The following is a 42,700-nucleotide window of genomic DNA, read 5'->3' on the forward strand; positions in this document are numbered from 1 at the left end:
TGAATGAGCTGACTGCCCTGGCCTTGCCTTCGGGCAGTCAGTTGCTAGCCGATGTCACCGAAAGCCGTCTGAGCCTGAGCCTGGACGGGCAGCCGCTGATCCGGCTGCGCCTTGATCGTGAGGCCAAAGGGCCGATCCACATCGATGAACGTTTTGCGTTGCCGCCAGGTCAGGCACTGTGGGCGGCGTGTTACTGGTTGTTCGCTCGCGATCCTGCGTGTCAGCAATTGACTTGGCTACTGGATCAGCCGCCGACCGAAGCTTTGCTCAGCGGATTGTTGGTGAGCACTGAAGTGGCGGGGGAATATCGCTGTGAGCGTTCGCTGTTCTGGCAATTGCCGCAACCGTGGCTTGGCACTTCTCTGACCGGCAGCTATCCGCAGCAAATGGTCATCAGCCAGGGTAAGCGTCATCCGTTGCGTCCGGTCAAACCGCGCGGTGAAGTCTATCGGCGTTTCGATGCGCGACTCGGTGCGTGGATTTCCCTGCGCACGGTCGAGATCGAGGAAGACCTGCCGCGCTTCAACCGCTGGCAGAACAGCCCGCGCGTTGCCAGTTTCTGGCAGGAAGAAGGCACGATCGAAAAGCATCGTGAATACCTCAGCAAACTCGACGCCGATCCGCACACACTCACCCTGATCGGCTGTTTCGACGATCAGCCGTTTGCTTATTTCGAAGCCTATTGGGCCAAGGAAGACCGCATTGCGCCGTTCTACGATGCCGACAATTACGACCGTGGCATTCATATGCTGGTGGGGGAAGAAGATCACCGCGGCCCGCATAAAGTGGCGAGCTGGCTGTCGGCGCTGGTGCATTACCTGTTTCTGGATGATCCACGTACCCAGCGCGTGGTCGCCGAGCCGCGGGCCGACAACGCGAAGATGATCGGCCACATGCAAAACCAGTGCTTCCACTGCGAGAAAGAGTTCGACTTCCCGCACAAGCGCGCGGCGCTGATGATGCTGGGGCGTGAGCGGTTTTTTGATCGGTGCAAACTGGCTTGATGATGGGGCCTCAGGATCTCGGTGATCCTGAGGTCGCCTTCGCGAGCAGGCTCGCTCCCACATTTAACCGTGTTCTTTCAGGAGAAATGTAGTCGAATGTGGGGGCGAGCCTGCTCGCGAATGAGGGCGTCAACACTTCTCTGATTATCGACGACCCACCGCCACCGCATCCCGACGACTGCCCGACACCTTGCGGCAGTGCACCAGCGCATCGCGAATCATGAAGTTGACCAAAGTCGGCGAAACGCCGAGTTCCTTGGCGATGTCCTTTTGCGGCACGCCATGCAGACGGTACATCTCGAATGCATAGCGAGTGCGACTCGGCAGCTCGGTCAGCGCATCGGCGATGTGTTCCAGGGTCGAGAAGTTGATGTGCGAGGTTTCCGGCGAAGCACCTTGAATAACCACGTTCAGCCCTTCCTCTTCAGGGCCGGAATATTTCTGCTCCAGCGCCTGTTTGCGGTAGTGATCGATGGCGAGGTTGCGCACGATCTGGAACAGATAACTCAGTTGGGCTTTGATCGACGATGTAATGGGTGGCGCCGACTGCAGTCGGAAAAACGCATCCTGTACCACATCTTCGGCGCGCGACCGGCAGCCGGTAATACGCGCTGCGATTTTGACCAGAATCAGTCGATTGTCGACGAATGCCTGAAGTAGCGGTGAATCGCACCTGCTTGTGGATACTTGTTCCGTCATGGAAATCACCTTGCTGCCAATTGGTTCGTGGGGCGCCTGGGGGAGGGGGCGTCCTACACATCGAGCGACAAATTATGTTGAATGATAATGATTGTCAAATGAGAAAGAGAAGTAATGCTCTGGTTCGGTGCAATCTGAGAACTGCGACACGCCGCCGCAGCCCGGCCCTATTGGCGATCCGCCTTGGCGACTAATTATTTCCAGACGTCATCCGTTCTCATTGGTGAATGGTTCCGGGTAACGAGCCCCGGCCAGACAGCATTCCCATGCCTTGCGCGGTCGGCGTAGACCGCGCCCTGCATGCCCTTGAGGGGCGTGACGCAGCAACCCGATTCCACTAGCAAGCCGAATTCAGGCAGGAAACCTCATGACCGACGCGTTCGAACTTCCCAGCACCCTGGTCCAAGCCCTTCAGCGCCGCGCGGCCCTGACGCCGGATCGGCTGGCCTTGCGTTTTCTCGCCGAAAGCGAAGAGCAAACGGTGGTGCTCAGTTATCGCGAACTCGATCAGCGTGCCCGCACGATTGCTGCCGCCCTGCAAGCCGAGGCTGAATTCGCTGATCGCGCCGTGCTGCTGTTTCCCAGCGGCCCGGACTACGTCGCGGCGTTCTTTGGTTGCCTGTACGCCGGGGTCATCGCGGTACCGGCCTATCCGCCGGAATCGGCCCGTCGTCATCACCAGGAGCGCCTGCTGTCGATCATTGCTGACGCCGAACCGCGCCTGCTGCTGACCAGCGCCGAGCTGCGCGACGCCTTGCAGCAGATCGAAGGCGCGCCGCCGTTGCTGTGTGTCGACACTCTCGACAACGCACTCGCCGAAGGCTGGGTTGAACCGACCCTGCCGGCCGATCACATTGCCTTCCTGCAATACACTTCCGGTTCCACTGCACTGCCCAAAGGCGTGCAGGTCAGCCACGGCAATCTAGTCGCCAACGAACTGTTGATTCGTCACGGTTTCGGTATCGATGTGAACCCGGACGACGTGATTGTCAGCTGGTTGCCGCTGTACCACGACATGGGCTTGATCGGTGGTCTGCTGCAACCGATTTTCAGCGGCGTGCCGTGCATCCTGATGTCGCCGGCGTACTTCCTTGGTCGGCCACTGCGCTGGCTCGAAGCAATCAGCCAATACGGCGGCACCATCAGCGGCGGGCCGGATTTCGCCTACCGCCTGTGCAGCGAGCGAGTCAGCGAATCGGCGCTGGAGCGCCTCGACCTGAGCCGCTGGCGCGTGGCCTATTCCGGCTCCGAACCGATTCGTCTCGACACCAATGAGCGCTTCGCCGAGAAGTTCGCCGCATGTGGCTTCAGCGAAGACAGTTTCATGGCGTCCTACGGTCTGGCGGAAGCCACGTTGTTCGTTGCTGGCACGCCGCGCGGCACCGGCATTCCTGCGCTGCGCGTGGACGACCAGGCCTTGGCGCAGAACCGTGCCGAGCCCGGCGACGGCAGCCCGATCATGAGCTGCGGCATCAGCCAGCCGGAACACGCGGTGTTGATCGTCGAGCCCACCCACCTGCAAGAGCTTGCCGACAACGCCGTCGGCGAAGTCTGGGCCGCCGGGCCGAGCATTGCTCTCGGTTACTGGCGCAACCCGGAGGCCAGCGCCAAGACTTTCGTCCAGCACGCGGGGCGTACCTGGCTGCGTACCGGTGACCTCGGTTTCATGCGTGACGGCGAACTGTTCATCACCGGTCGCTTGAAAGACATGCTGATCGTGCGCGGCCACAACCTCTATCCGCAGGACATCGAGAAAACGGTCGAAAGCGAAGTGGAAGTGGTGCGCAAGGGCCGGGTCGCGGCGTTCGCGGTCGCTCAGGATGGTGAAGAGGGCATCGGCATCGCTGCGGAAATCAGTCGCAGCGTGCAGAAAATCCTCCCGCCCGAAGCGCTGATCAAAGCCATTCGCCAAGCGGTGGCCGAGGCGTATCAAGAGGCACCGAGCGTGGTGGTATTGCTCAATCCGGGCGCGCTGCCGAAAACCTCCAGCGGCAAATTGCAGCGTTCGGCCTGCCGCAACCGCCTGGCCGATGGCAGCCTCGACAGCTATGCAGTGTTTCCTTCGACCCCTTGCGAAACCCCGGATGCGCCGGCAACCGCCTCGGAGCTCGAAGCCCTGATCGGCAAGATCTGGGCTGAGCAACTGAACGTCAAACAGGTCAACGCCGACGATCACTTCTTCCTGCTCGGCGGTAACTCGATCGCCGCGGCGCAAGTGATCGCTCGCGTGCGTGAAGAACTGCGTCTGGAGCTGAATCTGCGCCTGTTGTTTGAAGCGCCGACCCTGTCCGCATTCGCCGCCGCTGTGGCGCAACAGCAACAGGATGGCGGCAGCGCCCAAGGCGAAATCTGCGCGTTGTCACGCAGCGAGCCGATGCCCCAATCGCTGGCGCAGAACCGCTTGTGGATCACCTGGCAACTCGATCCGCAAAGCAGCGCCTACAACATTCCCGGCGCCCTGCGTTTGCGCGGCGAACTCGACGAAGACGCATTGCGCGCCAGCTTCCAGCAACTGATTGAGCGCCACGAATCCTTGCGCACGCGCTTCTTCGAACGTGATGGCGTGGCGTTGCAACAGGTCGACGCGACAGCAGAGTTCAACCTGCAACTGATCGACATCAGCGACCTGCCGGCCCATGAGCGCGAAGCCCGCGCCCAGCAGATCCGCGAAGACGAAGCGCGCACGCAGTTCGATCTGGAACAAGGCCCGCTGCTGTGGGTGACGCTGATCCGGCTCGATGACGAAGATCACCAACTGCTGGTGACGCTGCATCACATCATCGCCGACGGCTGGTCGCTGAACGTGTTGATCGATGAGTTCTCGCGCCTGTATGCCGCCGCTTCCCAAGGCCAGCGAGCTGAACTCGCGCCACTGCCAACCCAATACGCCGATTACGGCAGCTGGCAGCGCCAATGGCTGGCGCAAGGCGAGGGCGAGCGGCAACTGGCGTACTGGAAATCGCAGTTGGGTGATGAACATCCGACGCTGGAGCTGGCCACCGATCATCCGCGCGCTGCCCAGCAACTTCACAGCGCCGCGCGCCATAGTGTGCGTCTGAGCGTCAGCCTCAGCGAAGCGATCCGCAACACTGCACAAGCTCATGAAGCCACCCCGTTCATGCTGTTGCTCTCGGCATTCCAGGGCCTGTTGCACCGCTACAGCGGGCAGCGCGATATTCGCATCGGCGTGCCCAATGCCAACCGTCCGCGCCTGGAAACCCAAGGCCTGATCGGCTTCTTCATCAACACCCAGGTGCTGCGCGCCGAAGTCGATTCGCGCCTGTCGTTTATCGAGTTGCTGGCGCAAACCCGCCAGGCTGCACTCGGTGCTCAGGCCCATCAGGATCTGCCGTTCGAACAACTGCTCGAAGCCTTCCCGCAGGCTCGCGAACAAGGCCTGTTCCAGGTCATGTTCAACCATCAGCAACGTGACCTGAGTGCGCTCAAACGTCTGCCGGGTCTGCTCGCCGAAGAGCTGCCGTGGCACAGCCGCGAGGCCAAGTTCGATCTGCAACTGCACAGCGAAGAAGATCGCAACGGGCGCCTGAGCCTGTCCTTCGACTACGCCGATGAACTGTTCGACGCAGCGACCATCGCGCGACTGGCCGAGCACTTCAGCAATCTCTTGCGCGAGGTCTGCGAGCAACCGCAACGCGCCATCGGTGATCTGCAACTGTTGGCCACCGCCGAACACGATCAGCAAAAAGACTGGAGCGTCGCCCCGTGCACTGCGGCACAACAATGGCTGCCGGCGTTGCTCAACGAGCAAGTGCGCCAGACCCCGGAGCGCACTGCGCTGGTGTGGGACGGTGGCAGCCTCGATTTCGCCGAACTGCATGCCCAAGCCAACCGACTGGCGCATTACCTGCGCGACAAAGGCGTCGGCCCGGATGTCTGCGTGGCCATCGCCGCCGAGCGCTCGCCGCAGCTGTTGATCGGCCTGCTGGCGATCATCAAGGCCGGCGGTGCCTATGTGCCGCTGGACCCGGATTACCCGGCCGATCGTCTGGCCTACATGCTCAGCGACAGCGGCGTCGAACTGTTGCTGACCCAGACCGAATTGCTTGATCGTTTGCCGGCCAGCGAGGGCGTCAGCGTCATCGCCATGGACGCGTTGCATCTGGAGAACTGGCCAAGCCAGGCACCGGGTCTGCACCTGCACGGCGACAACCTCGCGTATGTGATTTACACCTCCGGCTCCACCGGCCAACCGAAAGGCGTCGGCAACACCCACGCGGCACTGGCCGAACGTCTGCAATGGATGCAGAACAGTTATCGTCTCGACGAAACCGACGTGCTGATGCAAAAGGCGCCGATCAGTTTCGACGTGTCGGTGTGGGAATGCTTCTGGCCGCTGATCACTGGCGCGCGTTTGCTGATTGCCGGCCCGGGTGAACACCGTGATCCGCATCGCATCGCACAGCTTGTTCAGCAATACGGCGTGACCACGCTGCACTTCGTGCCACCGCTGCTTGCGTTGTTCGTCGACGAGCCGCTGAGTGCCGAATGCACCAGCCTGCGCCGGGTGTTCTCCGGCGGCGAAGCCTTGCCCGCAGAGTTGCGTAACCGGGTACTGGCGCAACTGCCCGCGGTGCAACTGCACAACCGATACGGCCCGACCGAAACCGCGATCAACGTTACCCACTGGCATTGCACAACGGCCGATGGCGAGCGTTCGCCGATTGGCCGACCGCTGGGCAACGTGGTTTGCCGCATTCTCGACGCTGATCTCAACCCCGTGCCGGCTGGCGTACCGGGTGAGTTGTGCATCAGCGGCATCGGTCTGGCCCGGGGTTACCTCGGCCGCCCAGCACTGACCGCCGAACGTTTCGTCGTCGATCCATTGGGCGAGCAGGGCGAGCGCTTATACCGTACCGGCGACCGCGCACGCTGGACGGCCGACGGCGTAATCGAATACCTCGGTCGTCTCGATCAGCAGGTCAAACTGCGTGGCTTCCGCGTCGAACCGGAAGAAATCGAAGCGCGTCTGCTCGCTCAAAACGGCGTCGCCCAAGCCGTGGTGCTGGTGCGCGAAACCGCTGCCGGCGCCCAGTTGATCGGCTACTTCACCGTGACCGATGCCAGCGAAGATCAGGACGCGCAGATCACTCGCCTGAAAACCGCATTGGCCGCCGAGCTACCGGAATACATGGTCCCGGCGCAACTGATGCGTTTGCACGAAATGCCCCTGAGCCCCAGCGGCAAACTCGATCGTCGCGCCTTGCCCGAACCGCAGTGGCAAGTGCGCGAACACGTCGAACCGGTGACTGAACTTGAGCAGCAGATCGCCGCGATCTGGCGCGAAGTGCTGGGCCTGACGCAAGTCGGCCTGCGCGACGATTTCTTTGCCCTCGGTGGGCACTCGCTGCTGGCCACGCAAATCATCTCCCGCAGCCGTCAGGCCTGCGACGTCGAACTGCCGCTGCGCGCCTTGTTCGAACACAGCGAACTGGGTGATTTCGCCGAGCAGATCCGTCTGATCCAGGCCAGCGGCCGCACCAATAAACAGCCGCCGATTGAAAAAGTCGACCGCAGCCAACCGGTGCCGTTGTCCTATTCGCAACAGCGCATGTGGTTCCTCTGGCAGATGGAACCGGACAGCCCGGCGTACAACGTCGGCGGCATGGCGCGCCTGCGCGGCGTGCTGCATGTCGAGCGTTTCGAGGCCGCGTTGCAAGCACTGATCCTGCGTCACGAAACCCTGCGCACCACGTTCCCGAGCGTCGATGGCGTGGCTCGTCAGCGCGTGAATGCCGAGACTGGCGTGCGCATGGACTGGAAGGATTTTTCGAAACTGGCGGCTGATGTCCGTGAGCAAAACGTCCAGCAGTTGGCCGACGAAGAAGCGCACCAGCCGTTCGATCTGGAAACCGGCCCGCTGCTGCGCGCCTGCCTGGTCAAAACCGCCGAGCACGAACACTATTTCGTCCTGACCCTGCACCACATCGTCACCGAAGGCTGGGCGATGGATATTTTCGCCCGCGAACTCAGCGCGCTCTACGAAGCGTTCGTCGATGATCGCGATTCGCCGCTGGAGCCGTTGCCGGTGCAGTACCTCGACTACAGCGTCTGGCAGCGCAACTGGCTGGAGTCCGGCGAGCGTCAGCGTCAGCTCGACTACTGGACCGCGCAACTCGGTCGCGAACACCCGCTGCTGGAGTTGCCGGGCGACCGTCCGCGTCCGCCGGTGCAAAGCCATCAGGGTGAACTGTTCCGTTTCGACCTCAGCGACGACCTCGCCGCCCGCGTCCGTACCTTCAATGCGCAAAATGGTCTGACCCTGTTCATGACCATGACCGCCGCACTCGCTACGCTGCTCTATCGCTACAGCGGCCAGACCGACCTGCGCATCGGCGCGCCGGTGGCCAACCGCATTCGCCCGGAAAGCGAGGGGCTGATCGGTGCGTTCCTCAACACCCAAGTGCTGCGCTGCCAGCTCGACGGGCAGATGTCGGTCGGCGAGTTGTTCGAGCAGGTTCGCCACACGGTAATCGAAGGGCAGTCCCATCAGGACCTGCCGTTCGATCATCTGGTTGAAGCTTTGCAGCCGCCACGCAGCGCTGCTTACAACCCGTTGTTCCAGGTGATGTGCAACGTGCAGCGCTGGGAGTTCCAGCAGAGCCGCATGCTCGCTGGCATGACCGTCGAGTACCTGGCCAACGATGCACGAGCGACCAAGTTCGACCTCAACCTGGAAGTCACCGACCTCGACCATCGCCTCGGTTGCTGCCTGACGTACAGCACCGATCTGTTCGACGAACCGACCATCGCACGCATGGCCAAACATTGGCGCAACTTGCTGCAAGCGCTGATCGCTGATCCGCAGCAGCGCCTGAGCGAACTGCCGCTGCTCGATAAACCTGAACAGCAGCAACTGCTCGACAGCCTTGGCATCGAGCCGGGTGAGCATCGTCTCGATCAGTGCATCCACCATCTGTTCGCCGAGCAAGCGCTGGTGCGCAAGGACGCCCCGGCCCTGACCTTCGCCGGGCAGACCCTGAGCTACGCCGAACTCGACGCCCGCGCCAATCGTCTGGCCTGGGCGCTGCGTGAGCGTGGGGTCGGGCCGCAAGTGCGGGTTGGCCTGGCGCTGGAGCGTTCGCTGGAAATGGTTATCGGCCTGCTGGCGATTCTCAAGGCTGGCGGCGCCTACGTGCCGCTGGACCCGGAATACCCGCTCGACCGTCTGCATTACATGATCGAAGACAGTCGCATTGGTCTGCTGCTCAGCGATCGAGCGATGTTCAAAGCCCTCGGCGACCTGCCGCCAAGCGTGGCGCGCTGGTGCCTGGAGGAGGACAGCGCGGCACTCGCCGCTTACCCGGCCAGTGAGCTGCCATTTATCAGCCTGCCGCAGCATCAGGCGTACCTGATTTACACCTCGGGGTCGACCGGCAAGCCGAAAGGCGTGGTGGTCTCCCACGGCGAAATCGCCATGCATTGCCAAGCGGTAATCGAACGCTTCGGTATGCGTCCGGACGACTGCGAGCTGCACTTCTATTCGATCAATTTCGACGCCGCCACCGAGCGTCTGCTGGTGCCATTGCTCAGCGGTGCACAGGTGGTGCTGCGTGCGCAGGGCCAGTGGGACGCCGAGGAAATCTGCGGGCTGATTCGCACCCATCGCATCAACGTTTTGGGGTTCACTCCGAGCTACGGCAGCCAGTTGGCACAGTTCCTCGCGACGCAAAACGAAATCCTCCCGGTGCGCATGATCATCACCGGCGGCGAGGCGCTGACCGGCGAACACTTGCAACGGATTCGCGCGGCGTTCAAACCGTCGATGTTCTTCAACGCCTACGGCCCGACCGAAACCGTGGTCATGCCGCTGGCCAGTCTGGCCCCGGACGTGCTGGAAGGGGGCGCCGGCAGTGTGCCGATCGGCAGCGTGATCGGTGCGCGTGTCGCCTACATTCTTGATGCCGATCTGGCGCTGGTGCCGCAAGGCGCGACCGGTGAATTGTTCATCGGCGGTGCCGGGCTGGCGCAGGCCTATCACGACCGTGCGGGCATCACTGCCGAGCGCTTTGTCGCTGACCCGTTCGCCACTGAGGGCGGGCGCATGTACCGCACCGGCGACCTGGTGCGCCAGCGTGCCGACGGCTTGGTGGAGTATCTGGGGCGGATCGACCATCAGGTGAAAATCCGTGGGTTCCGTATCGAGTTGGGCGAAATCGAAACCCGTCTGCTCGATCACGATTCGATCCGCGAAGCGGTGGTGCTGGCGCTGGATGCGCCGAGCGGCAAGCAACTGGTTGGCTACCTCGTCACCGAGATCGCTGAGCAAGGTGAAACCAAACAGGCTGAACTGCGTGACGCGCTGAAGTCGCACCTCAAGGCGCAATTGCCGGATTACATGGTGCCGACGCACCTGATCCTGTTGGCAAGCATGCCGCTGACCGCCAACGGCAAACTCGACCGCCGTGCCTTGCCGGCGCCGGACCCGGAGCTGAACCGTCAGAGCTACGTGGCTCCAAGCAATGAACTCGAGCAAACGCTGGCGCAGATCTGGTGCGAAGTGCTCAACGTCGAACAGGTAGGCCTCAACGACAACTTCTTCGAACTCGGTGGTGATTCGATTCTGTCGATTCAAGTGGTCAGCCGAGCGCGGCAGCAGGGCATTCACTTCAGCCCGCGTGATCTGTTCCAGCACCAGACCGTGCAGACGCTCGCCGCCGTGGCCAGCCGCACAGAACAGGTGACGGCCGAGCAAGGATTGGTAGCCGGTGAGTCGCGCCTGACGCCGATTCAGCATTGGTTCTTTGACACTGCAATCCCTGAGCGTCAGCACTGGAACCAGGCGTTGTTGCTGGAACCGACCGCAGCCCTTGAGCCGCTTCGTCTGGAGCAAGCGTTGCTGGCGGTGATCGAGCAGCACGACGCCTTACGCCTGCGCTTCACTGAAGTGGCTGGCGAATGGCACGCAACGCATCAACCGGTGTCCGAAGTCGCCGTGCTGTGGCAAGTGCGCGTCACCTCGATGGACCAGTGTGCGGCACTGTTTGCCGATGCCCAGCGCAGTCTCGATCTGGAAAGCGGCCCGCTGTTGCGCGCCTTGCTGGTCGATGGCCCGGATGCTCAGCAACGCCTGTTCATCGCCATTCACCACTTGGTGGTCGACGGTGTGTCGTGGCGCGTGTTGCTTGACGATCTGCAAACCGTGTATCGCCAACTCGATACCGATCAGTCGGTGGAGCTGCCGGCGAAAACCAGCGCCTTCAAGGACTGGGCGGCGCGCTTGCAGGCTTACGCTGGCAGCGAATCCTTGCGTGAAGAACTCAACTGGTGGCAGACCCAACTGGCCGGTCCGAACGCTGATCTGCCTTGCGAAAATCCGCAGGGTGGCCAGCAGAATCGCCATGCACAAACCGTCAGCGTGCGCCTTGATGCCGAGCGCACCAGACAATTGCTGCAACAGGCGCCGAGCGCTTATCGCACCCAGGTCAACGACCTGTTGCTGACCGCATTGGCCCGTGTGATATGCCGCTGGAGCGGTCAGCCATCGGCGCTGATTCAACTCGAAGGTCACGGCCGCGAAACCCTGTTCGACGAGATCGACCTGACGCTCACCGTCGGCTGGTTCACCAGCGCTTACCCGCTGCGCCTGACCCCGCACAACATCGAAGAGGCCGCCGGGCAGGGCGCTTCGATCAAGGCGATCAAGGAGCAACTGCGCGCTGTGCCGCACAAAGGTCTGGGTTATGGCGTGCTGCGTTATCTGGCCGATGACCTCAGCCAGCGCAGCATGGCGGCGTTGCCCAATGCCCAGGTCACCTTCAACTACCTCGGCCAGTTCGACCAGAGTTTCGGCAGCGATGCGCTGTTCCGTCCGCTGGACGAGCCGGTTGGTGCGGCCCACGACCCGCAGGCACCACTGCCCAACGAGTTGAGCGTCGACAGTCAGGTCTATGGCGGTGAGCTTTTGCTGCGCTGGACTTTCAGCGCCCAGCGTTATGACGCGCAGACCATCAGTGAGCTGGCCGATGCCTACCTCGCTGAACTGCAAAGTCTGATCAGCCATTGCCTGCGAGACGAGGCCGGCGGTCTGACACCGTCAGACTTCCCGCTGGCCAGACTGACCCAGGCGCAACTCGATGCACTGCCGGTGCCCGCCGCGCACATCGAAGACGTCTATCCACTAACGCCGATGCAGGAAGGCATGTTGCTGCACACCTTGCTCGAACCGGGCACCGGTCTGTACTACATGCAGGATCGCTACCGCATCAACAGCGAACTCGACCCTGAGCGTTTCGCTCAGGCCTGGCAAGCGGTGGTCGCCCGTCATGAAGCTCTGCGTGCGTCGTTCTGCTGGAACGTCGGCGAAGACATGCTGCAAGTGATCCACACCCCGGGTCGTACGCCCATCGAGTACCTGGACTGGAGCGCCATTGCCGAATCCGAGCAGGAACCCAAGCTGCAAGCGTTGCTGAAAAGCGAACGTGAGGCCGGGTTCGATCTGCTCAATCAGGCGCCGTTCCACCTGCGGCTGATCAAGGTCGGCGCGGCGCGTTACTGGTTCATGATGAGCAACCATCACATCCTCATCGATGCCTGGTGCCGCTCGCTGCTGATGAACGACTTCTTCGAGATTTACACCGCCCTCGGCGAAGGTCGCGAAGCACAGTTGAGCGTGCCGCCGCGCTACCGCGATTACATCGGTTGGCTGCAACGCCAGAGCCTGGCCGAAGCACGGCAGTGGTGGCAGCAGAACCTGCAAGGGTTCGAGCGCACCACACCGATCCCGAGTGATCGTCCGTTCCTGCGTGAACACGCCGGTGAGAGCGGCGGTATGGTCGTCGGTGACCGCTACACCCGTCTGAATGTCGAGGATGGCGCCCGTCTGCGCGAGTTGGCTCAGGCCCATCAACTGACCATCAACACGTTTGCCCAAGCGGCGTGGGCCTTGGTGCTGCGCCGTATGAGCGGGGATCGCGACGTGCTGTTCGGTGTGACCGTGGCCGGGCGTCCGGTGGACATGCCGCAGATGCAACGCACCGTCGGCCTGTTCATCAACAGCATCGCGTTGCGGGTGCAGATCCCGGCGGACGATCAGCGCGCCAGTGTGCGTCAGTGGCTGAGCGGTTTGCTCGACAGCAACATGCAGCTGCGTGAGTACGAATACCTGCCGCTGGTGAGCATTCAGGAACAGAGCGAACTGCCCAAAGGCCAGCCGCTGTTCGACAGCCTGTTCGTGTTCGAAAACGCCCCGGTTGAAGTCTCGGTACTGGACCGTGCGCAGAGCCTCAACGCGACGTCGGATTCGGGCCGGACCCACACCAATTTCCCGATTACGGCGGTGTGCTACCCGGGCGATGATCTCGGTTTGCACTTGTCCTATGACCAGCGTTACTTCGACGAATCGACCATCGAACGCATGCTCGGTGAGTTCAAGCGTCTGCTGCTGGCGCTGGTCGATGGTTTCCATGGCGACATGGCCGACCTGCCATTGCTGGGAGCCGAGGAACAGGACTTCCTCCTGCACGGTTGCAACCAGAGCGCCCACGATTATCCGCTGGAGCAGAGCTACGTTGCGCTGTTCGAAGCGCAGGTTGCCCAGCATCCGCAACGTGTTGCGGCCAGTTGCCTCGATGTTCGCCTGAGCTATCAGGCGTTGAACCAGAATGCCAACCGCCTCGGCCATGCACTGGTCGCGGCCGGGGTGCAGATGGATCAACCGGTGGCGTTGCTGGGCGAACGTAACCTTGATCTGTTGGGCATGATCATCGGCAGCTTCAAGGCGGGTGCCGGTTACCTGCCGCTGGATCCGGGTCTGCCGAGTCAGCGTCTGCAACGGATCATCGAGCTGAGTCGCACGCCGGTGCTGGTCTGCAGCGAAGCATGCCGTGAACAGGCGCAGACCCTGCTCGATGAATTCAACTGCGCCAATCGTCCACGGTTGCTGGTGTGGGAAGAGGTGCAAGCCGCCGCGACATCGGCGCAGAACCTCGGCATTCACAGCGGCCCGGACAACCTCGCCTATGTGATCTACACCTCGGGTTCGACCGGCCTGCCGAAAGGCGTGATGGTCGAGCAGCGCGGCATGCTCAATAACCAGTTGAGCAAGGTGCCGTACCTGAACCTGACTGACGCCGACGTGATCGCGCAAACCGCTTCGCAAAGCTTCGACATTTCGGTCTGGCAGTTCCTCGCCGCGCCGCTGTTTGGCGCACGGGTCGACATCGTGCCGAACACCATCGCCCACGATCCGCAAGGTTTGCTGGTGCATGTGCAGGCACAGGGCATCACTGTGCTGGAAAGTGTGCCGTCGCTGATTCAAGGCATGCTCGCCTCGGATCGTCTGAGCCTCGATGGTCTGCGCTGGATGCTGCCGACCGGTGAAGCGATGCCGCCGGAACTGGCGCATCAGTGGCTGCTGCGTTACCCGGACATCGCTCTGGTCAACGCTTATGGCCCGGCGGAATGTTCCGATGACGTGGCGTTTTACCGCGTCGATATGGCTTCGACTCGCGGCAGTTACTTGCCGATCGGTACGCCGACCGACAATAACTTGCTGTACCTGCTCGATGGCGCACTGGAGTTGGTGCCGTTGGGTGCGGTGGGTGAGTTGTGTGTCGCCGGGACTGGCGTTGGTCGTGGATACGTCAGCGATCCGCTGCGCACCGCGCCGGTGTTTGTACCGAACCCGTTCGGTGCACCGGGTGAGCGTCTGTATCGCACTGGCGATCTGGCACGGCGCCGCAGCGACGGCGTGCTGGAGTACGTCGGCCGGGTCGACCATCAGGTGAAGATTCGCGGTTACCGGATCGAGCTGGGTGAAATCGAAGCGCGTCTGCATGAACAACCGGAAGTTCGCGAGGGTGCGGTGGGTGTGCAGGAAGGTGTCAACGGCAAACACTTGGTTGGCTATTTGGTGGCGGCGGATAGCGCGCTCAATCCGAGCGAACGTCTGGAACGCATCAAACAACGCCTGCGCTCCGAGCTGCCGGAATACATGGTGCCGCTGCACTGGTTGTGGCTGGAACAACTGCCGCTCAACGCCAACGGCAAACTCGACCGCAAGGCCCTGCCGGCGCTGGAGATCGGTCAGTTGCAGAGCGAGGATTACCTGGCCCCGCGCAATGACCTGGAGCAGACCCTGGCGGATGTCTGGGCCGAGGTGCTGAAGGTCGAGAAGGTGGGCGTGCGCGACAACTTCTTTGAACTGGGCGGGCATTCGTTGCTGGCGACGCAGATTGCTTCGCGGGTACAGAAAACCCTGCAACGCGACGTGCCGCTACGGGCGATGTTCGAGTGCAGCACGGTGGAGGCGTTGGCCGAGTACATCGACGGGTTGGCGGCGAGTGATATCACCGAGGACAAAGTTGATCGCTTGAACGATCTGATGGCGGAGCTGGAGGGGCTTTGATGCTCTAGCGCCTGAACAGGCCTCTTCGCGAGCAGGCTCGCTCCCACATGGGGTTTGTGTCGATCACAGTTCCCTGTGGGAGCGAGCCTGCTCGCGAATGGCGGCGGTACATTCGCGTACATGTCCAAGGTTGACGATCAGCAACCGGCAGCTCAGTCTGCCGGTTCTCTTTTTTGTCGCGGGGGTGGTCGATGCCTTTTTTCACGGTTGACGGACAAGCACTTCATTACATTGATCAAGGCTCAGGCCCGGCAGTGCTGCTGGCCGGCAGCTATTTGTGGGACCAGGCGATGTGGGCACCACAGATCGCTGCACTGTCGCCGCATTATCGGGTGATCGCGCTGGATCTCTGGGGCCATGGCGAGTCCGGACGGTTGCCGGAAAACACCCGCTCGCTGGACGACATCGCCCGTCAGGCGCAGGCCTTGCTCGATCATCTGGAGATCGATCAGGTGACTTTGGTGGGGCTGTCGGTCGGCGGCATGTGGGGCGTGCGTCTGGCCCTGTCGGCACCGCAGCGGCTCAAGGGTCTGGTGTTGATGGACACCTATGTTGGTGTCGAACCCGAGCCTACCCGTCAGTACTACTTCTCGCTGTTCAAGCAAATCGAAGAAAGCGGCGAAATCTCCGAGCAGTTGCTCGACATCGTCGTGCCGATCTTCTTCCGGCCCGGCATCGATCCACAGTCGGCGCTGTACCAGGATTTTCGCGCGAAACTCGCGGCGTATTCCTCTGATCGTCTACGCGAAAGTATCGTGGCGATGGGCCGTATCACCTTTGGCCGTGATGACCTGTTGCCGCGTCTGGGCGAGCTGAATGCCGCGACGACGCTGGTGCTGTGCGGGGATCAGGACAAACCACGACCACCGTCGGAAGCACAGGAAATGGCCGAACTGATCGGCTGCCCATGGATGCTGGTGCCGGAGGCGGGGCATATCTCCAATCTGGAGAATCCTGAGTTTGTGAATGAGGCATTGCTGAAGTTTTTGGCTCAGCACAACCGTTAGACCACGTCATCGTTCTTCGCGAGCAGGCTCGCTCCCACAGGGGGGATCTGCACAGAATGTGTGATCACCTTGGCCACTGTGGGAGCGGGCTTGCCCGCGAAGAGGCCGGGTCAGGCAATAAAAAATCTGGAGTTACTTGGGCCCGAGAATCTTCGCCAGTTTGTCCGGCGTCGGCGCGCCTTGCTGCTGTTGCAGCTCACCCTTGTCGTCCATGTAGAAGATCGCCGGCGTCGCCTGCAACTCCAGGTCTTCCATCAACTGCATGTTCGCCGCGAGTTTGCTCTGCACCGCCGCCGGAATATCCTTCAACGCCTTGAGCGAGCTGCCCTTGCCGGCCTTTTCGTGATCGGCCAGCGCCTTGGCGGGATCCTTGGCCGCCAGCAGCGCGGCGGATTTGCCCGGGCTGTCTTCGCGGATGATGCCGACCATGATGTGCCGTAGCTGCACCTTGCCGGCCTTGACCCAAGGTCGCGCCTGCTCCCAGAACACGTTGCAGTACGGGCAGTTCGGGTCGCTGAACAGGTATACCGTGCGCGGCGCGTCCTTGTTGCCGTCCTGAATCCAGTTACTCGCCTCGAACCTGGCCCAGACTTCCTTGGCCATTGGCGCGTAGACCAGTTTCTGCAGCGGTTCGCTGCTGAGGTCTTTGCCATCGGCGTCGTATAGATTACCCAGCAGCACGTGCTTGCCGTCCGGGGTCAGGTACAGCGCCATGCCGCGGTTCTGGTATTGCGCCGCGTAACCGCGCAAACCGTCCGGGGCGTCGAACTGGCCGACGATTTTGGCGCCCTTGGCTTCGATCTGCTTGATCGCGGCAGGCAATTCTTCAGCAGCCTGAACCGACGGCAGTTGCAGCAGGGCAGTGCCCAGAGTCAGCGTCAGCAGGTGGCGGAGGCGGGGCATGGCAGTTTCCTTGAAGAGGTGGCCGGTGCGGCAGTTGGATTCGGGGTGTCGAAATTTTCCAGGGCGCGAGCCAGGCTGGCGTTCGACAACTCGCCCAGGTGACTGGCCAGCAAGCGACCATCAGGGCTATAGAACAGGGTAGTCGGCAATGCCATGGAACCCACGGCCTGACCCAATCGGCCACTGCGGTCGAACAACACGTTGGTCAGGCTCAAACCCTGGGTTTCGAGAAAGGTGGCAACGCTTTGCATGCTTTCGGCCTGATTGACGAACAAAAACGTCAGGTCCGGGCGTTGCTGTTGGGCACTTTCCAGCACCGGCATTTCACGCCGGCACGGCGGACACCAGGTCGCCCACAGGTTGATCACCAGCGGGCCACCCTGATAATCGCTGAGTTTGACGGTTTCTCCGGCGGCGTTGCGCAAAGAAATCTCCGGCAGTCGCGTGCCCTGTTCGTAGATGTTCAACGACAGCGTCGCCATCAACCAGAACAACACACCGCTGGCCACGCCAAAGCCCAAAGGCCGGCGCAAACCTGGACGACGCCAGCCGCGATACAGCGCCGCGAGCAGCAGGACGATTACCCCCGGCCAGGCGAGAAAGCCGCCATCGCGCAGGTCAACGATCTGCCAGGGATCGTTGCGGTAGTGGCTCCAGTACAGCGCAACAAACGCCACACGCGCCGCGAGCATGCCGAGCAGAAACAGGCTGAACAATGCCGACTCGGGGTTATCGCCCCCACGCTTGGCCACTCGCCAACCGACGAAGGTCGCCAGCGCCAAGGCACTGATCAGCAGCAGGTGATTAAGCGCGATGGCAAAGGTGCCGAGGGTGAGCGTCAGCATTAATTGGCGTCTCGGGTGGTGGTCCAGCGTTGCAGGAACGTATCGGCATCCACTTCGCCGGTGATGCGCTGGCTACGGCGCTCTTCGCCGTCGGCGCCAATCCAGACAAAGCTGGGTGGCCCCGGCACTTTATAGCGACCGAGCAATTCGCGGCTGGCGTTATTGTCAGCGGTGACATCCAGTCGCAGCAGGCGTACATCACTCAGCGCCTGCATGACCTTGTCCTTGCCGAACACTTGCTTCTCCATGACTTTGCACGACACGCACCAGTCGGCGTAATAGTCGAGCAAGACCCATTGACCCTGGGCCTTGGCCATATCGAGCTCGCGTTGCAGGGCCGCCGGATCCTTGATCGTGGTGAACGCGTCATGAGCACTCGGCGCCGCGTTGGCAACGCGCCCGGCGCTGTAGACATGCAGCGGCTGATACGGATCGTCGCTGCCGCCCGCGGCGCCGATGACCAGCAAACTGCCCCATAACCCGAGGATCAGCGAGGTGGCGCCGAACAACTGCGCAATACGGCCGAAACCTTCGGACTGTTTCCAGGCGCAATAGGCCGCAATCAGCAGCAGAGCACCACACAAACCGAGCCATAACGACGCATCCAGAACCGGACGCAGCATCAGCAATGCGGTAGCGAGGAACAGGAAACCGAACACGCCCTTGAGCAGATTCATCCAGTCGCCGGGCTTGGGCAGGAAGCGATTACCGACGGTCACCAGCAGCAACAGCGGCACACCGATGCCGATGCCCAGCGAGAACAGGATCAAACCGCCGTGCAGCGCATTACCGCTCTGTGCGATGTACAACAGCGCACCGGCCAGCGGCGCGGTCATGCACGGACCGACCAGCAGGCCGGACAGCGCGCCGAGCACACCGGCGCCGATCAGGCTGCCACCGCTGCGGCTGCGTGAAGCGTGTTCGAGGCGGTCACGCAGGGCCACCGGCAACTGCAGTTCAAAGAAACCGAACATCGGCAGCGCCAGCACCACAAACACTGCTGCGAAAGCACCGAGCAACCACGGGTTCTGCAACCAGGCCTGCAGGTTTGCCCCGAGCAGCGCGGCAATCACGCCCATCGCCGCATACACCAGCGCCATGCAGATCACATAACTGCTGGCTAGCGCAAAACCCCGGCGTGGCGTGGCGCCGCTGCCGACGATCATTCCGGCCAGAATCGGCAGCATCGGCAATGTGCAAGGGGTGAACGCCAACAGCAGGCCGAGGCCGAAAAACACCAGCAGGCTCCAGCCTAGCGCGCGTTGTTGCAGGCTGCTGGCCAGCGCCTGGTCAGGCGCTTCTGCGCCTGTGGCCGAGTTCGCCTGGCCACCCAGGTCAATCACGCGGGTTTGCGGCGGATAACACAGGCCGGCATCGGCGCAACCCTGATAACTGACTTTGATCTGACCGCTGGCCGAGGCCGGGATTTTCACTTCAAGACCCTGGCGGTAGACCAGTTGTTCGCCGAAAAACTCGTCGCTGTGGGATTCGCCCTCGGGCAGCAGCGGCTGCTGATCAGCGCTCAGCCCCTCGAACTTCAAACGTTTCTGGTACAGGTAATAGCCATCGGCGATCTGCCAGAACAGCTGGGTTTCACCGGATTCCAGGCGTTCGTTGGTCAGGACAAATGCCTTGTCGACCGGCAAGAATTCCGGTTTCGTCTCGAATGGATTATTTCCCGCTTGGGCCAAGCCCGAGATCAGCAACGCAAACAATAGAAAAAAATGACGCATGGAGGAGCCTTGTCCCTGTGCAAGTGAGGAGCACAATGGGCGGTGGCGATTAACCGATGATTAACCGTCACGCCCTTGTCGCAGTGGCGTTGGCGGCCATAATGTCAGCTTAATCGGCCAACGGCCTAATCTGCTTTTTTCTACGGGACTCACCATGCACGTATTGGTTTGCGAAGACGATGAGCTGATCGCCAGCGGCATCGTTGCCGGTCTCACGGCTCAAGGGCTGACCGTCGAGCACGTCAACACGGCGTCCAAGGCGCGGGCGATGCTCAAAGTCGCCGAATTCGACGTGATGGTGCTTGATCTCGGCCTGCCCGACGAAGATGGTCTGAAATTGCTGCAGCAACTGCGCCAGCATGGCCTGGAGATTCCGGTGCTGATTCTGACGGCGCGTGATTCGGTCACCGATCGGGTCGACGGCTTGCAGGCCGGCGCAGACGATTACCTGCTCAAGCCATTCGATCTGCGCGAACTGTTCGCACGCCTGCAAACCTTGTTGCGGCGAGTGGCCGGGCGCAGCGTCAATCTGATCGAACACGGCGCGCTGACCTATGACCCAAGCAGCCGCGAAACCAGGCTGGCCGGCAAACCGGTGGACTTGTCGCGGCGCGAACAATCGCTGTTGCAGGCCCTGTTGCATAACCGCGGGCGGGTACTGTCCACCGAGCAGTTGAAGGACAGCGTCTACGGTTTCAACGACGAGTTGGAGAGCAACGCGCTCAACGTGCATATTCACCACTTGCGCAGCAAACTGGGCAAAGGCATCGTCGAAACCGTGCGCGGTCTGGGCTATCGCCTGGGCCCGGCTGATGGTGGAGATCAAGGCCAGTGATGAGTCTGCGATTGCGTCTGAGCCTGACGCTGGGCGCTGCGTTCGCACTGATCTGGGCACTGGCGGCCGCCTGGATGCTCAGCGATCTGCGCAATCAGATGATGTTTTCCCTCGACCAGCGTCTGGTGGCGTCAGCGCGCATGGTCGCCGGGTTGCTGGAGCAGTTGCCGGCGCTGCCGAGCAAGGGCGAGGGCACCCATTTCAGTGCTGAACAGCTGAACATTCCCGGTGGCATGGCCTGTCAGGTCAGTTCGTTGCGCGGGGAAATCCTCGCCCGCAGTCACAACCATCCCGAACAAGCGCTTGAAGCCGAGAAAATGGGTTTCCGTGACCAGATGATCGACGGCGCGCCGTGGCGCAGTTTCACCCTCGCGCGCGGCGATGTGCGCATTACCACAGCGGATCGGCAAATCGAACGCGAAGCGCTGAACATGTCGATCCTGCTGGCCGCTTCGGTGCCGGTCGGCGTCGCGCTGTTGGGGTGCCTGTGCCTGTTGTGGCTGGGGATCGGCCAGGGACTGGCGCCGCTTAACCGCTTGCGTGAAGCGCTGATGCGGCGTAATGCCGACTCGCTCGAGCCGCTGCAACTGCAGTCGTTTCCCAGCGAACTGAAGCCGTTGCTCGATACCCAGAATCAATTGTTCCAGCGCATCGGCAAAACCATCGAACGCGAACGTCGACTGACCGGAGACGCCGCCCACGAACTGCGCAGCCCGTTGACGGCGATCAAGACTCACCTGCAAGTGGCGCGGATGACCGAAGGCAGCGCGCGCGATCTGTCGTTGGCCAAGGCCGAGGAGGGCGCTGATCGGCTGCATCGCACCCTTGAGCAACTGCTGTTGCTGGCACGGGTCGAGGGCAGCCTGTCGTTCGACGACGGTTCGCAATGCAGCGCCGAGCAAGTGGCGAGGCTGGCCATTGCCGACGCCACGGGCGGTGAGCGGCTGCGGATCAAATTGCAATTGCCGGCCGATCTTTCGAAAGCGCCGTTGCAAATGCCGGCGGTGCTGTCGATTGCTGCGCTGCGCAATCTGCTCGATAACGCCTTGCGCCATACGCCCCAGGAGGGGGCGGTGGAACTGAGCCTGGAAACCATTGGCAACCGCGTGCGTTTTGTCGTGCGCGACCATGGCCCGGGGATTGCGCCGGACGATCTGCAGCATTTGACCCAGCGCTTCTGGCGCAACGGGCAGAGCACCGGTTGTGGCCTCGGTCTGGCGATTGTCCAGGCAATCGTCCAGCGTTGCGACTGCGCCCTGCATTTCGACAGCCGCGCCGATGGCCTGCGCGTCGAGCTGACCATGCCGTTGCAGCCCGCCTGAATTCACCACACTCCCTGTAGGCGTTGCCGAAGGCTGCGATCTTGATCGTTGATCGTTCCCACGCTCTGCGTGGGAATGCAGCCCTGGACGCTCCGCGTCCCAAAGATCGCAACCTTCGGCAGTTCCTGCAGGGGGATCTGTGTACGGCACATCAAATGTAACTTCTCTCCATTAGTGATTCGGCGCGGGTGACGTTAAGGTCAGTCAAGCCTTGACTCAATGGATTGAGGGAACAGCGCCATGGAAGCACCCATCTGCATTCGCCCGGCCGTTCTGGCCGATGTCGGCATCATCAGCCGTATCATTGAGCGTTCGATCCGTTTCGGATGTGCGCTCGATCACCGCAACGACCCGCAAATCGTCAGCCTCTGGACCCGGCAACAATCGGCCGATTTCCTTGGTGGCCGGATCGCCGATCCATACTTCTACTTGAGCATCGCCTTGCTTGCGGACAAACCGGTCGGCGTCGCTATGGCTCAGGCCAGTGGAGATATTTCGATTTGCCATGTGCAGCCCGAGTGCTTTCGCCGAGGTGTGGGTCGGGCGCTGATGAGCGACCTTGAAGGGTGGTTGCGGGTTCGCGGGGTATCGCTGGCCAATCTTGACAGCACGCGTACCGGCGAAGCGTTTTACCGCCGTCTCGGATACCGCGAAGCAGCGTTACCGCTGATACACAACGGCTTGCACATCCTGCCCATGAGCAAGCGATTGCCATTGCCAGGCTGACAAGTCGATCAAGGGGCTAAATCCTCGACGCGCTTAAGCGTTTCCAGAACAGGAAAACCTGCATGTGCGCCCCGCGACCGGAGCGCGCACCTGTCTGGTGTGCTGTTTTGGTCACTATCCATAGCGTATTGAGGGGTCGAGAGATGTCAGTCGCCACCAGCCTTATCGAAGAGTCGTCGGCCCGGATCGCCTCCGCGTCAGCCGAAACGCTGTATCAGTTCAATGAATCGCCCTTGCTGGCCCGTCAGGCGCAACAGGAGTCCAATGCCCGCAGCTATCCGCGACGCATTCCGCTGGCCCTCAAGCGCGCCAAGGGCCTGTATGTCGAAGACGTCGAAGGGCGCACCTTCATCGACTGTCTGGCCGGTGCCGGCACGCTGGCCCTGGGGCATAACCACCCGGTGGTGATCGAAGCCATCCAGCGGGTGCTGGCCGATGAGCTGCCGCTGCACACGCTGGACCTGACCACGCCGGTCAAGGATCAGTTCGTCCAGGACCTGTTCGGTCTGCTGCCGTCTGAACTGGCCGCGCAAGCGAAGATCCAGTTCTGCGGTCCGACCGGCACTGACGCGGTGGAAGCGGCCTTGAAACTGGTGCGCACCGCCACCGGGCGCAGCACGGTAGTGTCGTTCTGCGGCGGTTATCACGGCATGAGCCAGGGGGCATTGAGCCTGATGGGCAGCCTGGGGCCGAAAAAGCCGTTGGGTGCCTTGCTCAGCAGCGGCGTGCAGTTCATGCCGTTCCCGTATGACTACCGTTGCCCGTTCGGCCTTGGTGGCGCGGCCGGTGTGAAAGCCAACCTGAGTTATCTGGAAAACCTGCTCAATGATCCCGAGGCTGGCGTGCAATTGCCGGCCGCAGTGATCGTTGAAGCGGTGCAGGGCGAGGGTGGCGTGATTCCCGCCGATATCGAATGGCTGCGCGGCTTGCGCCGGATCACCGAGAAGGCTGGCGTGGCGTTGATTGTCGACGAAATCCAGAGTGGTTTCGCCCGCACCGGCAAGATGTTCGCCTTTGAACACGCCGGCATCACCCCGGATGTCGTGGTGTTGTCCAAAGCCATCGGCGGCAGCCTGCCGTTGGCGGTAGTGGTTTACCGCGACTGGCTCGACACCTGGCAACCGGGCGCCCATGCCGGCACGTTCCGTGGCAATCAGATGGCGATGGCCGCCGGTTCCGCGGTGATGCGTTATCTGGTCGAGCACAAGGTCTGCGAGCACGCTGCAGCCATGGGCGAGCGCCTGAGCGAGCACTTGCGGATCTTGCAGCGCGACTTCCCGCAACTGGGTGATATCCGTGGTCGTGGCTTGATGCTTGGCGTTGAACTGGTCGACCCGGCGGGTGCTCCGGACGCACTCGGCCATCCACCGGCGTTTGCGCGGCTGGCGCCGCTGGTGCAGCGCGAATGCCTCAAGCGCGGTCTGATCCTGGAGTTGGGCGGCCGGCATGGCGCCGTGGTGCGGTTCCTGCCGCCGCTGGTGATCACCGCTGCCGAAATCGACCGTGTCGCCGAGATCTTTGGTCGCGCATTGGCTGCTGCCACCGCGGCTGTGTAAATTTTTTACCGCGCCGAACGTTCTTTCTACATACCCGGCTGCACCCGTTGTGCAGCCCACCCTTACAACGATGGAGAACCAGCATGACGTCAGTATTCGACCGCGAGGACATCCTCTTTCAAGTCGTGGTCAATCACGAAGAGCAGTACTCGATCTGGCCGGATTACAAAGCCGTGCCAGAAGGCTGGCGCACCGTGGGCAAGAGCGGCCTGAAAAAGGAATGTCTGGCCTACATCGAAGAAGTCTGGACCGACATGCGCCCACTGAGTCTGCGCCAGAAGATGGAAGCGCAGGCCGCCGCGCAATAAACCGCGGGCCAAAAACAAACCCGCTGACTGGTGACAGTCAGCGGGTTTTTTCATGGCTGGAATGTGTGCTGCCTTTTAGGGCCCCATCGCTGGCAAGCCAGCTCCCACAGTGAACTGCGGTGTGTACACCATTTGTGGAGCACACCAAAACCCTGTGGGAGCTGGCTTGCCAGCGATGAACGATCACTTGACACAACTGAAGTTACGCGCCGCTCAAGCCCTTGAGCAGAGCATCCACATTCCCCTCAAGCTCAGCCACCGGATCTACGGCATCCGTACTCAACACCAACAACCGGCTACCCGATTCAGCAATGGCAGCTTTCACCGCATCCGAGGGCTGCCGATGGTGCAGCACCACGGCCACGTCATTGTTCTTGAGTGTCGCTGTCAGTTGCTTCAAGTCCTGCGGTGTCCATTCAGCATCAGGACGCGGATCCTGCCCCACCAGCTCCAGGTTCAGACCGCCGATGAGATACCCGAAGTGATCGCTCAAGCTCATCACACTCAGATTGTCAGCACTGGCCAGACGCGCCTCGCTGTCGGCGCTGAGCTTGAGCAGGCGCTGTTTCAACGCCGCCAGGTTGGCTTCGATCTTCGGTTTGGCAGCGGGTGCCAGACGCACCAGATCCGCCGCCATCACATCCGCCATGCGTCCCATGTTGTTGCTCGCCAGCCATGGCTGACTGTTCAAGCCATCGACCTTCAATCCCGGTTGTACGGCAATGCCGGGCAGGGCGCCGTCGACCGGGCGTGCGGCGTCAACTTCAACGATACGGATGTTGCTGCGACGGGCGATCGGGTACAGCGGGTCATCGGCCCACAGCGAGCGTACACCGATCACCGCATCGGCACCGGTCGCCAGTTTGCTCAGTGCCGGGGCGCCGCGCCCGGTGAAGTAGGCGGTCTGGCGACTGCCCGGCAAGTTCGCCGGCGCCGCGCGTTCCAGACTGACATCGGTGCCTTTGAGCAGCACCTCGCCAAGGCCATAGGTGATCGGTAACGAGGCCAGCACACGCAAGGGTTTGGCGCTTTCGGCGGCTATCAAAGGGCTGGAAACCACGCCGCACAGGGCCATGGCCAACGTCAGGTTGCGCAATGAAAAAACCATTTATCCAAGATTCCCTTTCAGACTCGGGACAACCCCGCGCGCGATGGCGGCGAGGGCGAAGGCAATGCCGGCGACCAGAATGATCGCGGCGCCGGACGGGATCGGCAGATCGAACACGATCGGCGCGAGAATCCCGCACAACGTACTGACGGTGGCAATCAGCACCGAGCACCAGAAGAAACCCTTGAGCGACTGGCTGAGCAGCCGCGCTGCCGCCGCCGGAATCACCAACAGGGCACCGACCAGAATCGCGCCGATGACTTTCACCGCCGCCACGGTGATCAGCGTCACCAGTATCACGAACAGATAATCCAGGGTCTTCACCGCCACCCCGCGAACAGCCGCCAGTTGCGGGTTGAAACTGGCGAGCATGATGCGGTTGTACAGCGGCAGGGCCAAAGCCATGACCAGCGAGCCGACAATCGCCAGCACCGCCAGGTCATTGCCGTTGACGGTCAGCACCGAACCGAACAGCACGTTTTCCAGAATGTGGACGTTGATCTTGCCCGCCAGAATCAGCAGCAGACTCGCCCCCAGCGCCAGCGATACCGAGAGGAACACGCCGATCAAGGTGTCCGGTGCGAGGCCGGTACGGTTGCGCAGATAGTTGAGCAAAATACCGAACAGCAGGCAGTAGCCGAACAGGCTGCCATAAGGCCCGGTGTACGGTTCGCCGAGCAGGATGCCGATGGCCACCCCGGTCAGCGCCGCGTGGCCGACCGCTTCGGAGAAAAACGCAAAGCGTTTGACCACCACCAGCGTGCCGAGGCCGCCGAGCACCGGACCGATCAACAGGCCGGCGAGCAGCGCATTGACCACAAAACCGTAGGCCAGCGCCTCCGGCAGGTAACCGGACGAGGCCCAGCCCTGAACCATCAGACGAAAGGCTTCATAACTCATCAGGCAGCGCTCCGTGGATGGGTCGAGAACAGCGTCAGCAGACGCTCCGGTGTCAGTGCCTGTTGCGGTGTGGCGTCGAACAGCACGCGACGGTTGAGGCCGGTGACGCGACTGGCCAAACGCCCGACCGCTTCCAGATCATGCTCAATCCACAAAACGGTGATGCCCGCCGCGCGCCAGTCGCCAAGCAGGCGCTCGAACACCTGAATCCCGGCTTCATCGAGGGCCGACATCGGCTCATCCAGTACCAACAGTTGCGGTGCCGGAATCAGCCCTTGGGCGAGCAGAACCCGCTGACGCTCGCCGCCGGACAGTGCGCCCATGCGCCGTTTGCGTTTGTCCTGCATGCCGACGCGCTCCAGCGCCTCACCGATGGCGCCGGCGTAGCGCTTGCTCAAGCCGAGAAACGCCGGGCGGCGCTGGCACATGGCGGCCATGAAATCGTCGACGGTCATCGGCAAACCGCGATCAAACTCCAGCGCTTGCGGCACGTAGCCGATGACGCCGGGCTCGTCGGGCCATTGCAGGCTCAACTGGCCCTGATGCGGCATCTGGCCGAGCAAGGTCTTGATCAGCGAACTCTTGCCGCCACCGTTGGGGCCGACCAGTGCGTGCACGCTGCCGGGGTGAACCTGAAAGGTGACCTTGTCGAGAATCGTCGTGCGGCCCAGCGTCAAACTGACATCGGCAAAATCCAGCGTCGGCCCCAAAACCTGTGGGAGCGGGCTTGCTCGCGAAGGCGTCGTGTCATCCGATAAAGATGTTGGCTGACCCGGCGCGTTCGCGAGCAAGCCCGCTCCCACAGGGGTACCGGGTTTGTTCAGGAGGGTTTCTTTTGAAGTCATGCCCCCGACTCCTGAATCGCCCGTACCACGGTGTTGAGGTTGCCGGTCATTTCCTTTTCGTATTTGTCGGCGGTGTATTCGCCGTAAGAAATGTGCGACAGCGGGTACAGCTTCACACCCGATTCCCGCTGAATGGTTTCGACGTACGTGGAGGGGAAATCCATTTCCGAGAAGATCACTTTCACGTCCAGCTCGCGCAGTTGATCGATGGTCTTCTTCAACTGGCTCGGGCTCGGCTCGATACCGTGGGCCGGCTCGACCACCGCCGTCACTTCCAGACCAAATTCGCGCAGCAGATAGTCGTAAGCCGCGTGAACGGTGGCGACGCGTAGTTCGGCATTCGGCGCCTGGGTCAGCTTGGCCAGGGCATCGGCGCGCATCTGGCGCAGGCGTTTGCCGTAGGCGCGGGCGTTTTGGGTGTAGGTCTTGGCGTTGTCCGGGTCGAGCTTGCCCAGTTCCCGGGCGATGTTGTTGACCTGGGCGATGGAGGCGCTGATCGACAGGAAAGTATGCGGGTTCACCACTTTGCCGGCGCCACGCGCGGCAACTCCGGTGGCGGCGAGCAGCGGCACGTTTTCGTTGGCTTCGATGGTCTTGACGTTGGGTGTTTCGCTGGCGGCGATCATGCGATCGGCGAAGTCATCATGGCCAACGCCATTGAGCACGATCACATCGAGGCCGCTGATGCGCTTGATGTCTTCGGCGCGTGGCTCGTAGGCGTGCGGGTTGAAACCGGCCGGGATCAGCGGCACCACTTCGGCCTTGTCGCCGACGATGTTCGCCACATAGCTGTAATAAGGATGCAGGGTGATGCCGATGCGCAGGCGTTTGGCTGCATCGGCGCTGGCCATTGGGCTAAGCAGACAGGCACACAAGCCCACTAGAAAAAGACGCAACAACGGACGGCGTGGAGATGAAATAGACATGGGCAAACGGTCTTCTCTCGGGTGAGGGCGAGGAATCAATGGCGATGTTCGCGGGTAACCCCGGCATCGTATTGCGCGACGATCTGTTTCCAGCCGGCGGCGGCCAGCGCAGTGTCAGTCAGGTCATGCGGAGCCTTGAGTGCGGCGTCACGGTTGAGCCAGATATCCGGCTCAGCCTTGTCATCCGCGCCGATGCGCATCAGAAACGAGCCGGCGACGGCAAGTGTCTGGCTGTGACCGAAGTAGGCAGTGCCGGCCTGCATTTGCCAGACATGAGCGCCACGACTGACGGAACTGGCGTCCTGTGCAAACGGGGCAAAGCCCTCGTCCGCAAGGTTCTGCGGGGTCGGCAGGGCTTTCTGCTCTTCGCGCAGCAAGCGGATTTCGTCGAGGGTCACTCGCAGGTCTGCATAGATGCCTTGCTCGGCGGCGCTGAGGTCGCGGCGGGCATCGAGCTGATTGCTGGCGACCGGCTCCGGTTCATGGGAAACACCCCGCCACGCGACGACCGAACCGGCCAATGCAAGGATCAGCAAACACAGCAGCAGCACATTGAGGGTTTCGTGGCCGGCACCGGCCGGGCGTACAACTTGGGTTGTCGGCGTACTCATGGGGCCTCGATATCGGCTTGGTCGATTTCCACAACGTGACCAGGGCCGGCGTCGAACAGCACATAGAACTCGGCGCCGGGTTTCTTGAAGGTCAGGGTCGAATCGGCGCCGAGCTTGCCCGGCACCAGAATCGTTTCGTCGTAGCCGATCACATCGAGGGTCACCCCCGGTGCGCCGCTGCCATCGGAGAAACCGCCAGTGCATTTGATCTGCTCGTCATCGACGGCTTTGCATTCGCACATCGGGTTGTGGGCAAGCGCGCTGGCACTGAAGCCGGCGCACAGCACCAGCAACGCGGCACTCAGCCGCAAGCGCAAAGAACGTTGAGAGCTGGTCATGGTTTGGCTCCTTGTTTGTTCAGCCAGGCGATGGTGGCGGGGGAGGCCTGGCTCAGGGGAATCGAGGCCTGATGCATGCTGCCGTCCCAGCCTTCCATGGTGATCCACAGTTCGGCGTCGGTTTTGGTTTTTTCCGGGATCGGCATTTGTGTGCCCATGCGGTAGGGCGTGCCGAAGAAGATGGTGCCGGCAGCGCGCAGGCTGCGCGGCTTGCCGATGCGCAGGTAGGTGGCCTTCACCTGTTCGACACAGGCATCGCAGAGGGCGGCGCTGAAATCTTTCATGTAGCCGGCCGGGCCGGTGAGGGTGGGAGCTTCGTTGCGCAGTTCGGCCAGTCGCAGGCTCCACGGCCCGACCTGGATATTGCCGATTTCATGCTGCCCCAGCCCGCTGTCGCCGCGAAACAGCGAAGCGTCGGCGAAGTATTTGGGCATGAAACCCAGCGGGATCAACAGCAGCAGGATGTTGATATGAAACCGCCATTTGCGCCAGAAACGCGCCAGTGGCGATGGCGCTGCAGTCGTTGTGGACTTGCTCACAGGGTGGCCTCCGCAGGTTCACGGTTCGTGGCCGGTTGTGCCTTGGTGCGGTTTTTCTTGTCCTCGCGCTTGAGCGCATTGGCAGTGGCCAGGGCGGTACGTTTGGTCCAGATCAGCAAGCCGCTGAGCACCATCATGCTCAGCAGCAGGCCGAAGAAAAACCAGATCAGCTTGATCCAGATACCGCCGAAGTCACCGGTGTGCAACGGGCGCATGGATTCTGTGACGAATTCCAGCGAGGAGCGATCGGAGAGCAACCGTGAAGCGGCCATATCACCGTTGTACGGATTGAGTGTGGCGGTCTGGAACATCAGCGGATACCAGCCGCGACCGCCGACGCTCATGTGGCTGTAAGCGTTACCCGGCAGGCTGACGAAACTGGCCTCCAGTCCCGGGATCTTCTGCTGTGCGATTTCAACGGCGCGATCGAGGCTGATGCGCGGGGGCGGCGTGCCGGCTGCTGAAATCGGTACGCTTTCGCGGGACAAGGCCGGAATGATCGGTTCACTGGAGATTGAAATCTGGTTGTCGAACAGGATCGCCTGAATCAAGAACCAGGTGCCGGTGATGGAAATCACCGCGATGAACCAGATCGACCAGATGCCGGACAGTCGATGGAAGTCGCCCCAGAAAATCCGTGCGCCGTGGCGCACGCGCAGGGTCGGGCGCAGAAAGCCTTTCCAGAAGCGTTTGTAGACCACCAGGCCGGTAATCAATGACACCAGCATCGGCAAACCGAGAAACGACACCAGGTACCAGCCCCAGCTGTAGCCGTTGGTAAACGGCACCAGCCACCAGCCGTGCAGGGCGCGGGTGAAAGCCTTGAAGTCGAAGGTTGGCGCGGTGCCCTGAATGACGCCGGTGTACGGGTTGACGTAGACCGTCAGCGAGCGCCCGTCGGGGTAGCTGACTTCGACATCGAGGGCAAAGTGCGACTCGTCCGGACGGCTGATGCTTTGCACCAGTGTTTGCGGTTCAGCTGTTTTGATCGCCGCCAGAATCTGGTCATAGCTGAGCCGCGGTGCGTCGTCCGATGGCTGGCTGGCACGCATCTGTGGATTGGCCAGCCAGACGATTTCCTGGCTGACCACCGCCAGAGTCCCGGTCACGCAGACGATAAGGACAAAAAACCAGATTGGCAGCGCCAGCCAGCTATGCACCATGAACCATAGTTTGGAGCGGGATTTCTTCGACATGATTGCGCGTCTTTTTTTCGGTGAAAGGGCACGTGGCTGCGGGCTTCGCAGCACGGGAGTCCCCGAAAGGCGCTCGTGGCTTTTGCCTACGCGAACGGCCTGCATCTCTATAGGACGAATGAGCGAGGCAAATCCCGAAAAACGATATGAAAGCAAATGTTTCGCAATTCCCCCCTTCACCACGAATCCTTTTCAGGCGCTGTCGAGCGAAACAAGGCTGCGATCTTTTGATCTGAAATCAGGATCAAAAGTAATGTCGATGCCGTTGACGTGACGCTGGTCTTTGAGAAATCCGGCAAACACCGGGCTGATCCTTTTCAGGGTTCTTGTGGGCTGCATCCTGAAAGTTTCCGGCATTGGAGGCGGGGCGCGAAGCGTGAGGCGGTGGTTCATGAAGTGTGTAGGGCGGCCGATGTGTGCTGTCGTCGCCGGCCTCATCGCGGGCAAGCCCGCTCCCACAGGGATCTGGGGTGTGACTGCTTTGCATGCCACATAACAGAACCTTGTGGGAGCGGGCTTGCCCGCTCAGACACTAAAGAGCTCAACCCTGACTGAACATCTCCATCGCCCGCTGCTTGATCTGCTCCTCGGTCAAATCCTCCTTGCGCGAGGCGAGAAACCACAGGTGCCCATACGGATCTTTCAACGTCCCGCTGCGATCACCGTAGAACTGATCCTTGACCTCGGACACCACCGTCGCTCCGGCATCGAGTGCCCGTTGAAATGACTTGTCGACATCAGTCACATACAAATGCAGACCAACCGACACGGCTTTTTCGGGGCTGCTCAAAGGCCCCTGATCGCACGGTGAGCCGAGCATGATGGCGCTGTCGCCAATGCGCAGCTCCGCGTGGCCGATCCCGCCGTCGGGCATGGTCAGGCGCATGACTTCGGTGGCACCGAAGGCTTTTTTATAGAAGTCGATGGCCTCGGCGGCCTTTTGGATGCCGAGATATGGGGTAATGCTGTGATACCCCTCGGGAATGGGTTTGACGCTCATGACGTTCTCCCTGTTGTTTTACCAGACGTGGTTTCACCGGATTACCGGAAGATTCACTATAGAACTGTCCGCGCGGCCAGGATTTTCCCCCGACGAGCAACACCTCGCATCAGTCCTGGAGAAAATGCGCCCCCGGCCCTTTTTCGCCCAGCACATCGCCCTGATTGCGCAGCGGACAGGCCTCCATCGACAAGCAGCCACAACCGATGCAGCCGGTGAGCCGGTCGCGCAGCAGGGTCAGTTGGGTAATCCGCTCATCCAGCTCCCGCCGCCACTGCTCCGACAGAATCTTCCAGTCGGCCGCCGTCGGTGCGCGATCGTCGGGGAGGATTTTCAGCGCTTCGCCAATCTCCGCCAGTGGAATCCCCAGACGCTGGGCAACTTTGATCAACGCCACCCGGCGCAGCACCGCTCGCGGGTAACGGCGCTGATTACCGGCATTACGCTGGCTTTTGATCAATCCCTTGGATTCATAAAAATGCAGCGCGGTGACTGCCACGCCGCTGCGCGCCGCGACTTCGCCGACGGTTAGCGGCTTGTGCACATTTTCTTTGGTGATCATTGGAAAACAGCTCTTGACCTTGACTTAACTAGAGGTTTTACCCTCCGCGTCATCGAGTCGCAAGATTCGCCTTACAGCCAAGTGGGGACTTTCATGCAAGCATCAGCGAAAAACCGCAGCTTCACTCAGTTGATCGAATTCGAAATCGAGCCACGCCAGCAACCGGCGCTGGTCTCGGCGTTATCAGTGCAAACCGAACGTCTGGCCCAGCACTACGACGGCTTTGTCAGCGCGAGTGTGCAAGCCAGCGACGATGGCCGGCGGGTATTGAGCTTTCTGCAATGGCAGAGCCGCGAGGCTGGGGAAGCCGCGTTCAGAAGTTTTGAAAGCGGCGAGCAGGATTTCTGGCAGTTGATCCGCGCCCATCAGGCGAAAACCGTAACGTTCAACTCGTTCCAGGTGCTGAGCAGTATCGCCCGCAGTCACGACGATGCCCTGCACTGCAACCTGGTCGGTCAGATCGACAACTGAATCAGTCGCTCGCCTCGAAAGTTTGCCGTCATTCGCCGCTTGTTCACCGCCAGTTCGCCGATTTTGATCAACCGCGTGCGTGTGACATTACGGCTCAGGCCCAGCAACGCGGCGGTGTGTACCTGGTTGTAATGGCAAAAGCGATAGGCCGCGCGCAGCAAGGTGTCTTCGACCTTTTCGTGCAAGGCGCCGGCCTGTTGCGCGAAGAGTTTTTGAAAGGCCTGTTCCAGTAAAGCCTCCGGTGAATCGTCAGCGCTCTGATGATCGTCAGGACGCTCGATGCGCAGGTTCGACAGGCGCAGGTCATCGCGTTCGATCACGCCGTTGCGGCAGATCAACAAGGTGTGATGGATGACGTTTTCCAATTCGCGAATGTTGCCCGGCCAACTGTAGCTGCGCAGTTTTTGTTCGGCGCCGGGGCTGATGCTGACCCGCCCGTAACCCAGGCGCTGGCTGTAAGCCTCGATGAAGTGTCGGGTCAGCGGCAGGATGTCGCCCGGACGCTCGCGCAACGGGCTCAGCACCAGATTGACCACGTTGAGGCGGTAATACAGATCCTCGCGGAAATTCCCGGCGTTGATGGCCTTCTCCAGTTGCACGTTGGTCGCCGCCAGCACCCGCACATCAATGGGAAGGCTTTTGCGCGAACCCAGCCGCACCACTTCGCGCTCTTGCAACACCCGCAGCAGTTTCACCTGAATGGTCATCGGCAGATCACCGATCTCATCGAGAAACAGCGTGCCTCCATCCGCCTCTTCAAACCAGCCGGCCTTGGCACTCAGCGCCCCGGTGAAGGCGCCTTTTTCATGGCCGAACAATTCGGCTTCCACCAGCGTCTCGGAAAATGCCCCGCAATTGACCGCGACGAAGGGCCGATGGCGGCGGTTGCTCAGGTTATGAATGTGCCGCGCTACCAGCTCCTTGCCGGTGCCGGTCTCGCCGATGATCAGCACACTGGCCTCGCTCGGCGCGACCTGTTGCAAATGCGCGAGCAGGGCTTGGGACTTCGGGTCTTCGAACACTTGCGCGGTGGCTCGTATCGACGTGGCCAGGGCGGGTGAGGGTGGTAGGGTCAGCAGTTGCATGGGCTCGTCCTTCTTTTTAGTTCAAATGCAGGCAGGTCAGGAATAGAAGGTCGGCACCGGCAGCGCCTGGTTCAGCGCCCAGTCGCCCAGCTCATGGAGCTTGTAATCGAGCGGGTCGTGCAGGGTTTGCGTGCGCAGGTTGCGCCAATGGCGGTCGAGGCGCAGCGAGGCGTGGGTTGAACGCGCCCCGGTGACCTCAAACAAGCGCCTGCAAATATCCAGGCGTTGACGGCTGGCGGCGACTTTGGCTGTGGCAATTGCGGTGGCCAGATGACCGCGCTCTTCGGCACTGAGGTTCGGGCCTTTGGCCCATGCTTCATCCAGCAGCGCCGCAGCGCGCTCGACCAAAAAGCGGATGCCCTAGAGGGCGACCCAGAACTCGCCGTAATGGGCCAGCACATAAGGATCTTCTCGCACATCGCGCGCGGTGGATTTGTGCCACAGACGGGTTTCGCTGAGCGTGTAATTGCGTGCTTCTTCAAAGGCCCCTTCGGGTGTTGAACGGCTGTTGGCTGGGCAACGGTTGCTGGAGCAACAGTTGCGAATGCATGAAAGGATTTATAACGGCTGGTGGTTATTCCGTAAAAGAACGTTAATCGATATTTATAGATCTTTAAGAGATATGGACTGATATCGATGAATCACTGATAGCCACTATTGAAAGCGTTGATTTCTGCGCGAGCGTGCCGGGGCGTAGCCTTTCTCCATCGACCCCCACTGCTCGCCAGGACGCTCCCATGAATCGTTTACTGACTGTTTCCCTGCTGCTCGCTGTCTCCGCACTTGCCGGTTGTGTTTCTAATTCTCCAGAGCTGCGCCCGTACACCGACGAAGAGTCCCGGGAGTTGGCGATGGAATCGCTGAACCGCAGTGGTTTGTCTTTTGATCAATACCACGCGAAAAAAGCCCAATTGCTTGGCCGTACCCAGTTTGACAAGAAGGCTGAAATGAGCGCCGAACGAGCCGTACAGCTGCACGGTCGCGCAAGCTGAAAACAAACTGTACTGGTTGAAGTTTTACCCAACTGTCCATGGGTTTGCCGGGCTGTGTGGGATAGGGTCTACACCTGAATGACCCTGACGGATTTACCCACCATGACGCTTTCGCTTGACCTGCTGCTGGGCTTTGCCCTGTTTGCCCTTGTTACCTCGATTACGCCGGGGCCGAACAACACCATGTTGTTGGCATCGGGCGTGAACTTCGGCTTCAACCGCACCATCCCGCACATGCTCGGCATCACCTGCGGCTTCTTCGTATTGGTGGTGGCGGTGGGTTTTGGCCTGGGCGCGGTGTTTCAGACCTATCCGGTTCTTTATACGATTCTGCGTTACGTCGGCGCGGCTTATTTGTTGTATCTGGCGTGGAAAATCGCGCACTCCGGACCGGTCGGCGAAAACGTCCAGGGTGAGGCCAAGCCGATCAGCTACCTCGGTGCTGCGGCGTTCCAGTGGGTCAATCCCAAGGCCTGGATCATGGCCATCGGAGCCATCAGTACGTACACGCCGATGCAGGGTTACTTCACCAACGTCGTGGTCATCGCCGCCGTGTTCGCTATCATCAATCTGCCCAGCGTCGGTGTCTGGGCGGCGTGCGGCACCCTGCTGCGCAACGTGTTAAAGGAGCCGCGCTGGTTGCGTGTATTCAATTGGGGCATGGCTGCATTGCTGGTGATTTCGTTGTATCCGTTACTTCTCGAAAGCTTTAGCTGACGCATTGCTTCAACCGCCGGCCCGATGCCTGTTAAGCTCGGCTTCAGGAGCGTTCCTACGCACTTTTAAATGAAGTTGTTCTTCTTTAACGGCATCCGATCAGGTATTGATGACGCTCTCGAACCGACGCGCAGCTCACAAGGCTGCGCTGTGCCGTTTGCAGATACGAGCCTCCTGATCCCGGAACACGCTCTGCGAGTCTTTTATGAACACACGTCCGTTGTATTTTGATTACGCCGCCACCACCCCGGTGGACGAGCGGGTCATCCAGGTGATGATCGAGTGTCTGGGGTTTCACGGTAACTTCGGCAACCCGGCTTCCAGTTCCCACGCCTTCGGCCAGCAGGCCCGGCAAACGGTCGAGCAGGCCCGCCGACAAGTCGCCGAACTGGTCGGCGCTGATGCGCAACAGATCGTCTGGACCTCCGGCGCGACCGAATCCAATAACCTCGCCCTCAAAGGTGTGGCTCAGGCCCGTGGTGTTTCCGGCGGCCACATCATTACCAGCCAGATCGAACACAAAGCCATCCTCGATACTGCCCGCCAGTTACAAGACGCCGGCATTGCCGTCACCTATCTGGTGCCGGACGCCGAGGGCTTGATTACCCCGCAAGCGGTCAGTGAAGCCATGCGTGACGACACCTTTCTGGTGTCGTTAATGCTGGTCAACAATGAACTCGGCACCGTCAACGACATCCCGGCCATTGGTGAAATCGTTCGCGGGCGTGAGGCGCTGTTTCATGTCGATGCGGCGCAGGGCGCCGGTAAGGTAGCAATCGACCTGGCGCAGTGGCCGGTGGATCTGATGTCGTTCTCGGCGCATAAGCTCTACGGACCTAAAGGTATCGGCGCGTTGTACGTCGGCCCGCGAGCGCAGCAACGCGTGCAAGCGCAGATTCACGGCGGCGGACACGAGAGCGGTCTGCGCTCAGGCACTTTGGCGACCCATCAGATCGCCGCGATGGGCGCTGCATTTGCTTTGGCCGCTGTCGCGTTCGATGAGGAGAAAAAAACCATCGTCGCATTGCGCGAGCGCTTGCTCGAACAACTGTTGAGCCTGCCAGGAGTGCGCCTCAACGGCAGTGCCACGCAACGCATTCCGCACACCTTGAGCCTGACCTTCAGCGAAGGCGAATTCAACGGCGCGGCGCTGAGCCATTCGATCGCATTTTCCGCGACCTCGGCCTGCAACTCCGCGAGCAACGCGCCATCCCACGTGCTTATGGCGCTGGGACATGATGCGCGTCTGGCCGGGCGTACTATCCGCTTGAGCCTCGGCCGCTTCACCCGCGCCGAAGATGTCGACAAGGCCGCAGAACTGATCAAGACCGCCTGCGCCAGTGCCCCGGCATTCTGGGCGACAGGGCTTTAAACGCGCCGACCTGATGGCGACGAACAATAACGATGAAGTGATTAGCAGGAGACATGATGAGTACCCAGACCTTGACCGAAGGATCGGTTCCCCAGCGCTTGGCGCACACCCGTGAACTGATGCGCCGCGAAGGCATTCATGCCCTGCTGGTGCCGTCCGCCGACCCGCATTTGTCGGAATACCTGCCGGGTTACTGGCAGGGCCGCCAGTGGCTGTCGGGTTTCCACGGTTCGGTCGGGACTCTGATTGTCACCCAGGATTTCGCCGGCGTCTGGGCCGACAGCCGTTACTGGGAACAAGCAACCAAGGAACTCAATGGCAGCGGCATCGAACTGGTCAAGCTGCAACCGGGTCAACCGAGCCCGCTGGACTGGTTGGCTGAGCAAACACCCGAAGGTGGCGTGGTGGCGGTCGACGGCGCGGTGATGGCCGTGGCTTCGGCGCGGACCCTGGGCAGCAAGCTCCAAGCGCGTGGCGCACGTCTGCGCACCGATATCGATCTGCTCAAGGAAGTCTGGAGTGACCGTCCGACTTTGCCGAACGCGCCGATCTATCAGCATCTGCCGCCACAAGCGACCGTCAGCCGTGGCGAGAAGCTCGCCAAACTGCGTGAAACCTTGCAGGAACGCGGCGCCGATTGGCACTTCATCGCCACGCTCGACGACATCGCGTGGCTGTTCAACCTGCGCGGCGGCGACGTGTCGTTCAACCCGGTGTTTGTCTCCTTCGCCCTGATCAATCAACAGCAAGCCACGTTGTTTGTCGCGCTGAGCAAGGTGGATGCGCAATTGCGCGCCGTGCTGGCACAGGATGGCGTGACGCTGCGTGATTACAACGAAGTGGCTGATGCCCTGCGTGCCGTGCCGAGCGGCGCGAGTCTGCTGGTAGATCCAGCCCGCGTCACCAGCGGTCTGCTGGATAACCTCGACAACGGCGTGAAGCTGGTCGAGGGCTTGAATCCGACGACGCTGGCCAAGTCGCAAAAAAGTGAAGCCGACGCCGCGCACATCCGTAAAGCGATGGAGCAGGACGGCGCGGCGTTGTGCGAATTCTTCGCCTGGCTGGAATCGGCCTGGGGCCGCGAGCGCATTACCGAGCTCACCATCGACGAAAAACTCACCGCGGCTCGTGAGCGTCGTCCGGATTATGTCTCGCTGAGTTTCAACACCATCGCTGCGTTCAACGCCAATGGCGCGATGCCGCACTATCACGCCACCGAAGAAGAGCATGCGGTGATCGAGGGCGACGGCTTGTTGCTGATCGATTCCGGTGGTCAGTACCTGGGCGGTACGACCGACATCACGCGGATGGTGCCGGTCGGGACGCCGACGGAAGAACAGAAGCGTGACTGCACGCGCGTGTTGAAAGGCGTGATTGCGCTGTCACGGGCACAGTTCCCGAAAGGCATTCTGTCGCCGCTGCTGGATGCCATCGCGCGCGCGCCGATCTGGGCGCAAAGCGTGGATTACGGGCATGGTACGGGTCATGGCGTTGGCTACTTCCTCAACGTACATGAAGGGCCGCAGGTGATTGCCTATCAGGCTGCGCCGGCGCCGCAAACCGCGATGCAGCCGGGGATGATTACATCCATCGAGCCGGGCACTTATCGTCCGGGGCGTTGGGGCGTGCGCATCGAGAACCTGGCGATGAACCAAGTGGCGGGGAGTAGCGAATTCGGCGAATTCCTCAAGTTTGAAACGCTGACGCTGTGCCCGATCGACACGCGTTGCCTGGTGCCATCGTTGCTGACTCAGGAAGAGAAGCAGTGGTTCAACGCTTACCACGCCGAAGTGCGTGAACGCTTGAACCCGCTGCTGGACGGTGCGGCGCTGGATTGGTTGAACACGCGCACTGCGGCCATTTGATGGTTTGCGACTCAGGCGCTGAAATTGGCGCCTGAGTCGTCTTGTCAATCTAGGCCATGCGCAACGCGGCTTCGACGAAGTCGAGACGGTCCTGGCCGAAGAACATCTGATTGCCGATAAACATAGTCGGGGCACCGAAAACGCCGCGTTTAATGGCTGTCTCGGTGTTCTCCTTCAGTGCAGACTTGACCGTTTCATCATTGGTCAGCGCCAGGACTTCATCGGGATCAAACCCGTGCTCGATCAACACAGCGGCGACGGTTGCCGGTTCGCCGAGGCTTCGACCTTCTACCCACAACGCAGTGAATAAACAATCGATAAACGCTTGAAAGCGTTCTGGCTGGCGCAGTTGTATGCCTGTAACGGCACGCATCAACAGCAACGTGTTGATCGGAAAGTGCGGGTTGAACCTGAGGGGTACGCCATAACGTTTGGCGTAGCGATCCAGATCCTGAAACAAATAACGGCCCTTCGCCGGGATCATTGCTGGGGAAGCGTTGCCGGTGGCCTTGAATACGCCTCCGAGTAACATAGGGATGTAGATCAGCTCGCTGTGAGTATCGGCGCAGATCTTCGGCAGTTGGGTGTAGGCCAGATAAGTGGTAGGGCTGCCGAGGTCGAAATAGAACTCTACGGTTTTCGTCATTATCGCTGCTCTCTATTTATTGTTATGGGCGGTGGCTTACCAGCGTTCATTCCATGGACGCAGATCCAGTTCGAACGTCCAGGCGTCTCGTGGCTGGCTGTGCAGGTACCAGTAGTTTTCAGCAATGTGTTCGGGGTTGAGGATGCCGTCCTGATCCTTGGTGGCGTATTTCTCCGGGAAATTGGTGCGGATGAAGTCGGTATCGATCGCACCATCGACCACGACATGGGCGACGTGGATATTCATGGGCCCCAGCTCCCGCGCCATGCTTTGCGCCAGCGCGCGGATACCGTGTTTGGCCCCGGCGAATGCGGCAAATCCGGCAGCCCCGCGCAGTCCGGCAGTGGCACCGGTGAATAGAATGGTGCCGCGCTTGCGGGTGACCATTCGCTTGGCCACCTCTCGAGCATTGAGAAACCCGGAAAAACAGGCCATTTCCCAAATCTTGAAATACTTGCGAGCCGTTTCTTCGAGAATGCTGCACGGCACGTTGGCGCCGATGTTGAAGACGAAGGCTTCAATGGGGCCGAGCCGGGTTTCGATATCTTCGATTAGTGCGATGACGTCTTCCTCCTTGCGTGCATCGCAAGCAAAGCCGTGAGCTTCTCCACCGTCAGCTTCAATCGCTTCTACCAGTGGCTGCAGTTTGTCGGCACTGCGCCGCGTGACACAGGCAACGAATCCCTCTTTGGCAAAGCGCTTGGCAATCGCTCCGCCCGTGGCATCACCAGCGCCAACAACCAATACGACCTTCTTGTTATTCATGGGTGAATCCCTTTAGTAAACGATCGTTAAGTGAACGAACGTTAAGTGAACGAACGTTATGCTAGGATCCAGGCAACGTCAAGGCGCTCAATTACGAGGACAACATCATGCGGTACTCCGCCAGTCACAAGCTGGAAACCCGGGAGAAGCTCTTGCAGAGCAGTGCGCTGTCGGCCAAGAAATCCGGGTTTTCCACCGTTGGTGTCGATGGTTTGATGAAAGCTATCGGTTTGAGCGGGGCGGCGTTTTACAGCCACTTTTCGTGGAAGGATGCATTGTTCACGGCCATCGTCGAGAGAGAGTTGGAGCAAAGTCTTGAGCGGCTGGGCGCGCAGGGTGCGCAGAATCGCGAGCGACTGGAACGCTGTCTCAGGCACTATCTAAGCATGGCTCATGTCGAGCAACCGGAGTCAGGTTGCGCCTTGCCGGCGTTGGGCGCGGAAATTGCCCGCGCTGACGTGCAAGTGCGAGAGCAGGCAGAGTTGTGGATTTGCCGGCTTCAGGAGCGTTGGGCGCAGATACTGGAGAGCGACAGCCTGGCGTGGTCAGTGTTGTCGCAGTGTGTCGGCGCTTTGGTGGTCGCGCGAATGCTGGCCACGCCTGATGTTCAGCGTCGGGTGCTGACGTCCAGTCATGATGAGATTGAACGCCAGATCGCCAGGCAGTCCTGATCTATTTACAGATGACGATCATGCTGCGGCTGGTATAGCCGGCAGGGTTGAGGCCGAATGGATAGTCCCCTGGCTCCTCCACGGAGTCACCGGACTTGGCGATCACCTTGTAGCCTTTCGGAGCGCAGGAATTGGCTGCGCTGGTGTAGCACCGATCCCAAGAGGAAGAGAGCCCCGAACAGTTTATGTGCAACCCTTTTTTACCGTGCTTCACCTGGGTTTTCGAGGTCGCCGCGCAGCCAGCAACTGCGAGTACAGCGATCAGTATCAAAATTCGTTTCATTACCGTCCTTATGACTGCCGCGAGTCTTACGCTCGGGTCCGCCTGTATTCGCTGCGCTCTACGCGTTTTGATATCCCTGTCCGAAAAAAATCCATATCTGGCACCGAGTTAACGTTCTAAACATGGCCTAAATGAACGCCAATTGCCAGAGCTTCGTCAAATCCTGTTTCAATCTGCCGCAATGGCCGGCTTGGCGGCGCTGCCCATGGTCATGGTCGCTCCGACGGAAGCCAGAATAATGCAAAGGATCGCCATCCATTGTGACAGCGTGAGGTATTCCTGCAGAAACAGCAGCCCTGATAGGGCGCCGAACGCGGGCTCGATACTCATCAAGGTGCCAAAGGTGCGGGCGGGCATGCGGGTCAGGGCGACCATTTCCAGGGTGTAGGGCAGGGCGGTGGACAACACAGCAACACCAATGGCGATAGGGATAAGCGACGGCGTCAGTAGAGCCGCACCGGCATGCACGATACCAATGGGTGCTACAAATAGTGCCGCGATCATCACGCCCAGCGCTGCGGTTGTGACGCCGTTATCAGCGCCGGCCTTCTGCCCGAAAAGAATGTACAGCGCCCAGCAGATACCCGCTCCCAAGGCATAGCCAGCGCCGACCAGATCGATTCCAGCGGTAGTCATTCCGGTGGGTATAAGCAGCAGGAGGCCGGCGGCGGCCAAGGCGATCCAGACAAAATCGATAGCGCGTCGGGACGCGTAGATGGCTACTGCAAGCGGGCCGGTAAACTCCAGGGCCACGGCAATTCCCAATGGCACAGTGCGCAGGGACATATAAAAGAGGAAGTTCATGCCGCCCAATGCCATGCCGTAAACGATTACAGTGCGCAGGGATTTGGCTGTGAGCCTGGCTCGCCATGGGCGCAGCAATAAAAACATGATCATGCTGGCGAAAATCAGGCGCAGAGTGGTTGTGCCTTGGGCGCCCACCACCGGAAACATGCTTTTGGCCAGAGATGCTCCAGACTGGATCGACGCCATGGCTATTAATAGCAGGCCAACCGGGAACAGCATTGAGGCTAGCGAGCGAGGTTGGTCATTCATTGAGCGGCGTCGTCCAAGGTAAGGGCACGGTATTCGTGTGGTGTTGGGCAATATACTGCGCATTCATTGCGACTGCGTCTATATATAGAAAGCTTTTTCCATCTATCGATAGAAAAATCGAATTACCTGTTGACGGCAGATTCCAGACGTCTATAATTCGCCCCACTTCCGGCGCAGTCGAAACGGAAAACTCCTTGAGATTCAATGAGTTATACGGTTTTCGATAGCGGGTTGCTTCAGCTCATCGAAGCCTGGAAGGAGTTGAAGGAGCGGTGATGTTTGGCTCTTTTAACGGTTCGATCTTCTCGGTCGAAAGCGGAGAAAAAGAGGTGTTGACAGCAGCATGTAACGCTGTAGAATTCGCCTCCCGCTAACGAGAGATCGGAAGCGCAAGTGGTTGAAGTTGTTGAAGAATTCTTCGAAAACTTCTGAAAATAATCACTTGACA

The 42,700-nt window shown here is 60.8% G+C and carries 34 protein-coding genes and 1 pseudogene (1 of these 35 only partly in view); 14 read left to right on the top strand and 21 right to left on the bottom strand.

Features of this window, described 5'->3' with window-relative positions:
- Nucleotides 1–1,004, top strand: partial view of a GNAT family N-acetyltransferase gene (locus CKW18_RS15620; protein ID WP_095189613.1) — the 3' portion only. It extends 10 nt beyond the left edge of the window; 1,004 of the gene's 1,014 nt are visible here — the last part of the coding sequence; the start codon falls outside the window, past its left edge; its stop codon occupies nucleotides 1,002–1,004.
- Nucleotides 1,005–1,148: 144 nt separating this feature from the next.
- On the opposite strand, the gene CKW18_RS15625 is transcribed toward CKW18_RS15620, so the two are convergent.
- On the bottom strand, nucleotides 1,149–1,703 hold the full coding sequence (locus tag CKW18_RS15625; RefSeq protein WP_095189614.1) for an RNA polymerase factor sigma-70: 555 nt from the start codon (nucleotides 1,701–1,703) through the stop codon (nucleotides 1,149–1,151).
- Between the two features lie 367 nt (nucleotides 1,704–2,070).
- On the opposite strand from CKW18_RS15625, the gene CKW18_RS15630 reads away from it, so the two are divergent.
- A complete protein-coding gene (locus CKW18_RS15630) occupies nucleotides 2,071–15,069 on the top strand; it encodes a non-ribosomal peptide synthetase (protein WP_095189615.1) in 12,999 nt (4,332 codons plus the stop codon).
- Nucleotides 15,070–15,260: 191 nt separating this feature from the next.
- Nucleotides 15,261–16,076, top strand: a complete 816-nt coding sequence (locus CKW18_RS15635; protein WP_095189616.1) for an alpha/beta fold hydrolase — start codon at nucleotides 15,261–15,263, stop codon at nucleotides 16,074–16,076.
- Nucleotides 16,077–16,208: 132 nt separating this feature from the next.
- Here the strand turns inward: CKW18_RS15635 and dsbG are convergent, their stop codons facing one another.
- The 3 genes from dsbG to dsbD are packed head-to-tail and all read right to left on the bottom strand — an operon-like array spanning nucleotide 16,209 to nucleotide 19,557.
- Complete coding sequence (gene dsbG, locus CKW18_RS15640) at nucleotides 16,209–16,979, bottom strand: thiol:disulfide interchange protein DsbG (protein ID WP_095189617.1); 771 nt, start codon at nucleotides 16,977–16,979, stop codon at nucleotides 16,209–16,211.
- Complete coding sequence (locus tag CKW18_RS15645) at nucleotides 16,955–17,824, bottom strand: TlpA disulfide reductase family protein (RefSeq protein ID WP_095189618.1); 870 nt, start codon at nucleotides 17,822–17,824, stop codon at nucleotides 16,955–16,957. The genes dsbG and CKW18_RS15645 overlap by 25 nt, the downstream gene beginning before the upstream one ends.
- Nucleotides 17,824–19,557, bottom strand: a complete 1,734-nt coding sequence (dsbD, locus tag CKW18_RS15650) for a protein-disulfide reductase DsbD (RefSeq protein ID WP_095189619.1) — start codon at nucleotides 19,555–19,557, stop codon at nucleotides 17,824–17,826. The genes CKW18_RS15645 and dsbD overlap by 1 nt, the downstream gene beginning before the upstream one ends.
- A 154-nt stretch (nucleotides 19,558–19,711) precedes the next feature.
- Here dsbD and CKW18_RS15655 point away from each other — a divergent pair, with 154 nt between their 5' ends.
- The 5 genes from CKW18_RS15655 to CKW18_RS15675 all read left to right on the top strand — a co-directional run bounded on the left by CKW18_RS15655 (nucleotide 19,712) and on the right by CKW18_RS15675 (nucleotide 24,304).
- Nucleotides 19,712–20,392, top strand: a complete 681-nt coding sequence (locus CKW18_RS15655; protein WP_095189620.1) for a response regulator — start codon at nucleotides 19,712–19,714, stop codon at nucleotides 20,390–20,392.
- Nucleotides 20,392–21,714 (top strand): ATP-binding protein, encoded by a 1,323-nt coding sequence (locus tag CKW18_RS15660; protein WP_095189621.1) that lies wholly within the window; start codon nucleotides 20,392–20,394, stop codon nucleotides 21,712–21,714. Before CKW18_RS15655 ends, CKW18_RS15660 begins: the two co-directional genes overlap by 1 nt.
- A gap of 240 nt (nucleotides 21,715–21,954) precedes the next feature.
- Nucleotides 21,955–22,440: a GNAT family N-acetyltransferase gene (locus tag CKW18_RS15665; protein WP_095189622.1), complete on the top strand. Its 486-nt coding sequence runs from the start codon at nucleotides 21,955–21,957 to the stop codon at nucleotides 22,438–22,440.
- 143 nt (nucleotides 22,441–22,583) lie between these two features.
- Nucleotides 22,584–23,996, top strand: coding sequence for an aspartate aminotransferase family protein (locus CKW18_RS15670; RefSeq protein ID WP_095189623.1), 1,413 nt, complete (start codon nucleotides 22,584–22,586; stop codon nucleotides 23,994–23,996).
- 83 nt (nucleotides 23,997–24,079) lie between these two features.
- Nucleotides 24,080–24,304, top strand: coding sequence for an MbtH family protein (locus CKW18_RS15675; protein ID WP_007917715.1), 225 nt, complete (start codon nucleotides 24,080–24,082; stop codon nucleotides 24,302–24,304).
- 202 nt (nucleotides 24,305–24,506) lie between these two features.
- On the opposite strand, the gene CKW18_RS15680 is transcribed toward CKW18_RS15675, so the two are convergent.
- From CKW18_RS15680 to soxR, 11 genes are all read right to left on the bottom strand, one after another.
- The gene (locus CKW18_RS15680) at nucleotides 24,507–25,412 is read right to left on the bottom strand and encodes a metal ABC transporter solute-binding protein, Zn/Mn family (protein WP_095189624.1); all 906 of its coding nucleotides are present in this window, start codon (nucleotides 25,410–25,412) and stop codon (nucleotides 24,507–24,509) included.
- Nucleotides 25,413–26,312: a metal ABC transporter permease gene (locus CKW18_RS15685; protein WP_007917717.1), complete on the bottom strand. Its 900-nt coding sequence runs from the start codon at nucleotides 26,310–26,312 to the stop codon at nucleotides 25,413–25,415.
- Nucleotides 26,312–27,157: a metal ABC transporter ATP-binding protein gene (locus CKW18_RS15690; protein WP_095189625.1), complete on the bottom strand. Its 846-nt coding sequence runs from the start codon at nucleotides 27,155–27,157 to the stop codon at nucleotides 26,312–26,314. Before CKW18_RS15690 ends, CKW18_RS15685 begins: the two co-directional genes overlap by 1 nt.
- Complete coding sequence (locus CKW18_RS15695) at nucleotides 27,154–28,083, bottom strand: metal ABC transporter substrate-binding protein (protein ID WP_095189626.1); 930 nt, start codon at nucleotides 28,081–28,083, stop codon at nucleotides 27,154–27,156. Before CKW18_RS15695 ends, CKW18_RS15690 begins: the two co-directional genes overlap by 4 nt.
- Nucleotides 28,084–28,118: 35 nt before the next feature.
- Nucleotides 28,119–28,694, bottom strand: coding sequence for a DUF6162 family protein (locus tag CKW18_RS15700; protein WP_095189627.1), 576 nt, complete (start codon nucleotides 28,692–28,694; stop codon nucleotides 28,119–28,121).
- Nucleotides 28,691–29,032, bottom strand: a complete 342-nt coding sequence (locus CKW18_RS15705) for a hypothetical protein (protein ID WP_095189628.1) — start codon at nucleotides 29,030–29,032, stop codon at nucleotides 28,691–28,693. The genes CKW18_RS15700 and CKW18_RS15705 overlap by 4 nt, the downstream gene beginning before the upstream one ends.
- Nucleotides 29,029–29,571 (bottom strand): thiamine pyrophosphate-binding protein, encoded by a 543-nt coding sequence (locus tag CKW18_RS15710; protein ID WP_095189629.1) that lies wholly within the window; start codon nucleotides 29,569–29,571, stop codon nucleotides 29,029–29,031. Before CKW18_RS15710 ends, CKW18_RS15705 begins: the two co-directional genes overlap by 4 nt.
- Complete coding sequence (locus CKW18_RS15715) at nucleotides 29,568–30,767, bottom strand: PepSY domain-containing protein (RefSeq protein ID WP_095189630.1); 1,200 nt, start codon at nucleotides 30,765–30,767, stop codon at nucleotides 29,568–29,570. Before CKW18_RS15715 ends, CKW18_RS15710 begins: the two co-directional genes overlap by 4 nt.
- Nucleotides 30,768–30,959: 192 nt before the next feature.
- Complete coding sequence (locus CKW18_RS30790) at nucleotides 30,960–31,160, bottom strand: hypothetical protein (RefSeq protein WP_218274349.1); 201 nt, start codon at nucleotides 31,158–31,160, stop codon at nucleotides 30,960–30,962.
- Nucleotides 31,161–31,308: 148 nt separating this feature from the next.
- Complete coding sequence (locus CKW18_RS15720) at nucleotides 31,309–31,767, bottom strand: VOC family protein (RefSeq protein ID WP_095189631.1); 459 nt, start codon at nucleotides 31,765–31,767, stop codon at nucleotides 31,309–31,311.
- Between the two features lie 109 nt (nucleotides 31,768–31,876).
- Nucleotides 31,877–32,329: a redox-sensitive transcriptional activator SoxR gene (gene soxR, locus CKW18_RS15725; RefSeq protein WP_095189632.1), complete on the bottom strand. Its 453-nt coding sequence runs from the start codon at nucleotides 32,327–32,329 to the stop codon at nucleotides 31,877–31,879.
- 93 nt (nucleotides 32,330–32,422) lie between these two features.
- Here soxR and CKW18_RS15730 point away from each other — a divergent pair, with 93 nt between their 5' ends.
- The gene (locus CKW18_RS15730; RefSeq protein WP_095189633.1) at nucleotides 32,423–32,800 is read left to right on the top strand and encodes an antibiotic biosynthesis monooxygenase; all 378 of its coding nucleotides are present in this window, start codon (nucleotides 32,423–32,425) and stop codon (nucleotides 32,798–32,800) included.
- Here the strand turns inward: CKW18_RS15730 and CKW18_RS15735 are convergent.
- On the bottom strand, nucleotides 32,785–33,885 hold the full coding sequence (locus CKW18_RS15735; protein WP_095189634.1) for a sigma-54-dependent Fis family transcriptional regulator: 1,101 nt from the start codon (nucleotides 33,883–33,885) through the stop codon (nucleotides 32,785–32,787). The two genes, CKW18_RS15730 and CKW18_RS15735, sit on opposite strands and share 16 nt — an antisense overlap.
- A gap of 36 nt (nucleotides 33,886–33,921) precedes the next feature.
- Nucleotides 33,922–34,377, bottom strand: a pseudogene (locus tag CKW18_RS15740) (acyl-CoA dehydrogenase family protein); the annotation flags it as partial.
- A gap of 245 nt (nucleotides 34,378–34,622) precedes the next feature.
- Here CKW18_RS15740 and CKW18_RS15745 point away from each other — a divergent pair.
- The 4 genes from CKW18_RS15745 (at nucleotide 34,623) to CKW18_RS15760 (ending at nucleotide 38,831) form a co-directional block, all read left to right on the top strand.
- Nucleotides 34,623–34,877 carry a hypothetical protein gene (locus CKW18_RS15745; protein WP_095189635.1) on the top strand — a complete coding sequence of 85 codons (255 nt, stop codon included), beginning with the start codon at nucleotides 34,623–34,625 and terminating at the stop codon, nucleotides 34,875–34,877.
- A 102-nt stretch (nucleotides 34,878–34,979) separates the two neighbouring features.
- Nucleotides 34,980–35,594, top strand: a complete 615-nt coding sequence (locus CKW18_RS15750; RefSeq protein ID WP_095189636.1) for a LysE family translocator — start codon at nucleotides 34,980–34,982, stop codon at nucleotides 35,592–35,594.
- A 205-nt stretch (nucleotides 35,595–35,799) separates the two neighbouring features.
- A complete protein-coding gene (locus CKW18_RS15755; protein WP_095189637.1) occupies nucleotides 35,800–36,966 on the top strand; it encodes an aminotransferase class V-fold PLP-dependent enzyme in 1,167 nt (388 codons plus the stop codon).
- 56 nt (nucleotides 36,967–37,022) lie between these two features.
- Entirely contained in the window at nucleotides 37,023–38,831 is a 1,809-nt protein-coding gene (locus tag CKW18_RS15760) for an aminopeptidase P family protein (protein ID WP_095189638.1), read from the top strand.
- Between the two features lie 49 nt (nucleotides 38,832–38,880).
- Here the strand turns inward: CKW18_RS15760 and CKW18_RS15765 are convergent, their stop codons facing one another.
- Together CKW18_RS15765 and CKW18_RS15770 are read right to left on the bottom strand one after the other, a co-directional pair.
- Nucleotides 38,881–39,477, bottom strand: a complete 597-nt coding sequence (locus tag CKW18_RS15765) for a 2-hydroxychromene-2-carboxylate isomerase (protein ID WP_095189639.1) — start codon at nucleotides 39,475–39,477, stop codon at nucleotides 38,881–38,883.
- Between the two features lie 36 nt (nucleotides 39,478–39,513).
- Nucleotides 39,514–40,242: an SDR family oxidoreductase gene (locus CKW18_RS15770; RefSeq protein WP_095189640.1), complete on the bottom strand. Its 729-nt coding sequence runs from the start codon at nucleotides 40,240–40,242 to the stop codon at nucleotides 39,514–39,516.
- Nucleotides 40,243–40,349: 107 nt separating this feature from the next.
- On the opposite strand from CKW18_RS15770, the gene CKW18_RS15775 reads away from it, so the two are divergent.
- Nucleotides 40,350–40,913: a TetR/AcrR family transcriptional regulator gene (locus CKW18_RS15775; RefSeq protein ID WP_095189641.1), complete on the top strand. Its 564-nt coding sequence runs from the start codon at nucleotides 40,350–40,352 to the stop codon at nucleotides 40,911–40,913.
- Between the two features lies 1 nt (nucleotide 40,914).
- On the opposite strand, the gene CKW18_RS15780 is transcribed toward CKW18_RS15775, so the two are convergent.
- Both CKW18_RS15780 and rhtA read right to left on the bottom strand, forming a co-directional pair.
- The gene (locus tag CKW18_RS15780) at nucleotides 40,915–41,196 is read right to left on the bottom strand and encodes a hypothetical protein (RefSeq protein WP_095189642.1); all 282 of its coding nucleotides are present in this window, start codon (nucleotides 41,194–41,196) and stop codon (nucleotides 40,915–40,917) included.
- A gap of 168 nt (nucleotides 41,197–41,364) precedes the next feature.
- The gene (rhtA, locus tag CKW18_RS15785) at nucleotides 41,365–42,252 is read right to left on the bottom strand and encodes a threonine/homoserine exporter RhtA (protein WP_095189643.1); all 888 of its coding nucleotides are present in this window, start codon (nucleotides 42,250–42,252) and stop codon (nucleotides 41,365–41,367) included.
- Nucleotides 42,253–42,700 lie beyond the last annotated feature (448 nt).

It is taken from the genome of Pseudomonas sp. Irchel 3E19 (assembly GCF_900187585.1).
Classification (GTDB): Bacteria; Pseudomonadota; Gammaproteobacteria; order Pseudomonadales; family Pseudomonadaceae; genus Aquipseudomonas; species Aquipseudomonas baetica.

What these genes read in the sequence shown, in the direction of transcription:
- CKW18_RS15625 (WP_095189614.1), bottom strand. Translation starts at nt 1,703, where the DNA reads ATGACGGAACAAGTATCCACAAGCAGGTGCGATTCACCGCTACTTCAG.
- CKW18_RS15630 (WP_095189615.1), top strand. Translation starts at nt 2,071, where the DNA reads ATGACCGACGCGTTCGAACTTCCCAGCACCCTGGTCCAAGCCCTTCAG.
- CKW18_RS15635 (WP_095189616.1), top strand. Translation starts at nt 15,261, where the DNA reads ATGCCTTTTTTCACGGTTGACGGACAAGCACTTCATTACATTGATCAA.
- dsbG (WP_095189617.1), bottom strand. Translation starts at nt 16,979, where the DNA reads ATGCCCCGCCTCCGCCACCTGCTGACGCTGACTCTGGGCACTGCCCTG.
- CKW18_RS15645 (WP_095189618.1), bottom strand. Translation starts at nt 17,824, where the DNA reads ATGCTGACGCTCACCCTCGGCACCTTTGCCATCGCGCTTAATCACCTG.
- dsbD (WP_095189619.1), bottom strand. Translation starts at nt 19,557, where the DNA reads ATGCGTCATTTTTTTCTATTGTTTGCGTTGCTGATCTCGGGCTTGGCC.
- CKW18_RS15655 (WP_095189620.1), top strand. Translation starts at nt 19,712, where the DNA reads ATGCACGTATTGGTTTGCGAAGACGATGAGCTGATCGCCAGCGGCATC.
- CKW18_RS15660 (WP_095189621.1), top strand. Translation starts at nt 20,392, where the DNA reads ATGAGTCTGCGATTGCGTCTGAGCCTGACGCTGGGCGCTGCGTTCGCA.
- CKW18_RS15665 (WP_095189622.1), top strand. Translation starts at nt 21,955, where the DNA reads ATGGAAGCACCCATCTGCATTCGCCCGGCCGTTCTGGCCGATGTCGGC.
- CKW18_RS15670 (WP_095189623.1), top strand. Translation starts at nt 22,584, where the DNA reads ATGTCAGTCGCCACCAGCCTTATCGAAGAGTCGTCGGCCCGGATCGCC.
- CKW18_RS15675 (WP_007917715.1), top strand. Translation starts at nt 24,080, where the DNA reads ATGACGTCAGTATTCGACCGCGAGGACATCCTCTTTCAAGTCGTGGTC.
- CKW18_RS15680 (WP_095189624.1), bottom strand. Translation starts at nt 25,412, where the DNA reads ATGGTTTTTTCATTGCGCAACCTGACGTTGGCCATGGCCCTGTGCGGC.
- CKW18_RS15685 (WP_007917717.1), bottom strand. Translation starts at nt 26,312, where the DNA reads ATGAGTTATGAAGCCTTTCGTCTGATGGTTCAGGGCTGGGCCTCGTCC.
- CKW18_RS15690 (WP_095189625.1), bottom strand. Translation starts at nt 27,157, where the DNA reads ATGACTTCAAAAGAAACCCTCCTGAACAAACCCGGTACCCCTGTGGGA.
- CKW18_RS15695 (WP_095189626.1), bottom strand. Translation starts at nt 28,083, where the DNA reads ATGTCTATTTCATCTCCACGCCGTCCGTTGTTGCGTCTTTTTCTAGTG.
- CKW18_RS15700 (WP_095189627.1), bottom strand. Translation starts at nt 28,694, where the DNA reads ATGAGTACGCCGACAACCCAAGTTGTACGCCCGGCCGGTGCCGGCCAC.
- CKW18_RS15705 (WP_095189628.1), bottom strand. Translation starts at nt 29,032, where the DNA reads ATGACCAGCTCTCAACGTTCTTTGCGCTTGCGGCTGAGTGCCGCGTTG.
- CKW18_RS15715 (WP_095189630.1), bottom strand. Translation starts at nt 30,767, where the DNA reads ATGTCGAAGAAATCCCGCTCCAAACTATGGTTCATGGTGCATAGCTGG.
- CKW18_RS30790 (WP_218274349.1), bottom strand. Translation starts at nt 31,160, where the DNA reads ATGAACCACCGCCTCACGCTTCGCGCCCCGCCTCCAATGCCGGAAACT.
- CKW18_RS15720 (WP_095189631.1), bottom strand. Translation starts at nt 31,767, where the DNA reads ATGAGCGTCAAACCCATTCCCGAGGGGTATCACAGCATTACCCCATAT.
- soxR (WP_095189632.1), bottom strand. Translation starts at nt 32,329, where the DNA reads ATGATCACCAAAGAAAATGTGCACAAGCCGCTAACCGTCGGCGAAGTC.
- CKW18_RS15730 (WP_095189633.1), top strand. Translation starts at nt 32,423, where the DNA reads ATGCAAGCATCAGCGAAAAACCGCAGCTTCACTCAGTTGATCGAATTC.
- CKW18_RS15735 (WP_095189634.1), bottom strand. Translation starts at nt 33,885, where the DNA reads ATGCAACTGCTGACCCTACCACCCTCACCCGCCCTGGCCACGTCGATA.
- CKW18_RS15745 (WP_095189635.1), top strand. Translation starts at nt 34,623, where the DNA reads ATGAATCGTTTACTGACTGTTTCCCTGCTGCTCGCTGTCTCCGCACTT.
- CKW18_RS15750 (WP_095189636.1), top strand. Translation starts at nt 34,980, where the DNA reads ATGACGCTTTCGCTTGACCTGCTGCTGGGCTTTGCCCTGTTTGCCCTT.
- CKW18_RS15755 (WP_095189637.1), top strand. Translation starts at nt 35,800, where the DNA reads ATGAACACACGTCCGTTGTATTTTGATTACGCCGCCACCACCCCGGTG.
- CKW18_RS15760 (WP_095189638.1), top strand. Translation starts at nt 37,023, where the DNA reads ATGAGTACCCAGACCTTGACCGAAGGATCGGTTCCCCAGCGCTTGGCG.
- CKW18_RS15765 (WP_095189639.1), bottom strand. Translation starts at nt 39,477, where the DNA reads ATGACGAAAACCGTAGAGTTCTATTTCGACCTCGGCAGCCCTACCACT.
- CKW18_RS15770 (WP_095189640.1), bottom strand. Translation starts at nt 40,242, where the DNA reads ATGAATAACAAGAAGGTCGTATTGGTTGTTGGCGCTGGTGATGCCACG.
- CKW18_RS15775 (WP_095189641.1), top strand. Translation starts at nt 40,350, where the DNA reads ATGCGGTACTCCGCCAGTCACAAGCTGGAAACCCGGGAGAAGCTCTTG.
- CKW18_RS15780 (WP_095189642.1), bottom strand. Translation starts at nt 41,196, where the DNA reads ATGAAACGAATTTTGATACTGATCGCTGTACTCGCAGTTGCTGGCTGC.
- rhtA (WP_095189643.1), bottom strand. Translation starts at nt 42,252, where the DNA reads ATGAATGACCAACCTCGCTCGCTAGCCTCAATGCTGTTCCCGGTTGGC.